Raw genomic sequence first — 57,671 nt, forward strand, 5'->3', positions numbered from 1 at the left:
CCTGCCACGACGAGGACCGAGCCGACAAGCAGCGGCCAGGCGAGGCGCTCGCCCAGCAGCAGGCTCGACAGCAGCAGCGCGCTCACCGGCACAACAGCCGTGTAGGCGGCCACCGTCGCGGACGGCAGCAGTGTGACGCCTCTGAAGTAGAGCAGGTAGGCGACCGCGGTGACGAACCAGCCATAGTACAGCACGGCCGCCAGCCGGGAGGTGAGCCGCTCCCGCAGCAGCAGCCAGGAGAGCAGCGCCACCGCCGCCGGGGTGAGGCTGGTGACGATGGCCGAGTCCGTCGCGGCGGCATGCTTCAGTCCGTACAGCATGAATACGCGGTACAAGAACATGCCGAGCAGTGCCTGCAGCAGCAGGAGGAGCAGGTCGCGCCGGCCGACGCGGGTTTCTTTTTTGTATTTGAACAGCGCCAGCGGTACGAGAATGAGCAGCGCCGCGGCCAGCGCGGCCGCCTGCGACAGGAAGACGGGCATGGCCTGCACGGACCACTTGCCGACGACGACGGCGCTGCCGATGAAGAAGACGGCGGCCAGCATGCTGGCATGAGCGGCCGGCGCGTTGTTGTTTGCCAATCGATTCACCTCTCCTGATGTCCTTGCTGTATACTCTAATCATCGCAAGTGGTCTGACATAGATCCGATTACGGGAAAATTCAATAGGGCCAATTCGGAGAGGAGGCGCGCACGGTGTGGATGGCGATCGATAAAGCGTCGAAGGTGCCGATGCTGAGCCAGGTCTATCAGAGCCTGCGGAGCCGCATCTTGAGCGGGGAGCTCGAGGCGGGATGCAAGCTGCCGTCGTCCAGGGCGCTGGCTTCGCAGCTCGGGGTGTCCCGCAATATCGTGCTGGAAGCTTACGAACGGCTGCTGGCCGAAGGGATCGTAGTTGCGCGCACGGGCGCGGGCACCTTCGTGGCGAAGGGGGCCGCGCTGCCGGCGGAGGACAGCGTGCCTTCGCCGTCTCCGGCGCCGCCGCCGGTCTGGGCACGGCCGGCCGTGCCCTTGGACGAGACGGAGCCCGGCGGCGCGATCTCCTTCCGCACGGGGAGCCCCGCGATGGACAGGTTCCCCCGCAACGCGTGGTCGGACGCGCTGCGGCGCGTCTGCCGGGAGGCGCCGGACAGCCTGTTCGGCTACGGGGACCCGGCGGGCGAGCCGGAGCTGCGCGCGGCATTGGCGGCGTACCTGCGGCACAGCCGCGGCGTGGAGACGACGCCGGATCGGATCGTCGTCACCGGCGGCGCGATCCAGGCGCTCGGCCTCGCCGCGCAGCTGCTGCTGTCGCCGGGAGACGACGCGATCGTCGAGCGCCCGACGATCGCGGAGGTGCGCAGCCTGATCGGGCGGACGGGCGCCCGCGTGCACGGCGTGCCGGTCGACGAAGCCGGACTCCGGACGTCCATGCTGCCGGACGGCATCCGTCCCAAGCTGATCTATGTGACGCCGTCCCATCAATTCCCGCTCGGCGGCGCGATGCCGATCCCCCGCCGGATCGAGCTGCTCGCCTACGCGGCGCGCAGCGGCGGCTATGTGCTCGAGGACGATTACGACAGCGAGTTCATCTACGATGCGCCTGCCGTTCACTCGCTGCATAGCCTGGCGCCGGAGCGGGTGCTGTACATCGGCACATTCAGCAAGATTCTGTCGCCGGCGCTGCGCCTCGGCTACATCGTCCTGCCTGCGGCCTGGGTGCCCGCCTGCACCCGCCTGAAGCGGCTGGCCGACTATGAGAATTCGCGGCCGGAGCAGCTCGCGCTGGCCGGCTTCCTGGAGCGCCGGACGCTGCATGCGCATGTGCATCGGATGCGCAAGCTCTACCGCAGGCGCCGGCAGATGCTCGTCGACAGCCTCCGGGAGGGGCTGGGAGACCGGCTGCGCGTGCTCGGCAGAGCGGCCGGGCTGCATATCGCCGTCCGGCTGGCCGCGCCGCCCGCCGATCTGCAGGCAAGGCTGCGCGAGGCCGGGGTGGAGGCCGCGCTGATCGGAGCGGATTGCCTGCTGCTGGGCTACGGGCATCTGCAGGAGGATGCGATCCGCGAGGGCGCGGCCCGTCTCGCGAGGGCGCTCGGCAGCGCAGGCCTGCCGCCGCGGACGGGAGCGAAGCGGGCGGCGGCGCAGGACGAGGAGGCGGTGCCGCATGCATCTGCTCACGTCTGAGCGGAGCCCGTTCAACACGCTAAGGGTCTGCGACACGACCGAGCTGTACGGCGAGCTCGGCAAGTTCCGCGTGCTGCAATTCGCAGACGGGGCGGTGCAGGGCGCGATCGACCTGCGGGCCCCCTCCCGCGTCGTGCTGCCTTATCAGCGGGCCATGATCCGCTTGATGGATACGATCCGGCCGTCGTTCGACCGGGCGTTCGTCATCGGCCATGGCGCGGGCACGCTCGCCCGTCACTACAGGGACCGGCGGATCGACGTCGCCGAGCTTGACGAGCGCGTCGTCGCGCTCAGCCGCGAATACTTCGGCTATATGCAGGACAATGTGGCCGTCGGCGACGGCCGCGCGCTGCTGGCGCAGGCCGGAGCGGGGAGCCTGGATTACATCGTCGTGGACGCCTTCACGAGCGAAGGCACGCCGCCTCATCTGGCGACGCTCGAGTTCTATGAGATGGCGGGCGGCAAGCTGCGGACAGGTGGCGCGATGCTGATCAACGTCATCGGACGCGGCAGAGGGGACAAGCGGGTCGCCTCGATGCTGGCCACGCTGGAGGCCGCATTTGCCAGCACGACTGCGCTGGCGCATCGGACGCAGGACAGGGAGGACGGCGCCAATCTGATATTGGTGGCAGGCGCTGGCGGGATCGCGGATGCGAGTCTCCCGCCGGACTTCGAGCCCATTCGGCTTGAGCGGGGCTATGTGCTGCATGATCGGGCGGCGGGCGAACCGGAGGACTCGGGCCGGTCACAGGAGTAGACCATTCACCTTTCAAGGGAGGCTGCACGGGGAGATGGAACAGACTTTAAGCGAACACGCCGGCGAGATTGCCGCAATCTTCGCGGATGCGGCGGCTGGCGCCGCGCGATATACGGGGACGCTGGGCGAGTCGATCCGTTCGCTGATCGTTCGCGCCGATCCGTCGGCGCAGGGCCGCGCCTCGAACTATATCGCTTTCCTGCTGCCGACGTGGATGGGCGAGCGGACGGAAGCGCCCGCCGAGCTGCGCCGCGATCTGGCGGCGGGCAACGTGTATGCGATGCTGCACTTTTTTCTGCTGGACGATCTGATGGACGGCAGCGACGCGGGGCTCGGCAGGCGGCAGGCGCTGGCTGCCGGACAGCTGCTGCACGCGCTGTTCCTGGAGCGCTACGGGCGCCACTATCCGCCGGACTCCCCGCTGTGGGAGCATTACCGGGTCTACCTGGCGGAGTGGGGGGCGGCTGTCGCGGAGGAGGGCATCCGCCGCGCGGATCCCCGCGAGGCGCGGGCGCTCGCCCGCAAGTCGGCGCCCGTGAAGCTGTGCGCCGCGGGTTTGCTGCTGTCGTCCGGCGCTCCGGCGCGCATCGCCGGTATGGAGGAAGCCGTCGACCTGGCGCTCGCGTCGCTGCAGCTGGCAGACGATTGGGCCGACTGGCGCGAGGATCTGCCGGATGAGCGCTGCAACGCCTTCCTCACGCTCGTCAGGCAAGATTGCCTGAAGCTGCCCGAGGATGCGCCTCTGGAGGAGCGTCAAGTTCTGCAGGCGATATACCACAAGGAGGCGCTGGACCGCCTCGCATCCATCGTGAGCGGATACGGCGAACGATTGGCCGTGCTGCCGGAGGCCGCGCCGGGACTCGTCCGATTCCAGCGCTCGATTCTGCTCGGCATCGAGCAGGACCGGCAGGCGGCGAAGGAGACGACGGACAAGCTGGCGAGCGGTGGCGGGTTTTCGTATTTTTTATCAAAAATGCAAGATTTATAGGGACGAACTGCCTAGTTTTATGGTAGGATATGGGAGGGTCCATTTATCCTACGAAAGGCAGTGAAAATATGTCTTTAGAAACATTAAAAGTGCAGATTATCAAAAAAGCGTGGGAAGATGCTGCGTTCAAGCAACAGCTGCTGGCAGATCCGAAGGGTGCCGTCAAGGCGGCGTTCGGGGTTGAGCTGCCTCAGGAGATCGAGGTGACGGCCGTCGAAGAGACCGGCACACACTACTATCTGGTCATTCCGCCGAATCCCGAGGATGTCGCCGGCGACCCGAACAACTTACAACTCGTCTGGTAATTCGGCGGCGGCAGCCGCTTCCAAGGGCAGGGTCTCATTGGCTAAGGGGAGCCGGATCAACACTTCGGTTCCCTCGCCCTTTTTGCTCTTGAATTCGATCGTTCCCTTCATCACCTCGATGATGCGGAATGTGACCATCGTCCCCAGCCCCGTTCCCTTGGACTTGGTTGAGAAGTAAGGGACGCCGAGCTTGGCGATTTGCGCCTCATCCATGCCTTCGCCGTTATCCTTGATCCATAGCACCGCCTCTCCATCCTCCGCATAGGCATTGATCTCGATATATCCGTCTTCCCCGAACGCCTCGATGCTGTTTTTGAGCAGATTGATCAACGCCTGCTTGAACTTGGAGGAGCTGCCGAGGACCGTCAGAGCGGGCTCTGCGTTAATCTTGAGCCGTCCGCCGTACAGCGCCGCATGCGGCGCGATGATGACCTCGAGCTGCGCAAGCTCATGCTCCAGATCCAGAACGGACAGGGTATCCAGCTCCGGCTTCGCAAAGGTCAGGAAGTCCGTAATGATGCCCGAGGCGCGATCCAGCTCGCTGACGGCGATATTGAAGTACTTCTTGCTCTCGTGGTCGCCTCTTCCCGACAGCAGCTGCAGGAAACCTCGCGTGACCTGGAGCGGATTGCGAACCTCGTGGGCGACGGAGGCGGCCAGATCGCTGATGATCTTCAGCTTCTCCGTACGCTCCAGCCGGTGATTGAACAGCTCCAGCTGCTTGGAGTAGGTGAGCAGTGTCCGATAATCCGCCGATATGCGCCGCGCGAGGATGACCACCATCACGACGATAAACAAGATCACTCCGATTTTCCACAGGAACAGGACGTAGCTCTTGCCGCTCATATAATAGAGCGTCAGATCGGCGGCCCCGGACAGCGTCAGCAGGAAAAGGCCGGCCGACAGGATCAGCGCGTTCTTGTCGCCGCGGACGCCGTGCGAGACGGACAATCCGGCGATCAGCAGCATTTGCACGAGGATGATCGATCCCATCACGAGGATGGAGACGATATAATACTGATCGTAGAAGCGCCCGTCCGTCAGCTTGTAGACGATAAACGCGGCGATGCCGAATACCGAGTAGCCCGCCTGCCAGCGGCCGAATCTTGTGAAAAACCGGAATCGTCCCTCAAGCACCTGGTCGACGTAGTAGCTGAGCGCGGGGAACAGGACGAACATGGACAAGTCGAACATGGACAGAAACAGATTGGCATACGGTTTGTAATAAATGTACGGCATCGGCGAGTACACGGCGATCAGCGTCCCGATCGTCAGCGCGATCAGGCACAGCGAGATCCAGGAGCTTCGCTGACGTCGGTTCAGATAGCTCGAACAGACCAGCATGATGAACGCAAGGAATATGATCGAGCCCCCGAGCAGCAGGTCGGGCAGCTCCTTGCGGACGTAGCTTTCTTCGAGCGGCCCGAATTCCCCGATGCGGGCGTTCGTGATGAAGCCTGCGCGCGTCCCGGTCGTGAGGATGCGGATATCGATCGCGACTTCCTCTTCGTAGCTGCCCAAGGGCAGCAGCAGCCGATTCAGCTGGAAGTCGAAGTCGCGCTTCGACTCGTACAGCAGCATGCCGTCCCGGTAGGCGGACAGGTCCAGGCCGTACAGCCGGCCGACCAACAAGCCGGGCCGCTGCCAGGACATCGTCGCCGGCACCTGAAGGCGAACCCACGCGCCCTTGGTTCCTTTGGGCAGGTCGACCTGCGGCGAGGAAGCCTCTACTTTGTTCCATGGACGGTCTCGGGGAGGGGCATCGCCAGGCTGCTCATGCTCGCCGATCCACATGACCTGCCAATGGTCGATTTTTACCTCCGGCGCCGCTGCCCAGCCGATCTTCGGCCCTATGATGAACAGCGCTGCGATTGCTGCGGCATACCACAACGCTGCGATTAAGCGAACCGGTTTCATCGCGCACCTCGTCTTACTTTTGTGATCATTCTGCCAGTCGCAGCCAGGGAAAAGAAGTAGAAGGTCTGCGCTCTACTAAAATTCGACAGTATGAATCAAATTCCTGTACGAAACGCTATTTCCCGGCCGAAACTTTGCTTTTCGATAGGGCTTTTGGTCTATCTACGAAATGAAATGAAGCCGATACCACGTCTCCCAATTGACGCTGTCCTCGTAATGAACGCGATCGCGTTGTCGGCGCTTGACGGACGGCTCCGCCAAACCCATTCCGCCGAGGAGCACATCGAGCTCCGGATGCCGCGCGAGCGATTGCTCCACCCAGTCCATGAGCGCCCCGACAAGACGGGGATCGGTGACGGATACGACCGCCGCTCTCACATTTTTGAGCCGTATAATTTGGTCCAGACCTTCATAAGGAGTGTCGGGTCCCAGGTAGATCACATCGACGCCCTTCTTGCGCAGAAAAAGACTGAACAGCAGCAGCCCGAGATGATGATGCTCTCCGGGCGGGCAAAAAGCGACGGCGACGGGCAATCGCCGATCGACCGGCAGCAGCCGGAAAATTTGCAAAAATCGCTGCAGGACGAGCTGCGACGCAAAATGCTCCTGCGCGACCGCGAGTTTTCCCGCTTCCCAGTCGGTGCCGATCCGAACCAGCAGGGGCGCGATGATCTCATGAAACGCTTTTTCGTATCCGTGCAGGGAAAGGGCAAGATCGATAATCTCGTTGGCTTCCTCCGTATTGAACGCGATCAACGCGGCATACAGACGTTCGTCAATGCGGGCTTCGCATAGTGCTCTGCGGTTCTCGTCCCCGTCGGAGGCGGACGCCAAACCGGAAGGCTTCTTCTCCTCCTTGAGCAGCTGCGCGATTTCCCCGATTTTCATGCCGTGCTCAGCCATCCGCTTTTTGACCCATCTTAGTTTTGCGATGTCCTCTTCGCTGTAGAGGCGGTGTCCGCCCGCACTCCTGAGCGGATTGACGATATGGTGGCGGGTCTCCCAGGCGCGCAGCGTGACGCCGGGAATGCCCAGCATATCCGACACTTTCTGAATGCTGTACATGCAGCACCTCCACCGAACATTATACATAATTGATACAGAACTTCTTCTTAAATCCACATAAATTGAACTGCAAAATTATTATCCGGCGTCTTGTTGCAAAGGAGTATAAATTATGTACAATAATGTTTAATATCTATACATAAATTATACACATAATGCGAATAGAAGGTAGGCAATGAAGGGATGCATGAGACGCCGCTCGTCGAGGAAAATCAGCAAGCGTTCGAACTGGATGCCGTATGGAAGGCGATGGAACGCTCCCTCGCCATGATCGCGTTCGACATGGACAGCACGGTGCTGTGGGCCAACCGCAACTTTGCGGAGGCGATGGGCTATACAGAGGCAGAGATGCGAGGCATGGCGCATCGAAGGTTTTGCACGCCGGCGTTCGCCGCCAGCGAAGCCTATCGCCAGCTGTGGGCCGATCTGCGAGCCGGGAAGATGTTCCAGGAGAAAATTCAGCGGGTCGCGAAGGACGGACGGCTGCTGTGGCTGGAAGCGACGTATATGCCGGTTCGGGGCAAAGACGGCGAATATGGGTCCGTAATCAAGATTGCGACGGACATCACTCTCCGCGAGCAGACTGCGCTCATGCTGGCCGACAGGTTGAAGCAGATGGCGCAGGTACTGCTGAACCGGGCGGATGACGGCATTGCCAAAAGCGATCAGGTCGAGTCCGCAATCGCGAGGCTGCAGTCGGATGCGCTGGCGAACTTCGATCGTCTGCAGCTGCTGGAGCGCCGGACGGACGCGATTCGCGGCATCGTACGGACAATTCGTGAAGTGTCGTCGCAGACGCAGCTGCTCGCGCTGAATGCGGCGATCGAAGCGGCTCATGCAGGGGAGTACGGCCGGGGCTTCGACATCGTCGCCACCGAAGTGCGCAAGCTCGCGGGCCAGGTGCAGGAGGCGGCGAAAAATGCGAACGGGGAAGTGGAGGAGGTCGTCGAGCGGATGGCCGAGATCGGCAAGGGAACGAAGCGTTCGCAGTCGTCGATGGAGGAGGGCATGCGGATGCTCCGCGAAGCGTCGGAGGCGTTCCGCAGCATCGACGAGGCTGCCCGCCAGCTGGACGAGCAGGCAAGGGCGATCGGGCGTTCATAGGTGCCAAGACCCAGGCGCGGCAAGATGCGTATTCCAGTATTTCCATTTCGGCCGGCATAATTTATAGTGAGGATAGATACAGGCCAAATGTCCCGGTTCGGGGAAACGGAGAATCCGCAGATGAAAGCACGCTCGCTGACAGGCCCGCTCACCGCCTCCATCCTCCCTTACCTTGCGTTTGAGATTTTAAGAAGACAGCCTGGCTGGGACACCGTATTCATGCTGCCCGGCGCGCACTTTTATATCGTGACGATCGTCTCGCTGCTGTCGCTGGTCATGGCCGCGATCGTAGGCGTAGCCGGCAGACGGGTACGCAATATCAAAGTAAGCTTCCTGTCGCTGTCGTTTATGTCGCTGTCCGTCCTGTTCATGGTACACGGGCTGTCGACGCCTAATCAATTGCTGCATGTCTCGCATCTGCCCGGCATCAGCGCGCCGCTCAGCGTCATCTTCGCCACATTCTGGCTGTGGCTGTCCTCCTGGCATTCGGACCATCCGCTTATTCGTTTTTTTTCTCGCCACGAACGTCATCTGCTGCCGCTGTGGACCGGGCTGCTGTCGCTGGCGGGCCTGGCCGGATTGCTGTATCCCGAGCTGGTCGACTTCGTCCGGCTTGATGTCTATCCGTTGAACGGCTCGCTGACGTTGATGGTGATCGCCGTCAACCTCGTCACCGGCTACCGTTATTATCGCGCCTACCTGTATTCGCGCTTCCCGCTGGAGCTGGCGATCGTCTACGGCGCGGCCTGGCTCATCGCAGCCCAGCTCATCATGACGCAGGGAGAGGTGTGGCGCAGCAGCTGGTGGCTGTACCACTTCTTGCTGCTGGCCTCGATGCTGGTCATGCTGGCGGGGCTGTACCGCCAGTACGCCTCCAAGCGCTCGCTGTCGGGCGCGATCACGGGGCTGTTCACGACGGATCCGGTAGAGCGCATCACGAACGCGCTGCAGCCGAGCGTCAAGGCGCTGATGCTCGCTACGGAGAGCAAGGACCCGTATACGGCGGGCCATAACTTCCGCGTCACGCTGTATGCGCTCAGGATCGCGGAGCAGCTGCAGCTGCGTCCCGACCAGCTCCGGGCGCTCGTCGGCGGGACGATCGTGCACGATGTCGGCAAGATCGAGACGCCAGACGCCATCCTGAACAAGCCGGGGCGGCTCACGGCGGAGGAGCGGGCAATCATCGAGGAGCACCCAGTGCGGGGATACGAGATGTGCAGGAGCCTCGGGTTCATGGAGGAGGAGCTGGGCATCGTCAGATCGCATCACGAGAAGTGGAACGGCGAAGGCTACCCGGATCGCCTGGCCGGCGAGCAGATCCCGCTCATGGCGCGCATCGTGGCGGTCGCCGACGTATACGACGCGCTGACGAGCACGCGGGCCTATCGGCCGGCCATGTCGCACGGAGAGGCGATGGCCATCCTGCTGGAGAGCAAGGGGACGCACTTCGAGCCCGCATGCGTAGAAGCCTGGGAGCGAGCCTGCGAGGCGGACCCGGAGATCACCCGCCAGAGCTCCGCGCTGTGGGAGCGGGGCGTCGGCAAGTCAGCGCTCGCCTAGCAGCGTCAGGCGCAATCGCGCGTCAGGCGACAGGCGTCCGGCGAATATAGAACGGCGCCGCTCCCCGATGGAGAGCGGCGCCGTTTGTTTGGTTAAAAGTCGAAATGATCCGGATCGGGACCTTCCCTCTCGCCCCGGTCCATCGCCGCGATCAGAAGATGATCCTCCTCAGTCAGAGCGAAGTCGAATACGTCGGCGTTCTCCGCGAGCCGATGCGCCCGGGTCGACCTGGCGACGGTCGCCACGCCGATCTCGAGATTCCAGCGGATGATGATCTGGACGACGGATTCGCCGTGCCGGGTCGCGATCCCGCTCAGCGCCGGGTCGTCCAGCAATCCCCCTTGCATGAGCGGGGACCACGCCTCGATTCGGATTGCCGCGCTCGGCGGCGTATGCCCGCAGCGCGGGCTGCTGCAGGCGGGATGCAGCTCCCACTCCTGTAGTAGATATCCCGGCCGGTGAGTGCTATTATGGATCAATGGCGTCAGGATGGATAGTACGTACTTTGAAGTGATATAGATGCTAAAAAGTACCCATGGCGGCATGCGGAAGGAGCGACATCGCGTTGGCTAAAAAATACAACATCTCCGTGGAGGCGACGCTCGAGGTCATCGGCGGCAAATGGAAGTGCGTCATCCTGTGTCATCTGACGTACGGCAAGAAGCGCACGAGCGAGCTCAAGCGTCTCATGCCCGCGATCACGCAGAAGATGCTCACGCAGCAACTGCGGGAGCTGGAGGACGACGGCATCGTCAACCGGATCGTTTACAACGAAGTGCCTCCCCGCGTCGAATACGAGCTCAGCGCATACGGATGGAGTCTGAAGTCGATTCTGGACTCGCTGTGCGCTTGGGGCGAGCAGCATATCATCAAGGAATCCGGAGACAAGTACGTGGTGCTGGAAGACAACGTGCTCAACCGATAGAAGGAATAGAGGAGAGATATTCGACATGAACAAGCCATCTATTTACGGCTTGCCTTATGATCGGTTGGCCGCTTGGCTGGCCGAGCGCGGCTTCAGGAAGTCCCGGGCGGACCGGGTATGGGAGCTGCTCTACCGCAGCCGAATCTCAAGCTTCGAGGAGTTGGCTGCGGAGCTCGATCCGGCCTGCGCGGGAGCGCTCGAGGACAGCTTCGCGCTGCGGACGATGGAGGAGCATGTGAAGCAGCAGTCCGCGGACGGGACCGTGAAGTTTCTGTTCCGGCTGCGCGACGGCAATCTGATCGAGACGGTGCTCATGCGGCACAAGTTCGGTCTGTCCGTATGCGTGACGACCCAGGTCGGCTGCAATATCGGCTGCAGCTTCTGCGCGAGCGGCCTGCTCGCCAAGAGCCGCGATCTGTCGGCGGGCGAGATCGCGGAGCAGATCATGCAGGTGCAGGCGTTCCTCGACGCGGACGGCGAGGACGACCGCGTCAGCCATATCGTCGTGATGGGCATCGGGGAGCCGTTCGACAACTACGACAATATGGCAGACTTCATCCGCGTGATGAAGGACCACAAAGGGCTGGCCATCGGTCCGCGCCATATCACCGTGTCTACGAGCGGGCTCGCGAACAAGCTGCGGGAGTTCGCCGATTCGGATCTGCAGACGAATCTGGCCGTATCGCTGCATGCGCCGAACGATGAGTTGCGCACGCGCATCATGAAGATCAATCGCGCGATTCCGATCGCGAAGCTGATGGACGCGATCGATTATTATTTGGAGCGGACGAATCGGCGGCTCACGCTCGAATATATTCTGCTCAAGGATGTGAACGACCGCCGGGAGCATGCCGAGGAGCTGGCCGATCTGATCGGCGAGGCGCGCCGGAGCCAGGTGAACGTGAACCTCATTCCGTACAATCCGGTGGACGAGCACAGCCAATACCAGCGCAGCGAGCAGGAGGCGGTGCGCGGCTTCTACGACGCGCTCAAGAAGCGCGGCGTGAGCGTCAGCGTGCGGCTCGAGCATGGCGCGGACATCGACGCGGCCTGCGGTCAGCTGCGGAGCAAGCAGATCGCGGCATCGCGCTGACACAACGACAAAGGGGAGCCACGATGACGGCTCCCCTTTGTCGTTATGTTTGATTTTGCAGCCGCTAACGATAATCAGATCGTCTCCCGCCGACGCGACAGCATGACGAGCGCGCCTGCGCCGATGAGCAGGATGGCGATGAAGGACGAGCCGCCCGTCAGCTTGCCGAGCATGTAGCCGATCGAGAAGATCGCGAAGAAGAGCAGCGACAGGAAGGACAGGATGTTGATGGGGATCAGCAGCCACTTGTTGCGTCCGCCGAACCAGTACAGCTCGAAGAGGCCGACGGCGGGCGCGAGGATGAACCCGGGCCACATCATGCCCCAATTATTCAGCAGCATCGCGATCTGGCAGACGCCGAACACGGTGAGCAGCACGCCTCCGGGGACGAGTACGCCGACGCCTCTGCGTCCGAGCACGGAGAAGTACAGCCAGTGGAAAAAAACGCCGAGCGGCAGGACGAACAGCGTGGGCCAAAAATAAGTGAAAATCGAGCCCGTGCCGATGTGGAAATCGCCGCGAAGCAGCAGGTAGACGCCGACCAGCAGCAGGATGGGGCCGAGCAGCGTGCCGCGATGGATTCTCATGAGACAGATCTCTCCTTATAAACAGGCTTAGTTGCTTACAAGCATATCATGCGAAATGGGATCTGTTATCCTTCCCGGGCTCAGAACGATCCTGGACCTTAGGCGGGGGCGGCCGTGGCAAAATGGAGTCCGGAGACGGACGATGCGGCGTTTATCGGCCCGATTATATTGAGCGGCGCCCTCTTCATAGAATGCGATTTGATAGACAAAGCGCTGCCGACCCGCTATCATTAACTTCATACTGCATATTTTCGTTCGAGGCGCGCGCATGCCACCATGCCGCTTAATAGGGAAGTCCGGTGCGATTCCGGCGCGGTCCCGCCACTGTATATGCCGAGCGATCCGAGCGCAGCCACTGTTCTATGAATGGGAAGGCATCGGAGCCGCGTTGAAGCAGAGCCAGGAGACCTGCCTTGAGACGACTTTATCCCGTCCGCTTCGCGGAGTGAGCGGCGGGACCGGCTACGCTAGCAGCACGCCTCCAGGGGCGGCTTTTTCTCGCTGCGCGGACCGTGCCCGGTCATCTCGGACCACTTCGACTACGGAGTGGTTTTTTTTCGGTTCAGTACCTGGATGCGGTCAAGCCGGATGCGGCCAAGGAAGATTCACATTTGAGAGGAAAAGGGGTTGTCGCATGTCAGTCTTCAAACGCTTCAAATCATTGTCGGCGCTCGCATTGTCGTTGTCGCTGGCCGTCGCGGGCGTATCCGCGGCCGCGCTGCCGGCCGGCAAGAGCTACGCGGAGAGCGCGGACCGAGCGACCGCCGCCGCTGTCGCGGCCGTCAACGTCAAGCCGGATATCGCGTCGGCTGTCGCCTATGTCAACGCCAACGGCGGCATCGACACGGACTGGCTGGCATTCAGCTTCGCGAGGGCGGGTCAGCCTGTCACGGATGCATTCAAGCTCAAGCTGGCGGCCGATGTCGAAGCGGAGTGGTCCAAGCCGTCGCCGAATGCGACGACGCTGGCCCGTTTCGTGCTGGTCGCCAACGCGGCAGGTCTCGATCCGCGCAGCATCGGCGGACATGACCTGATCGCGAAGCTGGCGGGCTACCCGTCCTTTGCCAACGTATACGCCCATATCTTCGTATTGCTCGCGCTGGATTCGGGCAACTATGCGCTGCCGGCCGGCACGGCATGGACGCGCAGCGATCTGATCGCGGCGATCGTCAAGGGCATCGATGGCGCCGATGTTCCGGATCTGTACGCTATGGGGCTCAGCGCGCTGGCCAAGTACCAGGATCGGCCGGAGGTGGCCGCAGCCGCGGACAAGGCCGTCAAGTGGCTGGCCGCCAATCTGAACGACGCCAACAGCGAGGCGCTCTCGCAGGCGATCATCGGGCTCGCCGCCTACGGCATCGATCCGACGGACTCGCGCTTCTCCAAGGGCGGCAACAACCTGATCGAACGCCTGCGGGCGTTCAAGAATACGGACGGCGGCTTCAAGCATGAGCTCGCCGACGCCGCATCCGACAAGGCATTCGCCACCGAGCAGGCGCTGCGCGCCCTGGCGGCCTATGAGCTGTTCGCAGCCTCGCACCGCTCCGTATATGTGGAGGCGTCCAGCCAGTGGGTGAAGACCGCCGTCGCGATCGAAGGGCTAAGCGGTCCAGTCGCAGCGCTCAGCGCCGAGCGGGCGGTCTACGCCTGGGACGCGCTGGCCGATATCGCAGAGCGCAATAAGCTGAAGCTCGAGGCTACGGACGATCCGCAGTACGGCAAGTTCCTGTCCGCAATTGGCGACGCCAAGGGCGATCAGAGCGTCTACTGGCTGTACGCCGTCAAGCGCGGCGGGACCTATGCGCCGATCGGCTCCTCTCTGGACAAGTTCCGCTTGCAGGAGGGAGACGAGCTGTATGTATACCTCTCCGGCGCCGATACCGGGCTCGTGAAGTCGGTGACGGCCGTGCCGGCGGCGGATGGCGCCTACGCGCTGAACGTCCAGTACAACTACTACGACGCCAGCTATAAAGAAGTCACCGGACCTGCGGCCGGCGTACAAGTCGCGATCGGCGAAAAGACGGCAGTGACCGATGCGAAGGGGACGGCAACCTTCCAGGGGCTGACGGCGGGCAGCTATCCGTATGTCGTGACGGGCTACCGCGCGGGAACCGCTCCGCTCGTGCTCAAGTATTCGGGGACCATTGAACTCGGGACGGGCCAGACCGGAGGCGTCAAGTTTGTCGATGCCGCCGATATCTCCGCCTGGGCCAGCGCAGCCGTCAGTGCATCCTATGCGGCCGGATGGTTCCAGGGCGTGAGCGCCACCGAGTTGAGGTTCGCGCCGAAGCAGCAGGTCTCCAGAGCCCAATTCGCTTCGTTGATCCTTCGCCTTCTCGGCGAGCAGCCGCAGACCGGCGCCAAGCAGACGTTCGCTGACGCCGCGCCGGGCGCATGGTATTACGACGCCGTCATGACCGCGAAGGCCCGAGGGCTGGTGAGCGGCGTGACGGATACGGCGTTCAAGCCGGGCGACGCGATCTCCAGGCAGGATCTGGCGGTCATTCTGGCCCGTGCGTTCAAGCTGGACGGTACGGCATCGACCGCGGCGTTCGCCGACCAGGACCGGATCTCGGGCTATGCGCTGGCATCGGTTCGGGCGGTCTCCGACAAGGGACTGCTGAAGGGCACGTCCGGCGGCAAGTTCGATCCGAAGTCCAAGGTTACCCGCGAGATGGCCGCAGTCGTCGCTGCGAATTTGCTGGAAGCGGGACTTATCGCCAAATAACGATCGGCACACCAAAAGAGGCGGCGCAGGATTTGATCCTGCACCGCCTCTTAACTTTTAAAAGGGGTCATCGGTCGTCGGCGCAGTCCGCAAGCGCCCGTATCCGTTCCTCGGGCAGCTCGGTGATGCGGCTAATCGTCGCGATATCCGTACCGGTCGCGAGCATGTTTAGAGCCACCTTCTCGATGCCCTTCTCAATGCCCTTCTCGATGCCCTTCTCGATCCCTTTTTCGATGCCCTTCTCGATCCCTTTTTCGATGCCTTTCTCGATCCCGATCTCCATGCCTTGCCTGATGCCAAGCTCCCGGCCTTGCTGGAGGCCGATCTCCCGGCCCTCCTCCAAGCCCTGCTCCCGCGCATCCTTCAAAAAGCTGATGCGGTCCCGCTGCGCCTTTTCCCGCGCTTCATACAGCATGCGGGTCATGTCGTCCTCGCTCAGGTGATTCAGCCGCTCCTCCGCCGTTCGAATCGTAGGATCCATCGCAATCAGCTCCTCCAATTGTTCATGGGTCGTGCGTTCATCCAGAAACCTTAGCCAGCGATGCAGCGGGTCGCTCTCGATATACGCCGCCGCACGGAACTTCGGGCATTCGATAAAATGCAGCTCCATCAGATCCGTCAATCGGTATATTCTCGCACCGTCCTCGTACAAATGGAACGAATGATGGAACCCTTCCAGCGGGAGAAACGAAAAATCCAAAATGTTGACGCAGATCGTCTTTTTGAGCTGGCTGTAGTCCTCGCCCTCCCGGATGGAGTCGGCGAGCAGTCGTCCCATGTAGAACAAGCTTCGCTTTTCCATATGCCGATAACGGCCGACCTGCATCTCCACATTAACCTGCTCGCGGTCCGCCGTCTCGCAGCGGATGTCGAGCACGCCTTCCTTGTCCTCGACGAGGCGCTTGGTCAGCAGCTTGCCGTCCAAAATCGCGAGATCCGTGATCGCATCTCGCCCGCTTCGGCGCAGCACGGCATTGAGCAGCCCGATCAACAGCGGCTTGCTGTCCGCTTCGCCGAACAGTCGCTTGAACAAATAATCGTTTTTCGGATTCAGTCGTTTTCTCATGGGCATCGCGTTCGCTCCTCCTATTATAACATAGCCTCCCGCCAAGCCGAACGGGGCTGCGCATGCCCGCGCACAACAAAAAGCACACCCCGTCCGCGCTCCCGTTCCATTCACGGGATCGACGTCCGGCGCGTGCTTCGCGTCCGATCGATTCAAGTCCATCTTCTCCGTTATCGGCGTCTCTGTCAAGCGGCAAGGACCGGCCAAGTTCCGCTGCAAGCGCCGCCGCAGTCGCAGCCGCCGCCGCAAGATTCAACTCTCCGCCAGCTCCGCCTTCATCGTGAATACGAATACGGCGCCGTTCGCCACGTTTTCTTTCGCATAAATATGGCCGCCCATCAGCTCGACGAGCGTCTTGCAGATCGACAGCCCCAGGCCGGTGCCTCCGGTCTTGCCGCCGCGCGTCTCGATCAGCTGGGAGAACGGCTCGAACAGCTTGTGGCGCTGCCCGTCGGGGATGCCCATGCCCGTGTCCGCCACGGAGAATTCCAGCTCCAGTTGATCCCCGTCCCGTCCGAGGAGTCGCACGCCGACATGGACGCCGCCTGCGGCCGTGAACTTGACGGCGTTGCCAATCAAGTTGTTGAGCACCTGGCGGAGCCGGTTCGGATCGCCGAGCAGGAGCGGCGGTATCGCCGGATCGATCTCCGTCGTCAGCGTCAGGCCCTTCTCGCGGAGCAGCGCGATGAACAGGTCCGTCGTCTCCTTCATGCAGCTGTCGAGGTTGAAGGGAGTGAGCTCCAGCTCCATCTTGCCCGACTCGATCTTGGAGAAGTCGAGGATATGGCTGATGATCGAGAGCAGTGCGTTGCCGCTCGTCCGGATGATGTCCACCATATCGCGGTCTCCCGGCTGCAGCTCCGAGTCCATGAGCAGCTCCGACATCGCGATGATGCCGTTCAGCGGCGTGCGCAGCTCATGGCTCATCGTCGCCAGGAAGCCGGACTTGATTTTCGAGGCTGTCTCCGCCATGTCCTTGAGCTGGGTGAGCGCACGATTCGACTCCTCCATCTGAAGGGCCTGCGCTTCCAGCTGCATGGTTTTTGCCTCAAGCTCCTGGGTTTTGGATGCCAGCTCCCGGGTTTGGCGCTCGAGCGCCAGACGCGTCTGATACAGCCGCACGAAGCCGTCGATCTTGCTCTTGAGCACCTCGGGGTGTACGGGCTTGGTCATGAAGTCGATGGCGCCGGCCGAGTAAGCTTGCTTGTAATTGTCCAGCTCCGACGTCAGCGAGGTGAGGAAGATGATCGGGATGTCCTGCGATTTTTTGCGCATCTTGATGCGCCGGGCCGTCTCGAAGCCGTTCATATCGGGCATGAGCACGTCCATGACGATCAGCGCAAAGTCGTCCTTGAGCAAGCACTTCAGCGCCTCGGCGCCCGAGGCGGCGGATACGAGACGGTACGGCGATTCGGCCAGAATGGCTTGGATGGACAGGAATTCGTCCGGGCGGTCGTCGACGAGCAGTATACAGACTTGATCTCCCATGAAGCTGTCATTCCCCCGCTGAGTCTATTTGATGAGCCAAGCCTTAAGCAGCGTCACGAGTTGGGTCGTATTGATCGGCTTGGCGATATAGTCCGAAGCCCCTGCCCGCAGACACTTTACACGATCTCCCTCCATAGCCCTGGCCGTCAGCGCGATGATGACCAGATTTTCGAACCGCGGTATTTTCCGAATGTGCCGCATCGTCTCGTAGCCGTCCATCTCCGGCATCATAATATCCATAAATACGAGATCGACGTTCGGATGATCGTCCAGGAAGGCGAGCGCCTCCTTGCCGTTCTGAGCGAAGCTGATCTCCATATTGTACCCTTCAAGCACACTCGAGAGCGCGTATATGTTGCGCATATCGTCATCGACGAGCAGGATCTGCTTGCCTTCGAACGCGGCTTCCGGATTGTGCAGCTTCTCGATGAGACGCTGCTTGTCCGGGGGCAGATCGGCGTGCTTGCGGTGCAGGTACAGCGCGGTCTCGTCGTACAGGCGCTCCATCGACTGCACGTTTTTGATGATGATGCTCTCTGCGTAATGACGGAGCCGCTGCTCCTCTTCCTTGCTCAGATCGCGCCCCGTGTAGATGATGACCGGCAGCGTCTGCAGCTTGCGGTTCGTCTTCACCTGCTCCAGCAGCTCGAAGCCCGAGATGTCCGTCAGGCCGAGGTCGAGCACCATGCAGTCGAAGTGCTGCGCGTTCAGCTGGTCGAGCGCTTCCTTGCCGGAGGCGGCGGCGGTCACGGAGACGTCCGGATGGGCGATGAAGGCGACCAGACTGCTCCGCAAATCCGGATTGTCCTCGACGATCAGCAGATTTTTGACCGGGCGCCGGATATAAGACTCGATCCGCAGGAACGCCGCCTCAAGCTCCGAGCGGTCGGTCGGCTTCTTCCAGAAGTCCAGCGCGCCCAAGGACAGCCCTTGCTTGCTGTCGTCGGCCGTCGAGACGATGTGCACGGGAATATGGCGCAGCTCGGGCCGGCTCTTGAGCCGGCTGATGATCGCCCAGCCGTTGAGCACCGGCAGATCGGCGTCGACGACGATCGCGTCCGGCTTGTAGGCATGCGCGAGCGCGAGTCCCTGATCGCCCTGCAGCGATACGATCGCCTTGAAGCCGCGCTTGCGGGCGAGCTCGAGCAGGATGGCCGCGAACGAAGCCTCCTCCTCGATGATGAGCAGCGTCGTATCGCCGGGCTGCAGGTTGCTCCGGTCGTCCTCCATGACGGCATACTGCAGCAGCTTCGGATTGGAGACCGAGATATCGGGTACGAACGATTCGTAAAAGTCGGATGCGTCCCTGGAGGGCTGCAAGGTGGTCTTGATCTCGATATGGGCGTCTGCCGCCGCAGGGAAGGCATCCCGCGGCGCTGCCGGAATGGCATTCCTCGGCGCCGCGGCTTCCCCGGACCCCGCAGCCTCCTCGGTTGTCCGCTCCTCCTCGTGCTCCTGCAGCAGCGCCTCGGCCCGCTCGGAGAAGACGAGGGTGAAGGCGCTGCCCTGGCCCGGCTCCGAGGCGACCTCGATTCTCCCGCCGAGCAGGGCGGCGAGCTCGCGGCAGATCGTCAGGCCGAGGCCCGTGCCGCCGTACTTGCGGCTCGTCGTGCCGTCCGCCTGCTGGAACGCCTCGAAGATGCTCTCGAGCTTGGCGGGCGGGATGCCGATGCCGGTATCGGCTACGGTGAAGAAAATCTGTTCGGGGTCGGTCTCGCTTCTGCCGATCGTCAGCGACACCTCGCCTTTCTCCGTAAACTTGAAGGCATTGGATAGCAGGTTCGACAGAATCTGCTGCAGCCGGTGGCCGTCCGTCCGCAGCGCTGCCGGCAGCCGGGCGTCGCGGCGGATACGCAGCTCCACGCCTTTGCTGCGGGCGATCTGATCGAACGTGCGATAGGCGTGATCGACGATATCCTGTACCTGCACTGTCTCGAACACGACCTTCATCTTGCCGACCTCGAGCTTCGCCAGATCGAGAATCTCGTCGATCAGCTGCAGCAGGTCCTTGCCCGCCGTGAAGATCGTATGCACGTATTCAAGCTGCTTGGGCTGGAGGTTGCCGTCCCGGTTCTCCGCGAGAATCTGGGAGAGGATGAGCAGGCTGTTGAGCGGCGTGCGCAGCTCGTGGGAGACGTTGGCGAGAAATTCGGACTTGTACTGCGCCGCCATGAAAATCTCCTCGGCCTGCTGCCGGATCTCTTCCTTCTGCTGCTTCGTGAGTGCCATCTCCTGCTGCAATTGCTCATTGGAGGCGAGCAGCTCGTCGGCCTGCGCCCGGAGCTGCTCCGTCTGCCGTGCGAGCGAGTCGGCCTGCTGCTGGATCTCTTCCTTTTGCTGCACGAGTGAATCCGCCTGCCGCTCGATCTCCGTCTTCTGCTGCGCGGTGCGCAGCATCTCCAGCCGCAGCGTCTCGTTGGCTTCGCTGATCTGCCGGGCCTGCGTCTGGAGCTCCTCGGTCTGGGCGCGCATCTCCTCGGTCTGCACCGTCAGCTCCTCGGTCTGCGACTGGAGCTCCTCGGTCTGGACCTGGAGCTCCTCCTTCTGCCGCTGCGTATGCCGCAGCAGCTCGTCGATGCGGGCGATGTCTGCCAGCGTGTTGAACAGCACGCCCATGTTCGTGCTCACGCGGCCGATCAGCTCCCGCTCGCGGGGCGCGAATTCGCGGAGTGAAGCCAGCTCCACGACGCCGACGGCCTCGCCTTCATAGCAGATCGGCACGATCGTGACGAACGCCGGCGGCGTATCTCCGAGCGCCGAGCTGACCTTCACATAGTCCGCGGGGATGTCTCGCAGGACGACCGGCTGCCGGTCCAGCGCCACTTGGCCCACGAGCCCGGAGCCCAGCGGGATCGGCGCAGGGGCCTCGTCCGCATGCGCGTAGGCATAGCCGGCGGCGAAGTGCAGCGCGTCGCCGCGCTTCACGTACAGCGCGCCGTAGCTCGCGCCCAGTGCGCTGGCAAGCTTGCCCATGAAGATGCGCGACGCCTCCTGCACCTTGACCGAGCCCTGGAGCAGGATCGCCATCTCCGATACGTTCGTATTGATCCAGATCTCGTTCTCGGCGTCCAGCCGCAGCAGCCGCTCCTGCTCCGTCGTATGCTGCAGATCCCCCGCGAGCCCTCTGAAGCGCCGCGCGAGCTGGGCGAATTCGTCGTCGCCGCTGGCGGCGGTCTCGGTCTCCTCGACTTGCTTGCCCGCGGCCATGTCGTCCACGATGCGGGAGACGCTGCGCATGCCGACAAAAATGCTGCGGTGAACCGATGCGATCAAGTAAACGCCGACGGCCAGCCCGGCTGCTCCGATGGCAATCGCGACCGCCAGCGCCGAGCCTTCGGCATACACGCAGGCGATCGCCGTCAAGCCGCCGATGAGCAGCAGAAACGCGAGGCCAAGGCTCCAGATCTTTCTTTTTATATTCATATAAACCGCCTTTGCGTCGAAGTGATAGATCAAGTAGATATCGAATTTGATAGTTACTGTAGTCAATTATAGCTGTAGTTCCTACAGATAGAAATAGAGCGCGCGTCCCGCCGGACCGTATCGGGACCGGTTTTGCGCTTTTTGCCGCAACTTACCGCTTGCGCCGGAACTGGGCTCTGTAATCCCGCGGCGTCATGCGGGCAAGTGTCTTGAACACCTTCTCGAAGTGGGAGAAATTGTCGAATCCGGAATCCTCCGACACTTCGGTGATCCGCAAGTCCGTCTCCCGCAGCAGCCGCTGCGCTTCCTTGATCCGTGTGATGCCGACATATTCGGCGATGCCGAAGCCGGTGCATCTCTTGAACGTACGGCTCAAATAGCTCGGGCTCAGGTAGAAGCGTCCGCTCAGCTCGTCCAGCGTCAGCCGCTCTCGAAAATGAGCGGCGATATGCCTGGCGACTTCGGTCATCTTGGCGGCGGTCGGCGAAGAGGCTTCCTCGGCGCTCTCGGACGCGGCGCCCAGCGTACGCCTGGCCGCGAACAGCAGCAGCTCCGCGGCCGCGTGCCGGATCGGCAGGCCGCTGCCGGGTGGCCTGTCCTGGATCTCGCGCAGCATCCCGTACAGCAGTTGCTCCACGCGCAGCCGCTCCGGGGCATCCAGCCGCAGCAGGCGCCGGGTGCCGCGGAAGGGCGACCGCAGCAGCTCGGCCTCCGTCTCGTCGAACATGGCGAAGTACCGTTCGTCATAATAGAGCACGACGCGCTCGTGATGCGGCACGCCGGTATCGGAAGTCTTGTGCACTTCGTCGCCCGGGACGATCACGAGATCGCCGGCCTGCACCAGATATGCGCGGTCTTTGATAAAGTAAAACCTTTCGCCGCCGAACAAATAGTAGAGCTCATGGTGTCCGTGCATATGGTCGGCAGCCATGGAGAAGTGGCCTTTTCTCCGGTTGTATTCGGTGTAGAACGGATCATGGGATTGTCCGTAGCGGAGCTCGCTGCTCAAGTTCAAGGGCGATCGCCTCCATGAGAACAAAATATGCGGGATTTTATGAATAATAACATAAATTGCGGAGCGAATAGGCACATTTTGCGGTACATTTTCCTCATAAGATCATCATATCGAGGAGAGATGGCAAAGATGGCAAAAAAAACGTACGTACAGGTAGGCGCGGGAGGCCGGGCCGAGTTCTTCTACGCTGCAATCGCCACGACATTCAGGGAGACGAGCGAGCTGCTCGCCTTCTGCGATATCAACCGGACCCGCATGGACTATGCGAACAAATTGCTGTCGGAAAAATACGGCTATCCCGCGGTGCGCACCTACAGCAGCGACGAATTCGAGCGGATGATCGAGGCTGAAAAACCGGATGCCGTCATCGTGACGAGCGTCGACCGCACGCATCATGCGTACATTGTCCGGGCGCTGGAGCTGGGCTGCGACGTCATTACCGAGAAGCCGATGACGGTGGACGAGGAGAAGTGCCAGGCGATTCTCGACGCCGTAGAGCGCACTGGACGGAGCGTGCGCGTGACGTTCAACTACCGCTATGCGCCGCATCATACGAAGGCGCGCGAGCTGATCGCGGGCGGCGTCATCGGCGACGTCACGTCGATCCACTTCGAATGGCTGCTGAACACGCAGCACGGCGCGGACTACTTCCGCCGCTGGCACCGGGACAAGCGCAACAGCGGCGGTCTGCTCGTGCACAAGTCGACGCATCACTTCGACCTGGTCAACTTCTGGATCGGCTCGCAGCCGGATACCGTGTTCGCGATGGGCGACTTGCTTTTTTACGGCCGGGAAAATGCGGAGAAGCGCGGCGTCACGAAGTTCTACGAGCGGGCGACGGGCAATCCCAACGCGGAGGGCGATCCGTTCGCGCTGCCGCTGGACGGCAATCCGCATCTGAAGGAGATGTACCTGGACGCCGAGCATGAGGACGGCTATCGCCGCGATCAGAGCGTGTTCGGCGACGGTATCTCGATCGAGGACACGATGAGCGTGCTGGTGAAGTACAAGAACAAGGCGCAGCTGACGTATTCGCTGAACGCCTATCTGCCCTGGGAGGGCTACCAGATCGCCTTCAACGGCACGAAGGGCCGCATCGAGATGAAGATCGTCGAGCAGTCATACGTCAATTCGGGCGGGGACAAGGCGCTCGAGGGCGCAGTGCAGGGCGTCACGATCCTCGTGTTCCCGATGTTCGGCGAGCCGTACAAGGTCGAGTTCGCGATGGGCGAAGGCGGACACGGCGGCGGCGATCCGGTGCTGCTGAACGATATATTTGGCATACCGGTCGCGGACGCGTTCAACCGGGCGGCCGACCATATCGACGGCGCGCGCTCGATTCTGACGGGCATCGCGGCGAACAGGTCGATTCGCACGGGGCAGGCGGTCAAGATCGATGAGCTCGTGAAGTTTCATTAAGTCGAAAGAGAGCCGGCAGCTCCGCGCCATAGGAGTCGCAGGCTCTTTTTTCCTCCGGGAGGCGGGGGAGGCGGTTCGAGCGGGCCGCCGAGAGTGAAGGTGCACATTTGATGTGCATGAAGCGCGGGAGAGGCGGTGGCGAGTGGGCTGCCGAGGCGTTAAGGTGCACATTTTATGTGCATGAAGCGCGGGAGCGGCGGGGTGAGTGGGCCGCCGAGTGTGAAGAAGCACATTTTATGTGCATGAAGCGCGGGAGTGGCGGTGCGAGCGGGCTGCTGAGTGAGAAGGTGCACATTTAATGTGCATGAAGCGCGGGAGCGGCGGGGTGAGCGGGCTGCCGGTCGAGGAGGTGCACATTTGATGTGCATGAAGCGCGGATCGGCGGCGGGAGCGGGCTGCAGGGGGCGAAGGTGCACATTTGATGTGCACGAAGCGCGGGAGAGGCGGTGCGAGCGGGCCGCCGGGGGCGAATTGTGGAGCGTGTGTCCGGCGGAGCGGGGGCTAGCGGTGCAGCTTGCGATACTGCATCGGGGTGAGGCGCGCGTTTTTTTTGAAGATGCGCTCGAAGTGGGTGACGCTCTCGAAGCCGCAGGCGGCGGCGATGTCGATGATTTTGGCGCTCGTCTCGCGCAGCAGCGTCTGCGCCTCGCGGATGCGGGCCAGGTTCACGTAGCCGACGACGGTGAAGCCGGTCACTGCCTTGAAGGTGCGGCTGAGATGCGAGGGGCTCATGTAGAAGCGGCTCGCCAGCTCGGGCAAGGCGAAGGGCTCGCGGCAGTGGGCGTCGATATGCCTCACGATGTCCGCGATCTTGTCGTGCAGCGGGTGTGCCGCGGCCGGCGCCTCCTGGTCGCCGGGGGTCGGCAGCCGCGAGGCGAACAGCAGCAGCTCGGCGAGCAGCAGGCGCAGCGCGGTCTCGTAGCCGGACTGGCGGTCGGCGATCTCGGCGCCCATCCGGTTCAGCAGGCCGAGTGCGGCGGCCTGCTCGCGGTCGGCCAGGCGGAATACGCGGTAGCCGCCGCAGAAGACGCCGAACAGCGCCTCGTAATGCGGCAGCTGCTCCATGCCGAGGTATTCGTCGCTGAAGTTGATGACGACGCGCTCGTGGGCGTGTGAGCTCTGCATCGACGACTTGTGCACGAGTTGCTTGTCAATGAAGACGAGCGTCCCGGCGGCGATGCGATGCGTCTCGTCCTTGATGAAGTACAGCCGCTCGCCCGATACGAGGTAATAAATCTCGTAGGTGCCGTGATAGTGGTTCATCCGCTCGAACGGCCGCGTGCGGCGCACGCGGTGGTAATAGAAATCCGCCTCCTCGTCGCCGCAGGTCAGGGCGCCAGGCTCATCGTACATGATCTTCTCTCCTCGCTGCGGCGCCGTCCGCCTGCTTTTATTTTCGAAGCATAATAAGTTGATTTTTTATAATATAAGCAAAAATCGCGGAGACTTCCAACCTTTTTTGCGATAACCTGAGACAGAAAGCGATTGCATATCATGTTGTGGAGGGTGAATAACCTGTGAGAGCGTTCATGGACGACCGCTTCCTGCTGAATACCGACACGGCCGCGATGCTGTACGAGCGGTTCGCCGCGCCGATGCCGATCATCGACTACCATTGCCATCTCGATCCGAAGGCGATTTATGACAATAAACCGTTTGAGAACTTGACCGAGGTATGGCTGTACGGGGACCACTACAAATGGCGGGCGATGCGCGCGAACGGCATCGAGGAGCAATACATCACGGGCGGCGAAGGCGTCTCCGATTACGACCGGTTCCTCGCCTATGCGAAAACCGTACCGATGACGCTCGGCAATCCGCTCTATCACTGGTCGCATCTCGAGCTGCGCCGGTTGTTCGGCATCGAAGAGCTGATTAATGAGAAAAACGCGCCCGTCATCTGGGAGAAGGCCGGCGCCAGGCTGAAGGAAGGCGGCTTCACGCCGCAGGACCTGGTGCGCGGCTCGAACGTCCGCGTCGTCTGCACGACCGACGATCCGGCGGACACGCTCGAGTACCACCGCAAGCTGCGCGAGGAGGGCCGCCACGGCTTCCAGGTGCGCCCGTCGTTCCGGCCGGACAGGGCGCTGGAGATCAACCGGGCGACCTTCCTGCCTTGGCTGGTGCGCCTTCGCGAGGCTTGCGGCTACGAGCTTGCCGACTACGGTCTGCTGCTCAAGGCATTGGCGGAGCGCGTGCAATTTTTCCACGATACCGGCTGTCTGCTGTCCGACCATGCGATCGACAATGTCATGTATGCCGAAGCGACGGCTGAGCAGGCGGCCGCAGTCTACGCCAAAGCGCTGCGTGGGGAAGGCGTCTCCGCCGACGAAGAGGCGCAGTACAAGACGTTCACGCTGCAGTATCTGGGCCGTCTGTACGCCGAGTACGGCTGGACGATGCAACTGCACATCCACGCGCACCGCAACAACAATACGGCGGCATTCGAGCGCCTCGGGGCCGATACCGGCTTCGACTCCATCAATGCCGGTCCGCTCGCAGGTCCGCTCGTCAAGCTGCTCGACGGCATCGAACGTCAGGGCGGCCTGCCGCGCACGATCCTGTATTCGCTGAACGCCGGGGACAACGACGTGCTGGCATCGATCATCGGCAGCTTCCAGGGGGACGGCATCCCGGGCAAGATGCAGCTCGGCTCCGCCTGGTGGTTCAACGACACGATCGACGGCATGCTCGCCCAGCTGAAGTCGCTCGCGAACATGGGGCTGCTGAGCCGGTTCGTCGGCATGCTGACGGATTCCCGCAGCTTCCTGTCGTATCCGCGGCATGAGTACTTCCGCCGCATTGTGTGCAATCTGCTCGGCGACTGGGTCGAGTCGGGGCTGGTGCCGGCCGACATGGATCTGCTCGGCGAGATCGTCGAGGGCGTCTGCTACCGCAACGCGGAGCGCTACTTTCGATTCGGCGCGGACGACGCCGGGATGAAGCTCGCGTCGGCAGGCGAATGAGCAGCCGGGAGAAAATAACGGCAGCGGGAGCGCCGGGGGCGAAGTCAGGCGGGGGCGCGGGCGCGGATGGCGCGAACGAGGCAGTGGCGGACGCCGGGGCGCCGCCCCGCCTGAACCGGGCGGCGCTCGGTGGCGAAGACGCGGCGCGCTACGACCGGCTGAAGGCGTATCCGGTCAAGGTGCTGCAGATCGGTGAGGGCAACTTCCTGCGCGGCTTCGCCGACTGGATGATCGACCGGTGCAACCGGCAGGGCTTGTTCGAGGGCGGCGTGGCCGTCTGCCAGCCGCGGCCGACGGGCGCGGCGAAGCTTGCCGAGCTGCGGGAGCAGGACGGTCTGTATTACCAGTGGATTCGCGGCCTGCGGGACGGGCGGCCTGTCGACGAGCTGGAGCTGGTCGCGGTCTTCGCGAGCATGGTCGATCCGTACGCGCAGTGGGAGAGCTTCCTGGCGCTGGGCGAGCAGCCGGCGCTGGAGATCGTCGTCTCGAACACGACGGAGGCCGGATTGATCTACGAGGCGTCCGACTGGCAGCCGGAGCAGCCGATACTGTCGTATCCGGGCAAGCTGACGGCGCTGCTGCACCGGCGGTTCGAGACGTTCGGCGGCGATCCCGCGAAGGGATTGCTGCTGCTGCCGTGCGAGCTGGTCGAGCGCAACGGCGACAGGTTGCGCGACATCGTGCTGCGGCACGCGGCGGACTGGGGATTGCCGGAGGCATTCTCGGACTGGGTGCGCAGGCACAACCGGTTCCTGAACAATCTCGTCGACAGGATCGTGACCGGCTACCCGGCCGAGGAGGCGGAGGCGGTGTTCGCGGCCCAGGGGACGGAGGACCGGCTGCTGAATGCGGCGGAGCCGTATCACCTGTGGGCGATCGAGGGCGAACCAGCGCTGGATGAACGGCTGCCGCTCGCGCAGGCGGGACTGAACGTGCTGTGGACGGACGATCTGCGGCCGTACCAGCTGCGCAAGGTGCGCATTCTGAACGGCGCGCACACGCTGATGGCGAGCGTCGGACTGCTGAACGGACTGGACACGGTGCGCGAGACGGTGGAGCATCCTTCGTACGGCGAGTATGTGCGGCGCGCGATCATGGACGAGATCGTGCCGTCCGTGCCGCTGCCGGAGGAGGAGATGCGCCGCTATGCCGACGAAGTGCTGGAGCGCTTCGCGAACCCGCATGTCCGGCACAAGCTGGCCGACATCGCGCTGAACAGCCTGTCCAAGTTCAGGGTGCGGCTGTTGCCGACGCTGGAGGCTTATACCGAGCGGACCGGCGGCGGGCTGCCGCCGCGGATCGTGGGGGCGTTCGCCTCGCTGCTGCGGCTGTACCGCGCACGGGGGACGGCTGGCGGCGGGTACGCCGGCAGCCGGCTGGACGGAGCGCCGGTCGAGCTGCGCGACGATGCGGCGGCGCTGGCGGCGCTGGCCGCCCTGTGGGGCCGACTGGATCGGGGCGAGCTCGCACTGGACGGCCTGGTCGCCGACATACTCGGCCGGACGGACTGGTGGGGACAGGATCTGAACGAGATGGCAGGGCTGCGCGCTGCGCTGGCCGAAGCGATGACCAAGATGGAGGCGAACGTATGATGAGCGAGACGGATACGACACAGGCGGCTGCTGCCGACGGCGATGACGCCGCGGTCACCGATTCCGCAGCGGCCACGGCCGCGGGCGTGGGCGATACCGTCGTGCTGAACCCGCGCGACCAGGTGGCGATCGCCCTGCGCGACATCCGCGCCGGCGAGACCGTGGACTGGTCGGACGGCTCGGGCGGCGCAGGCACGGTGCGGGCGCTGGAGGACGTGCCCCGCGGCCACAAGGTGCTCATCCGGCCGGTCGCCGCCGGGCAGCATGTGCACAAGTTCGGCTATTCGATCGGTGTAGCGAAGACAGATATCCTACTCGGCGGCTGGGTGCATACGCATAACCTCAAGACCGGGCTCGGGGCGGTGCTGGACTATGCATACCAGCCGCGGCTGGACGATGCAGGCGCATCCGGAACCGCGTTCCGCGCGGCAGCCGGCGCTGACGGCAGCGTCTCCGCGGCGCCGGCTGCGCATGTCGGTTCCCAGGATGAGGGCGGCATCGCGTTCCGCGCGGCCACCGACCCGCTTCCCGGCGGGCAGACCACGTTCCGGGGCTACGTGCGCGACGACGGCGAGATCGGCATCCGCAACGAGATCTGGATCATCAATACGGTCGGCTGCATCAACAAAACGTGCGAGACGCTCGCCCGTCTGGCATCGCGGCAGTTCGAAGGCCGCGGCATCGACGGCGTCTACCACTTCGCCCATCCGTACGGCTGCTCCCAGCTCGGCGACGACCTGACCGCCACGCAGCGGCTGCTCGCCGCGCTCGTGCGCCACGGCAACGCCGCCGGCGTGCTCGTCGTCGGGCTTGGCTGCGAGAACAACCAGGTCGACGCGTTCAAGCGCGCGATCGGGGAGTACAGCCCGGACCGGGTCAAGTTCATGAAGGCGCAGGAGGTCGAGGACGAGCTGGAGGAAGGGCTCGCGCTGCTGGGCGAGCTCGTCGACTATGCGGAGCGGTTCGAGCGGCAGGATGTGCCGCTGTCCAAGCTGCGCATCGGGCTCAAATGCGGCGGCTCCGACGGCTTCTCCGGCATCACCGCCAACCCGCTCGTCGGGCGGGTGGCCGACGCGATCACGGCGGCCGGAGGGACGGCGCTGCTGACCGAGGTGCCGGAGATGTTCGGGGCGGAGACGATCCTGATGGAGCGCGCGGCCGACGAGGCCGTATTCCACGACATCGTGAAGCTCGTCAACGACTTCAAGGACTATTTTATCCGGCACGGGCAGGAGATCTACGAGAACCCGTCTCCGGGCAACAAGGACGGCGGCATCACGACGCTCGAGGAGAAGTCGCTCGGCTGCACGCAGAAGGGCGGCCACGCGACGGTCACCGACGTGCTGCCGTACGGCGAGCCGTCGCGCAAGCCGGGGCTCAATCTCGTGCAGGCGCCGGGCAACGATCTGGTGTCCGTCACCGCGCTGTCCGCCGCGGGCGCGCATGTCGTGCTGTTCACGACGGGGCGCGGCACGCCGTTCGGCGGCCCGGTGCCGACCGTGAAGATCGCGACCAATTCCCAGCTTGCGCAACGCAAGAAGAACTGGATCGACTTCGACGCGGGTCGCCTGATCGAGGGCATGGGCATGGACGCGCTGCGGGACGAACTGCTCGCGTTCATTGTCGGCCTGGCTTCCGGCGAGCGGCAGACGAACAACGAGCGCAACGGATTCCGCGAGATTGCCATTTTCAAGGACGGGGTCATTTTGTAATCCGGCTTCGCCATACGGCGCCCGCCGCCCGCCGCCAAGCCGTTTCTTCCTTCGGGCAGAGACGGTTTTTTTCTTTCTGTCCGCTTCTGTACAGTAAAGTTAAATATGGACAGTCCGTCGGGCAATAAAATGGATATTTTACAGTAGGCGCACCCTTCTCCCGGCTTCATACTGGTCGGTGAACGCAATTACAGCGGCAGCGGCCGGCACCGCCGGCTTGCTTTGGGAAGGGGAGAGCATCATGCTTGCGAACAACGATCACAAGCTGCGCGATATCAAGCTCGCGGACTTGTCTGTGCGGGAGAAAATCGGCCAGACCGTCGTCCTGCTGTCGGGGCGAGACCGGGAGATCGAGAAGGAAGGCAGCCTCGAGGCATTTCTGGAGCGCTATCCGGTCGGCGGCTTCTTCGTCGGCGCGGAGATCATCAAGGACGTCATGACCAGCAACAACTTCGAGCAGGTCAAGGAAGCGACCGAACAATACCGGTCGGCGACCCGCATCCCGCTCATCTTCGCCTCGGATCTGGAGAACGGCTGCGGCAGCATGATCCCCGGTCTGACGAAGCTGCCGTTCCCGATGGCGCTCGGCGCGACACGCAGCGAGCAGCTCGCGTACGACTACGGCAAGGCGACGGCGCTCGAGGCGGGCCTCGCCGGGGTGAACTGGACGTTCTCCCCGGTCGCGGACCTGAACGTCAACCGCTTCAACCCGATCACGGCCATCCGGGCGATCTCCGACAAGCCGTCCTGGGCGATCCCGCTGCTCAAGGCGCTCGTGCGCGGCATGCAGGATCACGGGCTGGCTGCGACGGCCAAGCACTTTCCCGGCGACGGCGTCGATTACCGCGACCAGCATATGACGACGACGGTGAACTCGCTGTCCCGCGAGGCGTGGCTCGCGCAGCACGGTGCGGTGTTCCAGGCGCTCGTCGACGACGGGCTCGCCTCGATCATGACGGGGCATATCTCGCTGCCCGCGTTCCAGTCGGAGACTGCCCTCGGCGGCCGCTACCTGCCCGCGACGCTGTCGGCGGAGCTGAGCGACGGACTGTTGAAGCGGCAGATGGGGTTCAAGGGCGCCATCGTCAGCGATGCGCTCATCATGGGCGGGTATTTGAAGTGGTACGAGCGTCACGAGGCGTACCTGCACACGCTGAACGCGGGGACGGACATGCTGCTGTGGCCGGAGCTGACCTACTTCGAAGCGGCGGAAAGAGCGCTCGAGACGGGGGCGCTGACGATGGAGCGGCTGGACGATGCGGTCGAGCGCGTGCTGCAGATGAAGCGACGGTTCGGCGTGCTGGCGCGGGAGGCGGACGACGCGGAGGCCGCTGGTCAGGAGGCAGCGGCCGGGCGGGAACCCGCTTATGCGCTGCAACGTGCAGCGAGCGGCGTATCCGAGCGTCCGGACCCGGCCGGGATCGCCGCCTTCGCGTTGCGCACGGCCCAGAGCGTGGCTGAACGCGGCCTGACGCTCGTCCGCGACGAGAATGGCCTGCTGCCGCTAGCGTCCGGCGCGGTGCGCAAGGCGCTCATCATCGGCATCAGCCCGTCAACCGTGGACTACGAGGACCTGATCACGCTGAAGGAAGCGTTCGAGCGGCGCGGCATCGAGACGGAGCTCATCCGCAACGTCTGGTACGAGGATCTGATTGCGCGTGAGCCCGGGGTCGACCTGATCGTCTATGCGCCGATTGTGCGCCAACATCGTCCGATGGGACCGCTCGCGTTCAGCGCAGAGGAAGCGTCCGCCTGCTGGAGCGCCTTGACGGCAGGCAGGGACAAGTCGGTCGTCGCCGCCTTCGGCTCGCCGTACGTCATCGCCGATTACTTTGACATGGCGCCGGTCGCCGTGAACGCCTACAGCAACGTGCCGGCGTCCCACGAAGCATTCGCGCGAGCCCTGTTCGGCGAGATTCCGTTCTCCGGCACCGCGCCGGTGGACAATCTGTAAAGCTAACTGGAAAACGGGACGAGGCAGGTCGGTTTCCTGCTTCATCCCGTTTTTGCATGTTGGGCTGACAGCGCCGCACCAGGCGTCCTCGAGAGTTGCTGGCCAGCAAGAAGCTTGACCCGCGTCGTACCAAGCGCCTCCAGCGTTTCTGGCCAGAAACAAACCTGGGCCGGCGTCGCACCAAGCGCTCCCGAGCGTTTCTGGCCAGACAAGCTTGGTCGGTGTCACACTACGTACCTTCAAGCGATTCTGGCCAGACAAACTTGGCCGGTCTCACACTACGTACCTTCAAGCGATTCTGGCTAGATAAACTTGGCCGGTGTCACACTACGTACCCTCAAGCGACTCTGGTCAGACAAGCTTGGCCGGTGTCACACTACGTACCCTCAAGCGATTCTGGCCAGACAAGCTTGGTCGGTGTCACACCCCGTACCTTCAAGAGTTCCTGACTAGAAAGAGTGGTAGAGGGGAGTTGCGTGGAAATACCGCCGCGAGCGGCGAAGCGTCCGGGATAAGCGACGGCGTTGCGCCCAAGGGGAATATTTGTCCCGACCGATTCCGGGTAAAAGCTGCCTGTGGCGGAGCACTAAGCTGCCCGGCCAAGACTGCATGAAAAAGCTGCATATGTGCAGGTAAATTTCCGAGAAAGGCGGCCTATAATCGGAATAGATGCGAATATGCAGGTTTTTGAACGTAATTGTCTTCAAAAGCCGGCTCATGTCCGGAATAGCTGCACATTTGCAGGTATTTGGCGCAGACACGGCTGCTGTCCGATAAAAAGATGCATTTATGCAGGTATATCGGTCGGTCGAGTCACGGCATGGGGAACAAGCCTTTGCGGCAAGCAACTTCCGGCAACGCCGGCATGCGGGCTGCAAAGGCCTTTTGTTTGGTGCAGTGTGCCGCCGCGCTCACGCCGCCGCGCCGCGCACCGCTGCACGCTGCTTCGCGACGCGAAGCGCCATGAGCGCCGCGATCAGGCAGACGAAGCCCGCCGCAAAAAACGGCACCTGGTAGCTGCCGAGCCACTCCCGGACGGTGCCGGCCGCATAGGCGGCGACGGAGGCGCCGAGCTGATGCGTGACGACGATCCAGCCGAAGATCATGCCGGCCCGCTCCTTGCCGAAGGCGTCCTGGGACAGCTTGACGGTCGGCGGGACGGTCGCGATCCAATCGAGTCCGTAGAACACGGTGAACAGCATGAGCTGCGGTTGACCCGCGCCCAAGGCGTAGGGCAGGAAAAGCAAGGACAAGCCGCGCAGGCCGTAATAAAAGAACAGCAGCTTGCGGCTGTCGAAGCGGTCGGACAGCCAGCCGGAGAGCGTCGTGCCGACGAGGTCGAACATACCCATCAAGGCGAGCATGCCCGCAGCCGTCACCTCGGGGATGCCGTAGTCGCCGCACGCCGGGATCAGATGGGCGCCGATCAAGCCGTTCGTCGAGAAGCCGCAAAAGAAAAACGTGCCGCTGAGCAGCCAGAACGTCTTCGTGCGCGCGCCCTCCCGCAGAGCCGCGAGCGGCGCGAGAAACAAGTTGCCGCGAAACGGCGCGGGCTTCACGATCCGCGTCTCGCCGTAAGGCGCGGCGCCCACGTCGTAGGGGTGGTTGCGCATCCAGATCGCGACGGCGGCGAGCACGACAAGCGTCGCGCCGACGGCCGCGTAGACGGCGTAGCGCCAGCCGGCCTCCTCCGTGATGCGGGCGAGCAGCGGCAGGAACAGCAGCTGGCCGGTCGCCGCGCTGGCCGTCAGAATGCCGACGACGAGGCCGCGGCGATGCGCGAACCATTGGCCGGCGACGGTAACGCCCAGCACGTTGGCCATCATGCCGGTGGCGAGTCCCGACACGACGCCCCACAGCAGCTCGAATTGCCACAGCGACGTCATATGCGGCGTGGCCAGCAGGCCGGCTGCGAGTATGGCCAGGGAGAGCACGGTCATGCGGCGAATCCCGAAGCGCAGCAGCAGCGCCGCGGAGAATGGGCCTGTCAGGCCGTACAGCAAGATGCCGATGGAGATGACGCTTGAGATGCCGCCGCGGCTCCAGCCGTATTCCTGTTCGAAAGGCAGCATGAAAATGCTGGGCATCGAGCGGACGCCCGCAGACACGATCAGCGTGGCGAAAGTGACGGCGAGTACGGTCCAGCCGTAGTGAAATCTCCTGCGGCGTGCGCTGCGGCGTGCGGATGCCACGCCGTTCCCGGCGCCGCTCGCTACACCTTCGTCCCCGCCAGCTGCATCATGCTGGTCAGGCGTCGCATTCATCGGCGGGCGCCCCCTTCTCCAGCCGGGTGCCGGCCTTCAATATGCCGTCGGACAGCGCATCGGCGGCCGCATCGCCCAGGATCTCCTTATATCTTGCCTTAAGCCGGCCCGAAGCGAGTCGAATCTCGCCTTCCAGCGCCTGCCCCTTGGGCGTCGGATAGAGCAGGACCGTCTTGCCCTGCACGCTGCGGCGGACGAGCTGTTTGGTCTCGAGCTTGTCGATGAACCGCGTCAGCGTGGAAGGCGCGATGCTCAGCTTTTCCGCCAGCTCCTTCTGCGTGACGCCGGGTCTGCCGTTGACGATGCGGATCGCATAGCCGTACATCGGTGTCAAGCCTGTCGGCGCGAATTCCTCCTCGGCGATCCGCGTGATGGCCCGGCCGAGTCGATTCGCGGTAAAGAACAGACAGCTTTGCAAAAAGCCTTCATCGGGCGTGGCGTCCGTCATCGATTATCCCTCCACTCATTTGTATGTACAACAAAAATAAAGCATATCGATCCGGTTGTCAACGGGCCGCATGCAGACGGTTCATTCAAGCGGGGAAACGAAGTTTAGGCTATGCTATAATGAGTTGTTCCCGGCTCAAGGGCTCTCTTGGGGCGTGGAGGAAAACACGTGGCGAACGGCAGGGCCGTCCCAAAAGGCTTCGTTGACGAGGCGCCACGTGCCGACGAGTGCGAGCGCGCCGCAGATGCCGATGAGCAGCAATTTTTTGAGGGTCCGGTACATGGCGGGTTCTCCTTTGGACGGCTTGCTCCCATTATTGGCGAAGCGGGCCGATCATTTCTGTAACCTCGCATACAAAACAAGCCGTTTTTTTGCCGATCAGGGCAAAGCTACGCAAATAAAACCACGATTAATGGAGGTAGTGCCGATGGTATCCGATGAAGTCATCTTGACTGCGGAAGGATTAGCACAATTGGAGCAGGAGCTCGAGGAACTGAAGACGGTGAAGCGCAGGGAGCTGGCGGCCCGCATCAAGACGGCGATCAGCTACGGCGACCTGAAGGAGAATAGCGAGTACCACTCCGCCAAGGAGGAGCAGGCGTTCATGGAGACGCGGATCCTCACGATCGATCGGATGCTGAAGAAGGCGCGCGTTGTGAAAAGCGCCAGCTCGGACGCCGTCTCGGTCGGCTCGGTCGTCGTGCTGCGGGACCGGGAGTTCGACGAGACGATCGAGTACCGGATCGTAGGGCCGGCCGAGGCGGATGTCATGGCGTCCAAGATCTCCTACGAGAGCCCGCTCGGCAAAGCGCTCATGGGCAAAGCGGTCGGCGAGAGCGTCAGCGTCGATGCGCCAATGGGTACGATTCAATATGAGCTGCTGGAGATCAAGGCGTAGTAGCTGCTCCCCTTCTTCAGCACTTTTGGCGCCGACTGCTGCAGCCGCGAGCGCCCTTGTGCAGGGTGCTTCGCTTCACCCGCCGGACCGTTGGTGGTATGCGGGGCGGATTTCTGGATAAATAATGAGCAGGACCGGAAATCCGATAGCGAGGAGTGACGGCGATGAGCTGGGCATTGGAGCAGGCGTACGCCTGCGTGAACAAAATGAAGGAACGTGCCGCAGAGGATGAATCATATCGGCTGCTCGTACTGAGCGATCCGGAGACGGCCTGCCGGCTGGTGACCGGCGAGTCGCTGCCGGAGGGGGTCCGGATGACCGTGCGCGAGCACGGGCCGGAAGGACTGGATATTGTCGTGCACGGGCTGCAGGAGACCTGGCCGACCGGCGAGCTCGGGCCGGAGGAATCGGTTTTGGATTAGACGCAGCGCAGGGAGCTCTGTCGGCTTCGCCTCTTTTCGGAGGGGCGGGGCCGTTTTTGTTGCCGATTATGAACAAACCTGGAGGATGGCATATGGCACAAGTATATTTACGCAGGCTGACGGGGAGCGATGCGACTGGGTTGCTCGATCTAAGGCGCCGCAACCGCGCCTTCTTCGAGCCGTTCGAGCCGATCCGGCCGGATCGGGAGTTCGCCTCCGAGGGCATCCGGGACCTGCTGTCCCAGGATGCGCTTCATTGGGAGCGCGGGAGCGGGTATGGCTTCGGCATCTTCCTGGGGGGAGAAGACAAGCTGGTCGGGCGCGTCAATCTGAGCAATGTGGTGCGCGGCGCATGGGAGAGCTGCACGGTGGGTTACTATCTGGACAAGGATATGAACGGGCGGGGTCTGATGACAGAGGCGCTCGGGCTCGCGCTCGAATATGCGTTTGGTGAAGCGGGCTTGCACCGGGTGCAGGCTGCCGTGATGCCCCGGAACCTGCCCTCGATCCGCGTCGTCGAGAAGAATGGCTTCAGGTACGAAGGCTTGGCCGAATATTACCTCAAGATTAACGGCAGATGGGAGCATCACCATATCTACAGCCTCACCCGGGAGCATTGGACCCCGGGACGCAGATTGCCTGACGACATGAATTAACCAAAGATAACTGCGGTCCTGCCCCAAAAGAGCTAGATTAGTCTTATCCAATAAGGCTGTAAGCGCCGGGCAGCGAGGCTGATCGAAATGAAAAAATATGTCGTCATGCACATGCGATTGATGGTTTGGAAATGTGCATTTATGCGTTTTCGCGGTTTTCAACCGGTCTCTGCGGCTCTGCGTGTCATGCCGGCTGTCGTCCCCTGCAGAAGAAGGCCGCGAGCGAGAACGAGGCCGGGCAAGGCTTCCGGCTCTTCCGAAGGTGCGAGCTGCGACGCTTCGCCGCGTGCGGGACCCCGGCCGATCCAGATTTTTATTGACAGTCCGGCAGAGCGGTGATAATCTGAGCTTGTCCTCAATGATACAATTTGTATCTGATCAGGAAGTCCTACAATCCGATTAAAAAGGAGCGGTTGCGATGAAGAAGGAATGGACGCTTCCGGTACTCGAGGTGCTCGAGATCAAGATGACGATGAAGTACTGGCCTCCTGTTCATCCTCCCGGCGGCGGCGGACACCCTCATCCACATCCGGGCACGGACAGCTAGTCGCCGTTCAGGCAAAACGCCTCAGACGCCGGCGCAGGCCGGCATCTGAGGCGCTCGTTTCCGAATTGTACGGCTGCAAACGCTTCACTTGAGCGGCCGTGGAGCCGCAAGCCTCCGATCGCCGCGGCATCAAGCCGAAGGGAGCTGAGAAAGGTGTACGCCAAGGTCACGAGCAAGCGGCAGGATCGCGTATTCCGCCGGACGTGGGAGATCTGCTGCGCCAAGTACGGCTGGGCGAACGATCCTTACGCACCGGACGGAATCAGATACGTACTGTTGCGCGGCGGGCGCATGCCGCTGCTTCGCCGCCGTACGGTAGGCACGATCGAGTTCATTCCCTATCGCCCGGACAATCCCCGCAGCACGGTCGAAGGCCCGCACAAGCATCGCTTCTTCGAGGAGCCGGAGATTCGGGACGACCCCTCCCGGATCTGGGAGATCGACAAGCTCTGCATCGCCGAGGCGTATCGGCGCCAGGGACATTTCGGCACATTCCTGGAGATCTTCTACGACCATGCGGCGAGCAACGCCCCCCGCTACTATATCGCGTTGATCGAGCGCAGGCTGTACCGCATGCTCCGCATCGTGTTCGGACTCGGCATCGAGCAGCGCGGGCCTGCCATGGAAGGGCCGACCGCCGCGCTCATCCCCGTCCTGTTCGATGTTGGACGAATTCTGGCGGACAAGGCGGAGGTGGCGCGCCTGCTCCGCGAAGCCGGGCGCTCATCGGCAGCCGCCGCCCGCAAGCATCGTCCCGTCCGCTCCCCGGCACAGAAGAGAGTCTAGCGGCCTCGGCCTCCCCAGACGTCGCCAGACTCTATCTATTGGCGCCTCCCTAAGCCCTTCTTCCGGGACGCAGCCGAATAGCCGATTCTTCGTAATGCGCATAGCTGACGCCGCTGCCGAACCCGCTCTCGAACGCCCAATTCGCCAGGCTCTCCGCCTGCGTTGCCTGCAGGTCCGTGAACCCGAACCGTATTTTCATATCCGCCAGATACTGTCGCTTCACTTCCTCGAAAAATCGCTCGTTCTCCCGCCGCTGCAAAAATTCGTCTCCCATGCCGCCAGCCTCCTTTTATGTGACAGTATCGACCGATACGCGGGAGATTAGACGCGGGCCGTCCCCCCGGATCGGCTGTCCGGCCGGCGATTCGCTCGTCCCGCGCCGATTGTATTCGGCGTCATCCGTTGTATACTGTTAGAGCAGCCGGGCGACCGGCGCGGCTATTCATTCCGGGAGGGCGAATCATGGACATCACCGCCTATACGGTCGAGCGGATCAAGGACCCGTTCGGCATTCTGCAGGGGCAGAGATACGAATTCAAGCTGGAGATCGAGGTCGACGAGGAGGACGAGCTGTACGTCGAGCAGGGCGTCTACGCCCGTATCGTCTACAAGGAAGACGGCGACGCGTCGGGCATACTCGTATGCGACTGGATGGAACGGTCGACGAACCGATTTTTGGCGCTCGCGGCCGAGCCCGAGGAGCTAGCCGAGCTGTCCGCCTTCTGCGCGGCGCATCTGCCAGAGGAAGAATAAACGACAAGCAGGCAAGGCAGGACGTCCCTGCGTATGCAGAGGCGGTCTGCCTTGCCTGCTTTTTGGAAGCGCACCGCTTCGATCAGAACCTCGGAATAATATATTTGGCGAGGAAGTACAGGACGCCGAAAAAGATCAGGACGTAAGCGGTATACTTGATAAAGGTAGATGCGACGAGGCTGGAATCGTATTTTTTCTCCACATGATGCTGTTCGTACTCGACATTGCGCTGCTCGATCGACATGGTCGAACCCTCCTTTATTATTGAAGACTCGGAAGCACATATTGGGTCAGGAAGTACAACAGGCCAAGCAGAATTGCGAAGTATGCCGTATACTCGATCAATGAGACGGCGACGGGCTCGTTCTCCGCAGATCGCTCATAGGTCTCTTCCAGCAGATCCGGCTGCTCCAGGTATCGCTCAGGCATCGACATCGTATCTCCCTCCTTCCGGCGGGCATTGATCCAAGGATATCATCCATTACCCGCGTCCCATTCCCGCCAATCAACCGCCACACGTCTTTCTTATACCGGTATCATTTTTTTCTCTTTAAGGCATGAGGGAATATGTATTAGACTGGAAGTTGTCTCTATATCAAAAGTCCCGAATGACAGGAGGGTCCCCGATGCGGTATGCGGAGCTCCTAGGCAAAAAAGTCAAGCATGACATCGTTCACCAGGGCTTAGTGCTCGTACCGGCGGGAGTCCTTTTGGACCTTCATCATATTCAATTGCTGGAGAATTATCGGATCGATCCGGAAGAGATCCTGCTGTTGGGAGAGACGATCCCGTCTGCCGAGGCGGAGAGCGAGACGGCGGTCACCATGGCCCAGGCCGTCCGGTTCACGCGGGAGATGTTCGAGCGCATACGCGAGATCGGGCAGCTGGACCCCGAGGAGATCGAGCACACGCTCGTCCCGATGATCATGCAGATCTCGGAGAACAAGGACATGTTCCAGCTATTCAAGACGGTCAGGGCGAAGGACGAATATACGCATCAGCACAACATCGGGGTCAGCGTGCTGTCCACGCTGATCGGACGCTGGCTGGGCTGGAGCGAGGAGGCTGTGGCGCTGCTGTCGCTGGCGGCTTCGCTGCACGACGTCGGGAAGGTCAGAATCTCGGACGAGATTCTGCTGAAGCCGGGCAAGCTCACTGCCGAGGAGTACGCGGAGATGAAGCGGCACACCGAGTACGGCTACGAGATACTGAAGGCGAATGCCGGGATTCATCCGCGCGTCGCACTCGTCGCGCTCCAGCATCATGAGCGGGGCGACGGCGGCGGATATCCGCGGGGAATCCGGAGCGACCAGATGGACATTATGAGCCGGGTCGTGGCGGTGGCCGACATTTTTCATGCGATGTCGTCGCGGCGTCCCTACCACGAGCCGATGCCGTTCTACAGAGTCGTCAACGAGATGCGGGCGGGCGCCTTCGGCGAGCTGGACCCGTATATCGTATCGGTATTTCTCGACCAGATCATCCGCCATCTCGTCGGCCGCCGGGTGAAGCTGAGCGACGGCCGCTGGGGAGAGGTCGTCTATATCGATCCGCACGAGGACATGCATCCGCTGGTCCGGGTCGGGACGACGTTCGTCGATCTGAAGCAGGAGCGGCAGCTGCATGTCGTCGAGATTATCGTCTAGATTGTGGGCCCGACCTTGACGCGGCCGGGCGCCTGATCACTCACCAGGGGACCGGTCCGCTGTCCGCGAAGAAGCCGCCGGTCGGCCCGTTGTCCGGCAGCAGCGCCAGCCGGACCGGCGTGCGCGCTCCCTCCGCCGCCGTCCGGGACGAGGCGTAGCCTGTCATGCCGGTCGCGCAATAGCCGGGATCCGCTGCATTGACCTTGATCCCGTCGTCGGCGAGATCCTTGGCCAGCAGGACGGTCAGCGCGTTGACGGCCGTCTTGGAGGAGTTGTAGCCGAGCATCAGGAACGCACCGAGCTCGAACGAGGGGTCTCCGTGAAGCTGGAGGGAGGCGAGCGAGCTCGACATGTTCACGATCCGTCCGGCCGCCGATCTGCGCAGCAGAGGCAGCATCGCCTTCGTGGCGCGGATGACGCCCAGCACATTGGTCTCGTAGACCTGGCTGACGAGCTCCGCGCTGGAGCTGCCCGGACGCTCCTCGGGGAGCAGCACCCCGGCATTGTTGACCAGAATGTCCAGTCTGCCGTACCGCTGCGCGATCGCTGCCGCAGCCTTCGTCACCTGAGCTTCATCCGTGACGTCGATCTCGATGACGTCCGCCTCCGCGCCGTCCGCGCTCAGCCGCCGGACCGCCTCCGCCCCGCGGGCGCTGTCGCGCGCGCCGACGAGCACCTTGACGCCCGCTGCGCCGAGCTGGCGGCAGATCTCGTAGCCGATGCCCTGGTTGCCGCCGGTGACGAGCGCGATTTTCCGATATTCCGTCATATATTTGCTCCTCTGCGGCTTGATCCATCCCCTCTATTGTAGTTGTCATGCGAATCCCGCCAGAAGTGAGACAAGTCACCGTATCTGTCATGCGCGTGCATGACGGGACCGGTGACTTGTATGGTTCAATGCCGTCGTCAGATGAAGGCCGTCGTCAGATGAAGGCCGACAGCAGCTTGCCGACCGCCGTCTTGGCGTCGACGTCGATACTGACCTGGATCGGCGTGCCGACGCTTGGGCTCGGCCGCAGGTCGGCGACCGTCATGCCGGCGCACAGCGCGCTCTCGCATTCGACCGTGACGCGCATCGTGCGGTTGGTCACGAGCCCGGGCTCCTCGGCTGCGAGCACGGTGAGCGGATCGTGCATCGGCGCGGCGTCCACGAAGTGGTTGGCCTGGCGATAGAACTCGAAGTAATAAGACATCGAGGCCCGCAGGAAGTCGACGATCTGCCGGTTCTCCGGACGGCACCGGCGCGCCAGGAAGTCCAGGTGCTCGATGCCGAGGTTCGTCTTCATCGTGACGTCGAGTCCGACCATGACGATGTCGAGCCCCGACGCGAACACGATGTCCGCGGCTTCGGGGTCGCCCCAGATGTTCGCCTCGGCGACCGGGGTTACGTTGCCGGCCGTCTGCACGGCGCCGCCCATCACATATACCTGCTTGATCTTGCGCGTCAGGGAAGGGTCCTTGGCCAGCGCCTGGGCGACGTTGGTCAGGCGTCCGAGCGTGATCAGGACGAGCTCGCCGCCAAGCTCCCCCGCCTTGCGGACGATGAAGTCGTCGGCGCGCTCGTCGAGCGGCTGCTGGCCCGAGGCCGGCAGTTCGACGTCGCCGATGCCGTTGTGCCCGTGCACATGGGGCGTGAAGCCGGTGGGCGGACGCTTCAGCGGCCGGTCGGAGCCGATCGCGACCGGCACCTCATAGGAGGCGTCGGCCAGCTTGATGATGCGCAGCGTGTTGTCCGTCGCCTGCTGCACGTCCACGTTGCCGAAGACGGTGGTGATGCCCTCTACGCGAAGGACGGGGGATTTGAGCGCGTACAGAATAGCTAATGCATCGTCGATGCCGGTATCGGCGTCGATGATGACCTTGCGTGGTTGCGTCAAGGGGTTGGGCTCCTTTGTCGATCGGATGTTCCGCGGAGTGGCCGCGCGTCTTCGAATTATAGCACGACGATTGTCCCGATAGCATGCAAGAGGCGCGCGGATCGCTCCGCGCGCCTTGGTCGGTCTATATCAGCTGAGCGAGCCGAGCGCCTCGCGCGTGAACGCCCGGAGCTCTTCGGTGCGGCCCTCGCGGATTTTCCTGGCCCACGAGGGATCGTTCAGCAGCGCCCGTCCGACGGCGACAAGGTCGAATTCCCCGCGCGCCAGGCGCTCGACAAGCGCATCCAGGCCGACGTTATCGGCGCCCTTGCCTTCGGCGAAGAGGCTCGTAAACTCGGAGTCGAGACCGACGGAGCCGACGGTGATGGTCGGCTTGCCGGTGAGCTTCTTGGTCCAGCCCGCCAGGTTCAGATCGGAGCCTGCGAACTCCGGCTCCCAGAAGCGGCGCGTGGAGCAGTGGAAAATATCGACGCCGGCCGCGGACAGCGGAGACAGGAATCGCTCCAGCTCCTCCGGCGTCGGCGCCAGCTTGGCGCCGTAGGCGACCGGCTTCCACTGGGAGTAGCGGAAGACGATCGGGAAGTCAGGCCCGACCGCCGCGCGGACCGCCTCGATGACCTCGACCGCAAACCGGGTGCGCCCGACCATATCGCCGCCGTACTCGTCCGTGCGCTTGTTGGTGACCTCCCAGAAGAACTGGTCGATCAGGTAGCCGTGCGCGCCGTGAATCTCCACCCCGTCGAACCCGATCCGCTTCGCATCGGCGGCCGCCTGCGCATAGCCCTGCACCAGCCCGCGGATCTCCTCCTTCGTCAGCGGCTCGGACACCGGCTCGCCCGTCAGACTGAGACCGGACGGACCGATCGGCGCGACGTCGGATTCGGGGAACGTCTCGCGCTGGCGCGCCGTGCCGACATGCCAGATCTGCGGTATAATCTTGCCGCCCGCCTCATGCACCTCGCGTACGACGCGCGCCCAGCCCTCCAATGCCTCCTCACCGTAGAAATGCGGAACATTGCGGTCGGCTGCGGCCGCCGGATGGTCGATCACCGTGCCTTCGGTGACGATCAGGCCGACGCCGTTCTCGGCTCTGCGGCGGTAGTAGCCGGCCACATCCGGGCCCGGTACGCCATTGGGCGAGAAGCCGCGGGTCATCGGCGCCATGACGATCCGGCTGGCGAGCGTCAGCTTTTCTCCTGCAAAAGGTTCGAACAGTGCCGCTGTCGTTTGGGATAAGGTCATCGGTCTCTCTCCTTGGACGGGCGAATCGCCCTTATTTTTATATATCTATAAATATGAATATATAGATTAATGCTTGCAAGCGCAAGCCTCAGCCATGCTCTGCCTCAGCCATGCTCCGCTTCAGCCTTGCCCTGCATGTCCGCCGTCAGCCCCTGCAAAAACGCCGCAATCTCCTGCTCGTTGCGTCTGTAGTATGTCCATTGTCCGTACCGGCGAGACTCCAGCAGGCCCGCTTTTTGCATGGATGCGAGATAGGAGGAGATGACCGACTGCGTCAATCCGGCCTTTTCCTGAATGCTGCCCACGCAGACGCTGCCGGGAAATGCCCGCTGCACGTCCGTCGGCTGCGCCCTGAACTGCAGCTCGGGCTCCCGCAGCCAGCATAAAATGTTGAGACGGGTCTCGTTGGACAGCGCCTTGAGCACGGCGAGCTTGCCTTCAAACTCCATATCCCGTCGACTCCTTTACCCCTTGTTTGCACCAGTATAGCAATTCGGAGCAGTCCGCAAAAGACCGCCGCCGCCGAGCTCCTTTTCCCGATCCGCAGTATGCTTAATGATGGCAGCTCCTGGGTAAAGTATTCCGGTTAACCGCCGCTACATAAGAAACGCGGAATATCGGTCAATATCGAGGAGGAAGCGAGCGCATGGCGAAAAAACAGGACGGCAGGCCAGGGAAGACAACGAAGAACGGACGGCCGGAACAATCCGCGTCCGAGAAGACCGCGAAGGACGAGCAGTTGGAACAGTTCACGGTAGACGCGACCGGGCAGAAGCTCACCACGAACCAGGGCCTTCGCATGGCGGAGGACGAGTTCTCCCTCAAGGCGGGCGAGCGCGGACCGACGCTCCTCGAGGACTTTCACTTCCGCGAGAAAATGACCCACTTCGACCATGAGCGCATCCCGGAGCGGGTCGTGCATGCCAGAGGCTTCGGCGCGCACGGCTTCTTCCAGGTGTACGAGCCGCAGGCGGATATTACCAAGGCGGGCTTCCTGCAGGACCCGGCCGTCAAAACGCCGGTATTCGTCCGATTTTCCACCGTCGCGGGCTCGCGCGGTTCCGCCGATACGGTGCGGGACGTGCGGGGCTTCGCCGTTAAATTTTATACCGAGGAAGGCAACTACGATCTGGTCGGCAACAACATCCCGGTGTTCTTCATCCAGGATGCGATCAAGTTCCCCGACTTCATCCACGCCGTGAAGCCGGAGCCGCACAACGAGGTGCCGCAGGCGCAGTCGGCGCACGACACGTTCTGGGACTTCGTCACGACGAACACCGAGGCCGCGCACATGGTCATGTGGGCGATGAGCGACCGCGCGCTGCCGCGCAGCTTCCGCATGATGGAGGGCTTCGGCGTCAATACGTTCCGTCTCGTCAACGCGGAGGGCGTGGCGCGCTTCGTGAAGTTCCACTGGAAGCCGGTGCTCGGCGTCCACTCGACCGTCTGGGACGAGACGCAGAAGATCGCGGGCAAGGACCCCGACTTCCACCGCCGCGACCTGTGGGATGCGATCGAGATGGGCAGCTATCCGGAATGGGAGCTCGGCGTGCAGCTGATCGAGGAGGACGAGGAGTTCAACTTCGACTTCGACATTCTCGACCCGACCAAGCTGTGGCCCGAGGAGCTCGTGCCGGTGCGGCTCATCGGCAAGATGACGCTCAACCGCAACACGGACAACTTCTTCGCGGAGACCGAGCAGGTCGCCTTCCACCCGGGCCATGTCGTGCCGGGAATCGACTTTTCGAACGATCCGCTGCTCCAGGGCCGGCTGTTCTCCTACACCGATACCCAGCTCAAGCGCGTCGGCGGCCCGAACTTCCACGAGCTGCCGATCAACCGCCCGGTGGCGCCGGTGCACAACAACCAGCGCGACGGGATGGCGCGGATGACGATCAATCCGGGACAGGTGTCTTATCACAAAAACGGACTGGCCGGCAACAGCCCGTCACCGGCCTCGGAGGCGGAGGGCGGCTACAAGCATTACGAGGAGAAGGTGGAGGGCCGCAAGGTGCGCGCGCGCAGCGAGAGCTTCAAGGATCACTTCAGTCAGGCCGCCATGTTCTACCAGAGCCTGTCCGAGCCTGAGCAGCTGCACCTGATCAAGGCGTTCCAGTTCGAGCTGAGCAAGGTAAAGAGCAAGGAGGTGCGCCAGCGGACGGTCGACGTATTCTCGCAGGTCGATCCCGGGCTCGCGACCCAACTCGCGGACGCCATCGGCGCGATGCCGCCCGCATCGGGCGCGCAGCCGAAGGTGACGATGAAGTCGCCCGCGCTCAGCATCCTGAACAAGGCCAAGTCGCCCAAGACGCGCAAGGTCGCCGTGCTGACGGCCGTCGCGTTCGCGGACGCCGAGCTGACAGAGGTGCTCGCACCGCTCGCCGTGGAGGGCGTCACCGCCGAACTCGTGGGCACCAAGCTCGGCTTCCTGCCGACCGATGCCGACGGGCAGGTCGAGGTCATGCACCATCTGGAGTCGGCGGACTCCGTCCTGTTCGACGCCGTCTACGTCGCAGGCGGCCGCGAGAGCGTGGACGCGCTGCTGGCGCAGCCGCTGGCGGTGGACTTCGTCCGCCAGGCGTACCGCCACTACAAGCCGATCGCCGCGATCGGCGAAGGCGCAGACCTGCTCTCGGCGGCGGGCGTGGGCGCGCCTACGCCGGAAGGCGCCAAGGCGACAGGCTCGGTGAACCAGCCGGCCTGGAACGAGCCCGGCGTCGTCGTCGCCGCCAAGCCGGACGCCGCCTTCGCGAAGTCGTTCGTCGAGGCGATCGCGGAGCACCGGCACTGGACGCGGAAGGTGTAAGGAAGCGAAGCGGAAATCAAAGAAGCAGCCCCGGCGGGGCTGCTTCTTTGATTGAGTGCCGGCACCTGCGGTGGTGAACCGCTCGAATGTGTGCGGTTCTGCCGCTGCTCGTCGCCGCGTGACACGAGTACCTGAGGGCCTCAGCCGCGTGCCGTCTTGATCAGCCGGGTGATACTGCGCATGCATCGCATCAGGTTATCCTCCGCCTCCGACACACATTCGTCCAGCGTGGCGGGGCGGGCGACGATCGGAAAGATCGCCGCGAACCGCGCGTACAGCGGCTCGATCGCCGGGCCCAGGCCGCCGGATACGAGAATCGCCGGAACCCCTTCGCCGGCGGCCCATTCCGCTACGCGGAAGGGCAGCTTGCCGCTCAGCGTCTGCGCATCGGTGCGCCCCTCGCCGGTCAGCACCCAGTCGGCGCCCCTGATCCGCTCCTGAAGTCCGGCCGCCCTGGCCACCACCTCCGCCCCCGACTCGATGCGGGCGCCGAGCCGCAGCAACGCATAGCCGAGCCCGCCAGCGGCCCCTGCCCCTGCACAATCAGCCAGGCCGTCCCCGCTGGCGTCCGGCTCCAGCATATCCGCATACCGGCGCATGGCCTCATCAAGCTCCGCTGCCTGCCCGGGAGTCACACCCTTCTGCGGGCCATATACGAACGTGGCGCCGGCCGGGCCTGTCAGCGGACTCGTCACGTCGCTGGCCGCCGTGATCTCGCATGTCGCGAGCCGCGGGTCCAGGCCGCTCCAGTCGACTCCGGCGACCCGCAGCAAATCCCGGCCCCGGCCGTGCAGCTGACGCCCCTCCGCATCGCGGAAAAGCACGCCGAGCGCGGCCAGCATCCCCATACCGCCGTCGTTCACGGCGCTGCCGCCGAGTCCGACGATCAACCGTGCGGCGCCGCTATCCAGCGCATGCACGATCATCTCGCCGAGTCCGCGCGAGGTCGCCGCGTACGGATCGCGTCCCTCTGCCGTGACCATCGGCAGGCCGCATATATTCGCCGTCTCGATCACATATACCGGCTCGCCGCCCACCCGGATCAAGCCCATCCGGGCGACGGTGCCCGGTTCCAACGGCCCGTGTACGACGAATTCTTCATAGCTGCCTCCGCTGGCCTCGACGAGCGCCTCGACGGTGCCTTCGCCGCCGTCCGCCATCGGGATGACGTCGATCTCCGCGTCGGGGATTTCCCGACGCACAGCCGCAGCCATGATGGCGCCGACCTCCCGCGATGTCAAGCTGCCCTTGTACGAATCCGGCGCGATCACAAAGCGCATGATTATTCTCCTCCCGAATGGCAATCCAATAATAGGTATTAACCTGTATGATACGCCTGTACGGCCGGCAGCGCCAAATCGCCCCTGCCACTCGCCCCCGCCACTCGCCCCCGCCAATCGAATCTGCCACGTATGCACATCATCGTTTGATCGGTTATGCGTTGCCCGGTCTCGGCTGTCCGGCCGCTTTCTTTCGTTTCCTCAAGTTCCGGGTACAGAATTACCATCGAACCATGGAGCCAAGCAACGAGAGGAAGTGGCGGAACTGATGATCAATACGATAATCGTGCTCGCGCTGATCGCGTGCACGGCCTTCTTCGTGGCTGCCGAATATGCCGTCATCCGCGCGCGGATGAGCCGCATCGAGCAGATGGTCGCGGAGGGCAACAAAAAGGCGCTGGCCGTCAAGCAGATCGTGGGCAGATTGGACGAGTATCTGTCCGCCTGCCAATTGGGGAATACGCTGACCAACCTGGCGCTCGGCTGGCTGGGCGAATCGACGGTGGAGCATCTGCTCAGCCCCGTGTTCGGACTGTTCGCGCTGCCGGAATCGGTGGAGACGGTCGTGTCGTTTGCGATCGCGTTCCTCATTCTGACGTTCCTCGAGGTCGTCGTCGGAGAGCTGCTGCCCAAGATTGTGGCGATTCAGAAGGCCGAGTCGCTCGCGCTGGCGCTGGCGCAGCCGCTGACGATTTTTTTCAAGCTCACCTATCCGTTCAGCTGGCTGCTGAACCGCTCTGCACGGCTGCTCACCGGCATGTTCGGCATGAAGCCGCTCTCCGAGCACGACAACACCCGCACGGAGGCCGAGCTGCGGCTCATTCTGTCGGAGGGCTACAAGAGCGGCATCATCAATTCCTCGGAATTCCGCTATGTCACCAACATCTTCGAGCTGGACGACATGGTGGCCAAGGCGATCATGGTCCCGCGGCGCGACGTCGCATTCATCGACCAGGACGAGACCGTACAAGCCGTCGTGGCGCGGACTGCCGCAGACGCGTTCGATCTGTATCCCGTCACCGCGGGCGGCGACAAGGATACGATCGTCGGCCTCATCGACTACAAGGAGCTGCTGACCGCCTACATCCGCCATCCCGGCGAGCCGGACATGCCCGTGGCGCCGCTTATCGAACCGGTGCTCCATTTGCTCGACACGGTGTCCGTACAAGAGATTCTGCTGCTGATGCAAAAGAAAGACGTTCACATGGCGGTGCTGATCGACGAGTACGGCGGGACTTCGGGCATCGTGACCATCCGCGATATCATCGCGCGTATCGTCGGGGTGCGCCAGGAGCAGCTCGACGATGACGGCCGGCCGCTGATCGAGCAGCTGCCGGGCGGCCAGTACCGACTGAGCGGCACGCTTATGATCGAGGAGGCCAACCGCCTCCTGAAGACGGATATCGAGGACGACGAAGGCGTGTACACGCTCGGCGGCTGGCTCATGTCCGAGCTGGAGGAGGCGGCGCAGGGCGCCGAGGTGGCGGCGGACGCTTACGCGTTCAAGGTCGAGGAGATGGATAATCGGCAGATCAAGCGCATTCTGGCGCGCCCGCTGCCGGAAGCGTCCGGCGCTGAGACACAGCCGCCGGCCGGACAATAACACGATCGGGAACGGGACGCCGCGTCCCGTTTTTTTATGCAGTTCGGCAGGCCCGACCGCTCCGGTAGGGTCTGTTCGGCGTGATTGCGCACAGCTGCCGCTGCCGCATTCAGGATGCATTTTCGAGCGGATTCGACTTAAACGGAACTTAAACGACGTCCGCTATGCTAGTAGTCAAGCTGGACGCCGCCTGTCCGAAGATCGGACCGGGGCTTCCCATCTGCAATGCAAGAGAGCGACGGAGGTTAAGAACATATGGCTTGGTGGAAAAAATACGGACTGGTGCTGTGCGCCGCACTGGCGCTGTCGGTCGCGGCCGGGCTCGCGTACGGCCGAACGGCCGTGGCGGCCGGTTTGACGGTGGGCGAGCTGCCGATCGGCACGAACGTCCGGGACGTGAGCGGATATACCGCGCCGTGGATCGTCATGTCCCACGATCACTTCGGTGCCGGCAAGACGCTGCTGACGCTGAAGGGACTGCACGGCAGCGGCAACCGCAAATATTACGTCTCGATGCCGACCAAGTGGGAGACATCGGACATTCGCGCCTGGCTGCGCGCCGACTTTTACAGCACGCTGTCTCCTGCGCTTCGTCAGGCGATCTTGCCGACGACGACCGTGACCTACGGCGAGACGCTGACGGACGAGACGGTGTTCCTGCTGTCGGCGGCCGAGTGGGGCTACTCGGGCGCGAACCTGAAGCTGGATCACGGCACCTATATCGACGGCGCCGCCAGCTACCGGACGCTCGGGGCGTCGTATTGGACGCGTTCGCCGGCCTATGACAACAGTCCGTCGCTCTTTTACGTTTATTCCAACGGTACGATATACGAGCTGTACTACACCAACGCCTCCGGCGTCAAACCCAGCCTCAATATCGAGCCGGGCACGCCGGTCTACGGGCCGTTCACGGATGCGCAGGGCAAGCCGTACTATGCCCTGTTCAGCCCCGATCCCGCGCAGACGCTTGCCCGCATCAAGGCCTACGCGGCAGCGGGAGACGCAAGCGGGCTATATATGGAGGAGCTGCGCGCGGTGGGCGCCTCGCCGGCGTATGCGGTGAATCTGGACGCCTACAAGACGGCGATCGCGCAGGCCGGGGCGATTGCGGATGCGGCGGCGGTGCAGACACTCGTGACGGACATCAATTCGGCGCGAAGGCCGACCTGGCTCGCCGTCTTGTCGGGCTATGCCGCCTCGGACGACGCTTCGGCGCTGACGCTGGAGCAGATGGAGGCGGCGGGCGCCTCCGGACTGCTGGCCTCCAACCTGGACGCCTACAAGGCGGCGATCGCGGCGGCGGCGGACATTGCGGACACGCCTGCCTTGCAGGCCATTGCGGACGCCGTGAACGGACAAGCTTCACAGGCGCAGATGGCGGTCGTTCAGGGCTATGCGGCCGCTGGCGACGCAACAGGACTCACGCTCGCGCAGCTGACGGATCTGGGGCTGCAGCGACTGACTGCGAGCCATCTGGACGCCTATCGGGCGGCGGTCGCTTCGGCGGGGACGATCGCGGACGTGCCGGCGCTGCAGACGCTGATCGACCGGGCGAATGCGCTGACGGTCCTGCAGGGCTACGCGTCGCTCCAGGACGCGGCGCCATTGACGGCCGCAGAGCTGACGGCGGCAGGCGCGTCGGGCGTGCGCGCAGACGCCTTGCCTGCCTACAGGGCGGCGCTGGCGCAGGCGGGAGCGCTCGCGAATACGGCGGCGGTGCAGGCGCTCGTCGATCGGGCGAACGCCGCGCTGGACCGCGCGGCCGCGCTCGTCCCGGTGCCGCTCGGCACGCTGCCGCAGGGCGCCGTCGTGAAGGATCTTGCAGGCTTCGCGCAGCCGTGGCTCGTGCTGTCGCAGGGCCACTTCGGAGCGGACAAGACGCTGCTGCTCCTGCAAGGCGTTCATCCGGCCGGCAGCCGGAGCTATTATTCGGCTTATACGGACGGCACGGCGAGCCGGTGGGAGACGTCGGACCTGCGCGCCTGGCTGCGCAGCGACTTCTACGCGTCGCTGTCGGCGCGGTTCCGCGGCGCAGTGCGGACGACGGCGGTGCCTACGTACGACCGAACGGTGAACGAGACGGTGTTCCTGCTGTCCGCCGCGGAGTGGGGCTACACGAACGCCTCCAATCTGTACGACAACCACGGTACGGCCGTCTCCGGTGCGCAGGGCTACCGCAAGCTCGGGACGGAGTATTGGACGCGCTCGCCGGCCTACAACAACAGCCAGACGTTGTTCACCGTCTGGAGCGACGGCTCTGTGGGCACGCGGTACTATAACTCGGGGACATACGCCGTACGTCCGAGCGTCAACCTCGATGCGGCGGCCGATGCGTACGGTCCTTACTTCGACGGCGGCGGCCAGCCCTATTACACGCTGTTCGCGCCCGATCCTGCCGTCGAGCTGGCCAAGATCCGCGCTTATGCCGCGGCGGGGGACGCCGCCGGGCTCACGCTTGCGCAGCTCGCGGCCGTCGGCATCGCGGACGCGCTGGATGTCAATCTGGACCGTTATCGGACAGCGGTCGCCGGCGCAGGCGCCATTGCGGACGCCGCGGCGCTGCGGTCGCTGATCGAGAGCGCCGATGCGGCGGCAATGCCGTCCTGGCTCGCCGTCATCTCCGGCTATGCCGCCTCGGACGACGCTTCGGCGCTCACGCTGTCGCAGCTGCGCGCGGGCGGTGCGATCCGGCTGTCCGAGTCGAACCTCGGACGGTACCGCACCGCGATTGCCGGCGCTGACGCGGTCGCGTCGACGGCAGCGCTGCAGACGCTCGTCGATCAGGCCAATGCCGCGGCGGACGCGGCGCTGCTGCAGCGGCTGCAAGACTATGCGGCGAGCGGGGATGCCTCGGCGCTGACGCTCGAGGAGCTGGCGCTTGCGGGCGCGACGGGAGCGGAGCCAGACCGCCTGGACATCTATCAGGCGTATATCGCCGCCGCAGGGGCGGGCGGCATTCCGGATCGGGCGGCCGTGCAGACCTTGGTGGACCGCGCCAATGCACTGGCGATTGTACGCGGCTATGCCGCCGGAGGCGACGCCTCCGCGCTGACGGCTGCGCAGCTGCGCGCGACCGGGGCGGCCGATGTGAGCGGCAGCTACATCGGCGCTTACCGCTCGGCGATCGCCGCGGGCGGCGGGCTCGCGAGTCTCGGGGCGCTGCAAGCGATGGTCGACACGGTCAATGCCGCCCAGGATCAGGTCGCCGCGCTCGTCTCCGTGAAGCTCGGCGATCTGCCGGCGGGCACCGTCGTACGGGACGTGCGCGGCTTCGCGCAGCCGTGGCTCGTGCTGTCGCAGGGACATTTCGGCGCGGGCAAGACGCTGCTCGTGCTCAAGGGCGTCCACCCGGGCGGCTATCGTGCTTATTACACCTCTTATGCGAACAATACCGACACCCGCTGGGACAACTCGAATATTCGGGCCTGGCTGCGCGGCAGCTTTTACGACACCTTATCCGATGCGTTCAAGCTCGCAGTCGAGCCGACGACGACAATAACGTACGATCTGAAGGTGACGGGCGAGACGGTGTTCCTGCTGTCTGCCGCCGAATGGGGCTACAGCGACACATACGATATGTACAAAAGCCACGGAACGGCGGTCGCGGGCGCGGCCGGCTACCGTAAGCTGAACGATGCCTATTGGACCCGGTCTCCGGGCTACAGCAACAGTCAGAGCCTGTTTTTCGTCGCTACGAACGGAGGCTTCAATCTGCGCTATTACGACGGCGCAGTGCTCGGCGTTCGGCCGAGCGTCAATCTGACAGCGGAAGTCCGGGCGTACGGGCCTTATTACGACGCGGGCGGCAGCGCGTATTATACGCTGTTCGCGCCTGATCCGGCCGCCGTGCTGTCCACGCTGCGCACATACGCGGCTGCCGGCGACGCTTCGGCGATGACGCTCGCGCAGCTCCAGGCAGTCGGCATCTCGGACCTGCTGGACGCCAACCTGGACGCCTATCGGGCGGCTGTCGGGAGCGCGGGCCAGATTGCGGACGCCGCTGCGCTGCAGGCGCTCATCGACGGCGCCAATACGGCGGCACGCGCGAGCTGGCTCGCCGCAATCTCGGGCTACGCCGCGGCGGACGACGCTTCGGCGCTGACGCTGGAGCAGCTGCGGGCGGCCGGCGCCACGGGACTGGCGGATGGCAATCTGCCCAGGTACCGCACCGCGATTGAAGGCGCTGACGAGATTGCCTCGCTGGGCGCCTTGCAGGCGCTGATCGACCAGGCGAATGACGAGGCCTATGGAGCGCTGCTCCAGCGGCTGCAGGCTTATGCGGCGGCGGGCGACGCCACGGCGATGACGCTCGCGGAGCTGGCGGCTGCGGATGCCGTGCGGCTGTCGGCGGCGAATCTCGACGCCTACCGGGCGTACGTCGCCGCCGCAGGCGTCGGCGGCATCCCCGATCGGGCGGCGCTGCAGACGCTGGTCGATCGGGCCAATGCGCTGGCCGTCGTCCACGGTTATGCCGCGCTGGGCGACGCCACGGCGTTGACGGCGCAGGCGCTGGAAGCGACGGGCGCGGGCGGTGTGCGCGCCGGCCGCATCGCGGCCTACCGGGCCGCGGTCGCGAAGGCGGCTGCGGTGCCGACGCCGGCCGCCTTGCAGGCTCTGGTCGACGGCGTCAATGCCGATCAGGACCGCGTGACGGCGCTGATCCCGCAGCCGCTCGGCGAGCTGCCGGACGGGGCGACGGTCCGCGATACGGCGGGCTTTGCGCAGCCGTGGCTCGTCATGTCGCACGGACACTTCGGTACAGGCAGCACGCTGCTGACGCTCCGGGACGTCCATCCTTCGGGCAGCCGCCTGTATTATACGGCCTACACGTCCGAGTCGCGCTGGGACAACTCGGATTTGCGCGCCTGGCTGCGGGGGGACTTTTACACGACACTGTCGGTTCGCTTCAAGGATGCGATCAAGCCGGCGACGACGATGACGTACGGGCAGGCGACGACGGACGAGACGGTATTCCTGTTGTCCGCGGCCGAATGGGGCTATACGGATACCGGATTGATGTACAAGGATCACGGCACGGCCGTCGCAGGCGCGGATGTGTACCGGGCGGCCGGGGCAGAGTACTGGACACGGTCGCCTTCATACAGCAACAGTCCGACCTTGTTCTATGTGGCGGGCAACGGCAGCTTCGACAGACATTACCGGGACTTGCAGAGCGGCGTGCGCCCCAGCGTGAATCTGGATTCGGCGAAGCTTGTCTACGGTCCTTACTATGGTACGGACGGCGGCGAGTATTACACGCTGTTCGTACCGGACCCGATGGTCGCGTTGTCGCACATTCAGGATTATGCGGCTGCGGGAGACGCCTCGGCGCTGACGCTGGCCGAATTGGCTGCTGCGGGTGTGACGTCGCTGTATGAGGCCAATCTTGCGGACTATCGTACTGCCGTCGGGAGCGCCGGTCAAATTGCCGGCCTGACGGCGCTTCAGGCGCTCGTTGATGGGGCTAACACGGAGGCGCGAGCCGCCCGGCTGCTCACGATCTCAGGCTATGCCGCCGCGAACGATGCCGGCGCACTGACGCTCGGACAGCTCGAAGCGGCGGGCGCGACCGGTCTGAAGGCGACCAATCTGCCGGCGTACAAGGCAGCGGTCGAAGCTGCGGACGGATTCGCGAATGTGGCCGAGCTTCAGGCCGCCATCGACGCCGCCAACATCGAGGCCGCGCGCAAGACGATCGCGAGCTTCGCATTCGACGGGCTGTCGCCGTCTGTGGCAGGCGCAATCGACGAGCCGGCGAAGACAATCGCGCTGACCGTTCCGTATGGAACGGATGTGACGAAGCTCATGCCGACGATCACGCACAGCGGGGCGAGCGTATCGCCTTTGTCTGGCGCGGAGCAGGACTTCACGTCACCGGTGACGTACACGGTCGAGGCGATGGACGGAACCAAGCAGGACTACGTGGTGACAGTGCATGTTGCGTTGAATCCCGCGAAGTCGATCACCTTGTTTAAGTTCGGCGACTTGTCCGTGATTGGCACGGTCGACGAAGCGGCAATGACGATTGCGCTGACCGTTCCGTATGGAACGGATGTGACGAAGCTCACGCCGACGATCACGCACAGCGGGGCGAGCGTATCGCCGTCATCCGGCGCGTTGCGGGACTTCACGTCGCCGGTGACGTACACGGTGACGGCTGCGGATGGAACGACGCAAGAGTATGTGGTCACGGTGAGTGTTGCGTTGAATCCCGCGAAGTCAATCACCTCGTTTGAGTTCGGTGATCTGTCTGTAGCTGGCACGATCGATGAAGCTGCGAAGACAATCGCGTTGTCCGTTCCGTACGGAACGGATGTAACGAAGCTCGTGCCGACGATCGCGCACAGCGGGGCGAGCGTATCGCCGTCGTCTGGTGCAGAGCAAGACTTTACGTCGCCGTTGACATACACCGTGACGGCTGCGGATGGGACGAAGCAGGAGTATGTGGTCACGGTGACTGTGGCGTTGAATCCCGCGAAGTCGATCACCTCGTTCGAGCTCGGCGACTTGTCTGCCGCAGGCACGATCGAGGAAGCTGCGAAGACAATCGCGTTGTCCGTTCCTTATGGAACGGATGTAACGAAGCTCGTGCCGACGATTACGCATAGCGGGGCGAGCGTGTCGCCGTCGTCTGGTGCGGAGCAGGACTTCACATCGCCGGTGACGTACACGGTGAAAGCGGCGGATGGGACGAAGCAGGACTACGTGGTGACGGTAATTGTTGCGTTGAACCCCGCGAAGTCGATCACCTTGTTCGAGATTGGTGATCTGTCTGTAGCTGGCATGATCGACGAAACCGCGAAGACGATTGCGCTGACCGTTCCGTACGGAACGGACGTGACGAAGCTTGTGCCGACAATCGCTCATAGCGGAGCGAGCGTGTCGCCCTCATCCGGCGCGGAGCAGGATTTTACGCTGCCCGTGACATACACGGTGACGGCTGCGGACGGAACAAAGCGGACATACATGGTGACAGTAACCGTCTCACCAAGTTCTTCCAAGTCGATCACCTCGTTCGAGCTCAACGACTTGTCTGCCGATGGGACGATCGATGAAGCTGCGAAGACGATCGCGCTGACCGTTCCGTACGGAACGGACGTGACGAAGCTCGTGCCGACAATTGCGCACAACGGAACGAGTGTATCGCCATTGTCCGGCGCGGAGCAGGACTTCACATCACCGGTGACGTACACGGTCGAGGCGATGGACGGAACCAAGCAAGACTACGTGGTGACAGTGTATGTTGCGTTGAATCCCGCGAAGTCGATCACCTCGTTTGAGTTCGGTGATCTGTCTGTAGCTGGCACGATTGACGAAGCGGCAAAGACGATTGCGCTGACCGTTCCGTACGGAACGGATGTGACGAAGCTCGTGCCGACGATCACGCACAGCGGAGGGAGCGTATCTCCGTTGTCCGGCGCGGAGCGGGACTTCACGTCACCGGTGACGTACACGGTGACGGCTGCGGACGGAACGAAGCAGGACTACGTGGTGACGGTGACTGTGGCGTTGAATCCCGCGAAGTCGATCACCTCGTTTGAGTTCGGTGATCTGTCTGTAGCTGGCACGATTGACGAAGCTGCGAAGACGATTGCGCTGACCGCTCCATATGGAACGGACGTGACGAAGCTCGCGCCGACGATTGCGCACAGCGGGGCGAGCGTATCGCCCTTGTCCGGCGCGGAGCAGGACTTCACGTTGCCCGTGACATACACGTTGACGGCTGCCGATGGAACGACGCAGGAGTATGTGGTGACGGTGCATGTTGCGTTGAATCCCGCGAAGTCGATCACCTCGTTCGAGATTGGTGATCTGTCTGTCGCTGGCATGATCGACGAAGCGGCAAAGACAATCGCGCTGACCGTTCCGTACGGAACGGACGTGACGAAGCTCATGCCGACAATTGCGCACAACGGAGCGAGCGTATCGCCCTTGTCCGGCGCGGAGCAGGACTTCACATCGCCGTTGACATACACCGTGACGGCGATGGACGGAACCAAGCAGGACTACGTGGTGACAGTGCATGTTGCGTTGAATCCCGCGAAGTCGATCACCTTGTTCGAGATTGGTGATCTGTCTGTCGCTGGCATGATCGACGAAGCTGCGAAGAAGATTGCACTAATCGTTCCGTACGGAACGGACGTGACAAAGCTTGTGCCGACGATCGCTCATAGCGGAGCGAGCGTGTCGCCCTCATCCGGCGCGGAGCAGGATTTTACGCTGCCCGTGACATACACGGTGACGGCTGCGGACGGAACAAAGCGGACATATATGGTGACAGTAACCGTCTCACCAAGTTCTTCCAAGTCGATCACCTCGTTCGAGCTCAACGACTTGTCTGCCGATGGGACGATCGATGAAGCTGCGAAGACAATCGCACTGACCGTTCCGTATGGAACGGACGTGACGAAGCTCGTGCCGACGATCACGCACAGCGGAGCGAGAGTATCGCCGTTGTCCGGCGCGGAGCAGGACTTCACATCGCCGATGACGTACACGGTGACAGCTGCGGATGGGACGAAGCAGGACTACGTGGTGACAGTGCATGTGGCGTTGAATCCCGCGAAGTCGATCACCTCGTTTGAGTTCGGTGATCTGTCTGTAGCTGGCACGA

The 57,671-nt window shown here is 63.2% G+C and carries 45 protein-coding genes and 1 riboswitch (2 of these 46 cut by a window edge); of the genes, 24 read left to right on the forward strand and 21 right to left on the reverse strand.

Translation table 11 applies throughout. The features are described 5' to 3' along the window. Positions 1-581, reverse strand: partial view of a DMT family transporter gene (locus VQ071_RS05970; RefSeq protein WP_340512978.1) — the 5' portion only. It extends 109 nt beyond the left edge of the window; the window shows 581 of its 690 coding nt (coding positions 1-581); its start codon is at positions 579-581; the stop codon falls past the left edge of the window. A 120-nt stretch (positions 582-701) separates the two neighbouring features. Here VQ071_RS05970 and pdxR point away from each other — a divergent pair, with 120 nt between their 5' ends. The 4 genes from pdxR to VQ071_RS05990 all read left to right on the forward strand — a co-directional run bounded on the left by pdxR (position 702) and on the right by VQ071_RS05990 (position 4,215). Next, the gene (pdxR, locus tag VQ071_RS05975) at positions 702-2,165 is read left to right on the forward strand and encodes a MocR-like pyridoxine biosynthesis transcription factor PdxR (RefSeq protein ID WP_340512979.1); all 1,464 of its coding nucleotides are present in this window, start codon (positions 702-704) and stop codon (positions 2,163-2,165) included. Further along, complete coding sequence (locus VQ071_RS05980; RefSeq protein ID WP_340512980.1) at positions 2,146-2,922, forward strand: spermidine synthase; 777 nt, start codon at positions 2,146-2,148, stop codon at positions 2,920-2,922. Before pdxR ends, VQ071_RS05980 begins: the two co-directional genes overlap by 20 nt. A 34-nt stretch (positions 2,923-2,956) precedes the next feature. Continuing rightward, complete coding sequence (locus tag VQ071_RS05985) at positions 2,957-3,910, forward strand: hypothetical protein (RefSeq protein ID WP_340512981.1); 954 nt, start codon at positions 2,957-2,959, stop codon at positions 3,908-3,910. A 68-nt stretch (positions 3,911-3,978) separates the two neighbouring features. Beyond that, positions 3,979-4,215, forward strand: coding sequence for an NHLP leader peptide family RiPP precursor (locus VQ071_RS05990; RefSeq protein WP_340512982.1), 237 nt, complete (start codon positions 3,979-3,981; stop codon positions 4,213-4,215). Here VQ071_RS05990 and VQ071_RS05995 read toward each other — a convergent pair. Both VQ071_RS05995 and VQ071_RS06000 read right to left on the reverse strand, forming a co-directional pair. Further along, positions 4,198-6,132, reverse strand: coding sequence for an ATP-binding protein (locus tag VQ071_RS05995; protein WP_340512983.1), 1,935 nt, complete (start codon positions 6,130-6,132; stop codon positions 4,198-4,200). The genes VQ071_RS05990 and VQ071_RS05995 overlap by 18 nt on opposite strands. Positions 6,133-6,294: 162 nt before the next feature. Further along, the gene (locus tag VQ071_RS06000; RefSeq protein ID WP_340512984.1) at positions 6,295-7,197 is read right to left on the reverse strand and encodes a MerR family transcriptional regulator; all 903 of its coding nucleotides are present in this window, start codon (positions 7,195-7,197) and stop codon (positions 6,295-6,297) included. Positions 7,198-7,380: 183 nt separating this feature from the next. Here VQ071_RS06000 and VQ071_RS06005 point away from each other — a divergent pair, with 183 nt between their 5' ends. Both VQ071_RS06005 and VQ071_RS06010 read left to right on the forward strand, forming a co-directional pair. Next, entirely contained in the window at positions 7,381-8,301 is a 921-nt protein-coding gene (locus VQ071_RS06005) for a methyl-accepting chemotaxis protein (RefSeq protein ID WP_340512985.1), read from the forward strand. Positions 8,302-8,421: 120 nt separating this feature from the next. Beyond that, positions 8,422-9,861: an HD-GYP domain-containing protein gene (locus tag VQ071_RS06010; protein WP_340512986.1), complete on the forward strand. Its 1,440-nt coding sequence runs from the start codon at positions 8,422-8,424 to the stop codon at positions 9,859-9,861. Positions 9,862-9,953: 92 nt separating this feature from the next. Here VQ071_RS06010 and VQ071_RS06015 read toward each other — a convergent pair whose 3' ends face one another. Continuing rightward, positions 9,954-10,208: an aldo/keto reductase gene (locus tag VQ071_RS06015; RefSeq protein ID WP_340512987.1), complete on the reverse strand. Its 255-nt coding sequence runs from the start codon at positions 10,206-10,208 to the stop codon at positions 9,954-9,956. Between the two features lie 188 nt (positions 10,209-10,396). Here VQ071_RS06015 and VQ071_RS06020 point away from each other — a divergent pair, with 188 nt between their 5' ends. Both VQ071_RS06020 and rlmN read left to right on the forward strand, forming a co-directional pair. After that, positions 10,397-10,786 carry a winged helix-turn-helix transcriptional regulator gene (locus VQ071_RS06020; RefSeq protein WP_340512988.1) on the forward strand — a complete coding sequence of 130 codons (390 nt, stop codon included), beginning with the start codon at positions 10,397-10,399 and terminating at the stop codon, positions 10,784-10,786. 25 nt (positions 10,787-10,811) lie between these two features. Further along, positions 10,812-11,879, forward strand: a complete 1,068-nt coding sequence (gene rlmN, locus VQ071_RS06025) for a 23S rRNA (adenine(2503)-C(2))-methyltransferase RlmN (protein WP_340512989.1) — start codon at positions 10,812-10,814, stop codon at positions 11,877-11,879. Positions 11,880-11,953: 74 nt separating this feature from the next. Here rlmN and VQ071_RS06030 read toward each other — a convergent pair whose 3' ends face one another. Then, complete coding sequence (locus VQ071_RS06030; protein ID WP_340513454.1) at positions 11,954-12,460, reverse strand: hypothetical protein; 507 nt, start codon at positions 12,458-12,460, stop codon at positions 11,954-11,956. A gap of 247 nt (positions 12,461-12,707) precedes the next feature. Beyond that, positions 12,708-12,896: riboswitch (cobalamin riboswitch) on the forward strand. A 204-nt stretch (positions 12,897-13,100) separates the two neighbouring features. Here VQ071_RS06030 and VQ071_RS06035 point away from each other — a divergent pair. Beyond that, positions 13,101-15,194 (forward strand): S-layer homology domain-containing protein, encoded by a 2,094-nt coding sequence (locus tag VQ071_RS06035; protein WP_340512990.1) that lies wholly within the window; start codon positions 13,101-13,103, stop codon positions 15,192-15,194. Positions 15,195-15,261: 67 nt separating this feature from the next. Here VQ071_RS06035 and VQ071_RS06040 read toward each other — a convergent pair whose 3' ends face one another. The 4 genes from VQ071_RS06040 to VQ071_RS06055 all read right to left on the reverse strand — a co-directional run bounded on the left by VQ071_RS06040 (position 15,262) and on the right by VQ071_RS06055 (position 22,186). Next, entirely contained in the window at positions 15,262-16,260 is a 999-nt protein-coding gene (locus VQ071_RS06040; RefSeq protein ID WP_340512991.1) for an Rpn family recombination-promoting nuclease/putative transposase, read from the reverse strand. A 252-nt stretch (positions 16,261-16,512) separates the two neighbouring features. Next, the gene (locus VQ071_RS06045) at positions 16,513-17,748 is read right to left on the reverse strand and encodes an ATP-binding response regulator (RefSeq protein ID WP_340512992.1); all 1,236 of its coding nucleotides are present in this window, start codon (positions 17,746-17,748) and stop codon (positions 16,513-16,515) included. A gap of 24 nt (positions 17,749-17,772) precedes the next feature. Then, complete coding sequence (locus VQ071_RS06050) at positions 17,773-21,171, reverse strand: response regulator (RefSeq protein ID WP_340512993.1); 3,399 nt, start codon at positions 21,169-21,171, stop codon at positions 17,773-17,775. Between the two features lie 151 nt (positions 21,172-21,322). Beyond that, positions 21,323-22,186: an AraC family transcriptional regulator gene (locus VQ071_RS06055; protein ID WP_340512994.1), complete on the reverse strand. Its 864-nt coding sequence runs from the start codon at positions 22,184-22,186 to the stop codon at positions 21,323-21,325. A 129-nt stretch (positions 22,187-22,315) separates the two neighbouring features. Here VQ071_RS06055 and VQ071_RS06060 point away from each other — a divergent pair, with 129 nt between their 5' ends. Next, positions 22,316-23,605, forward strand: coding sequence for a Gfo/Idh/MocA family protein (locus tag VQ071_RS06060; protein ID WP_340512996.1), 1,290 nt, complete (start codon positions 22,316-22,318; stop codon positions 23,603-23,605). 501 nt (positions 23,606-24,106) lie between these two features. On the opposite strand, the gene VQ071_RS06065 is transcribed toward VQ071_RS06060, so the two are convergent. Continuing rightward, positions 24,107-24,958, reverse strand: coding sequence for an AraC family transcriptional regulator (locus VQ071_RS06065; protein WP_340512997.1), 852 nt, complete (start codon positions 24,956-24,958; stop codon positions 24,107-24,109). Between the two features lie 164 nt (positions 24,959-25,122). Between VQ071_RS06065 and uxaC the strand changes: the two genes are divergently transcribed. From uxaC to VQ071_RS06085, 4 genes are all read left to right on the forward strand, one after another. Further along, positions 25,123-26,571 (forward strand): glucuronate isomerase, encoded by a 1,449-nt coding sequence (gene uxaC, locus VQ071_RS06070; protein ID WP_340512998.1) that lies wholly within the window; start codon positions 25,123-25,125, stop codon positions 26,569-26,571. Then, positions 26,568-28,163, forward strand: coding sequence for a tagaturonate reductase (locus VQ071_RS06075; RefSeq protein WP_340512999.1), 1,596 nt, complete (start codon positions 26,568-26,570; stop codon positions 28,161-28,163). Before uxaC ends, VQ071_RS06075 begins: the two co-directional genes overlap by 4 nt. A gap of 86 nt (positions 28,164-28,249) precedes the next feature. Beyond that, positions 28,250-29,875, forward strand: coding sequence for a UxaA family hydrolase (locus VQ071_RS06080; protein WP_340513455.1), 1,626 nt, complete (start codon positions 28,250-28,252; stop codon positions 29,873-29,875). 241 nt (positions 29,876-30,116) lie between these two features. Continuing rightward, positions 30,117-31,829, forward strand: coding sequence for a glycoside hydrolase family 3 protein (locus tag VQ071_RS06085; protein ID WP_340513000.1), 1,713 nt, complete (start codon positions 30,117-30,119; stop codon positions 31,827-31,829). A gap of 911 nt (positions 31,830-32,740) precedes the next feature. On the opposite strand, the gene VQ071_RS06090 is transcribed toward VQ071_RS06085, so the two are convergent. From VQ071_RS06090 to VQ071_RS06100, 3 genes are all read right to left on the reverse strand, one after another. Beyond that, on the reverse strand, positions 32,741-34,093 hold the full coding sequence (locus VQ071_RS06090) for an MFS transporter (protein ID WP_340513001.1): 1,353 nt from the start codon (positions 34,091-34,093) through the stop codon (positions 32,741-32,743). Then, the gene (locus tag VQ071_RS06095) at positions 34,077-34,541 is read right to left on the reverse strand and encodes a MarR family winged helix-turn-helix transcriptional regulator (protein ID WP_340513002.1); all 465 of its coding nucleotides are present in this window, start codon (positions 34,539-34,541) and stop codon (positions 34,077-34,079) included. Before VQ071_RS06095 ends, VQ071_RS06090 begins: the two co-directional genes overlap by 17 nt. A 135-nt stretch (positions 34,542-34,676) precedes the next feature. Further along, positions 34,677-34,823, reverse strand: coding sequence for a hypothetical protein (locus VQ071_RS06100; RefSeq protein ID WP_340513003.1), 147 nt, complete (start codon positions 34,821-34,823; stop codon positions 34,677-34,679). A 145-nt stretch (positions 34,824-34,968) separates the two neighbouring features. Here VQ071_RS06100 and greA point away from each other — a divergent pair, with 145 nt between their 5' ends. The 5 genes from greA (at position 34,969) to VQ071_RS06125 (ending at position 37,850) form a co-directional block, all read left to right on the forward strand. Next, positions 34,969-35,439: a transcription elongation factor GreA gene (greA, locus tag VQ071_RS06105; RefSeq protein WP_340513004.1), complete on the forward strand. Its 471-nt coding sequence runs from the start codon at positions 34,969-34,971 to the stop codon at positions 35,437-35,439. A 164-nt stretch (positions 35,440-35,603) separates the two neighbouring features. Further along, positions 35,604-35,861 (forward strand): hypothetical protein, encoded by a 258-nt coding sequence (locus VQ071_RS06110; protein ID WP_340513005.1) that lies wholly within the window; start codon positions 35,604-35,606, stop codon positions 35,859-35,861. 92 nt (positions 35,862-35,953) lie between these two features. Beyond that, positions 35,954-36,517 (forward strand): GNAT family N-acetyltransferase, encoded by a 564-nt coding sequence (locus tag VQ071_RS06115; protein WP_340513006.1) that lies wholly within the window; start codon positions 35,954-35,956, stop codon positions 36,515-36,517. A 418-nt stretch (positions 36,518-36,935) separates the two neighbouring features. Then, a complete protein-coding gene (locus VQ071_RS06120; RefSeq protein WP_340513007.1) occupies positions 36,936-37,064 on the forward strand; it encodes a paeninodin family lasso peptide in 129 nt (42 codons plus the stop codon). Between the two features lie 153 nt (positions 37,065-37,217). Continuing rightward, a complete protein-coding gene (locus VQ071_RS06125) occupies positions 37,218-37,850 on the forward strand; it encodes a hypothetical protein (protein WP_340513008.1) in 633 nt (210 codons plus the stop codon). 49 nt (positions 37,851-37,899) lie between these two features. Here VQ071_RS06125 and VQ071_RS06130 read toward each other — a convergent pair whose 3' ends face one another. Then, on the reverse strand, positions 37,900-38,124 hold the full coding sequence (locus tag VQ071_RS06130; RefSeq protein WP_340513009.1) for a hypothetical protein: 225 nt from the start codon (positions 38,122-38,124) through the stop codon (positions 37,900-37,902). 188 nt (positions 38,125-38,312) lie between these two features. Between VQ071_RS06130 and VQ071_RS06135 the strand changes: the two genes are divergently transcribed. After that, complete coding sequence (locus VQ071_RS06135) at positions 38,313-38,603, forward strand: DUF6509 family protein (RefSeq protein ID WP_340513010.1); 291 nt, start codon at positions 38,313-38,315, stop codon at positions 38,601-38,603. 82 nt (positions 38,604-38,685) lie between these two features. Here the strand turns inward: VQ071_RS06135 and VQ071_RS06140 are convergent, their stop codons facing one another. Together VQ071_RS06140 and VQ071_RS06145 are read right to left on the reverse strand one after the other, a co-directional pair. After that, a complete protein-coding gene (locus VQ071_RS06140; RefSeq protein WP_340513011.1) occupies positions 38,686-38,847 on the reverse strand; it encodes a hypothetical protein in 162 nt (53 codons plus the stop codon). 17 nt (positions 38,848-38,864) lie between these two features. Next, positions 38,865-39,038: a hypothetical protein gene (locus VQ071_RS06145; RefSeq protein ID WP_340513012.1), complete on the reverse strand. Its 174-nt coding sequence runs from the start codon at positions 39,036-39,038 to the stop codon at positions 38,865-38,867. Between the two features lie 191 nt (positions 39,039-39,229). On the opposite strand from VQ071_RS06145, the gene VQ071_RS06150 reads away from it, so the two are divergent. Further along, complete coding sequence (locus tag VQ071_RS06150) at positions 39,230-40,249, forward strand: HD-GYP domain-containing protein (RefSeq protein ID WP_340513013.1); 1,020 nt, start codon at positions 39,230-39,232, stop codon at positions 40,247-40,249. 40 nt (positions 40,250-40,289) lie between these two features. On the opposite strand, the gene VQ071_RS06155 is transcribed toward VQ071_RS06150, so the two are convergent. The 4 genes from VQ071_RS06155 to VQ071_RS06170 all read right to left on the reverse strand — a co-directional run bounded on the left by VQ071_RS06155 (position 40,290) and on the right by VQ071_RS06170 (position 43,817). Continuing rightward, complete coding sequence (locus VQ071_RS06155; protein ID WP_340513014.1) at positions 40,290-41,018, reverse strand: SDR family oxidoreductase; 729 nt, start codon at positions 41,016-41,018, stop codon at positions 40,290-40,292. Positions 41,019-41,172: 154 nt separating this feature from the next. Further along, positions 41,173-42,126, reverse strand: a complete 954-nt coding sequence (locus VQ071_RS06160; protein ID WP_340513015.1) for a nucleoside hydrolase — start codon at positions 42,124-42,126, stop codon at positions 41,173-41,175. Positions 42,127-42,255: 129 nt separating this feature from the next. Continuing rightward, positions 42,256-43,368, reverse strand: coding sequence for an NADH:flavin oxidoreductase (locus tag VQ071_RS06165; protein ID WP_340513016.1), 1,113 nt, complete (start codon positions 43,366-43,368; stop codon positions 42,256-42,258). 104 nt (positions 43,369-43,472) lie between these two features. Further along, positions 43,473-43,817, reverse strand: coding sequence for an ArsR/SmtB family transcription factor (locus tag VQ071_RS06170; protein ID WP_340513017.1), 345 nt, complete (start codon positions 43,815-43,817; stop codon positions 43,473-43,475). Between the two features lie 197 nt (positions 43,818-44,014). Here VQ071_RS06170 and VQ071_RS06175 point away from each other — a divergent pair, with 197 nt between their 5' ends. Next, on the forward strand, positions 44,015-46,174 hold the full coding sequence (locus VQ071_RS06175; RefSeq protein WP_340513018.1) for a catalase: 2,160 nt from the start codon (positions 44,015-44,017) through the stop codon (positions 46,172-46,174). Between the two features lie 140 nt (positions 46,175-46,314). On the opposite strand, the gene VQ071_RS06180 is transcribed toward VQ071_RS06175, so the two are convergent. Then, entirely contained in the window at positions 46,315-47,454 is a 1,140-nt protein-coding gene (locus tag VQ071_RS06180) for a glycerate kinase family protein (protein WP_340513019.1), read from the reverse strand. A gap of 268 nt (positions 47,455-47,722) precedes the next feature. Between VQ071_RS06180 and VQ071_RS06185 the strand changes: the two genes are divergently transcribed. Both VQ071_RS06185 and VQ071_RS06190 read left to right on the forward strand, forming a co-directional pair. Then, complete coding sequence (locus VQ071_RS06185) at positions 47,723-49,057, forward strand: hemolysin family protein (RefSeq protein WP_340513020.1); 1,335 nt, start codon at positions 47,723-47,725, stop codon at positions 49,055-49,057. Between the two features lie 255 nt (positions 49,058-49,312). Continuing rightward, on the forward strand, positions 49,313-57,671 hold the 5' portion of the coding sequence (locus VQ071_RS06190) for a DUF5018 domain-containing protein (RefSeq protein WP_340513021.1). It continues 5,480 nt past the right edge of the window; the window shows 8,359 of its 13,839 coding nt (coding positions 1-8,359); the start codon lies at positions 49,313-49,315; the stop codon falls past the right edge of the window.

It is taken from the genome of Cohnella sp. 56 (assembly GCF_037963805.1).
Lineage (GTDB): Bacteria > Bacillota > Bacilli > Paenibacillales > Paenibacillaceae > Cohnella.

What these genes read in the sequence shown, in the direction of transcription:
- VQ071_RS06135 (WP_340513010.1), top strand. Translation starts at nt 38,313, where the DNA reads ATGGACATCACCGCCTATACGGTCGAGCGGATCAAGGACCCGTTCGGC.
- VQ071_RS06150 (WP_340513013.1), top strand. Translation starts at nt 39,230, where the DNA reads ATGCGGTATGCGGAGCTCCTAGGCAAAAAAGTCAAGCATGACATCGTT.
- VQ071_RS06185 (WP_340513020.1), top strand. Translation starts at nt 47,723, where the DNA reads ATGATCAATACGATAATCGTGCTCGCGCTGATCGCGTGCACGGCCTTC.
- VQ071_RS06100 (WP_340513003.1), bottom strand. Translation starts at nt 34,823, where the DNA reads ATGTACCGGACCCTCAAAAAATTGCTGCTCATCGGCATCTGCGGCGCG.
- VQ071_RS06020 (WP_340512988.1), top strand. Translation starts at nt 10,397, where the DNA reads ATGGCGGCATGCGGAAGGAGCGACATCGCGTTGGCTAAAAAATACAAC.
- VQ071_RS05985 (WP_340512981.1), top strand. Translation starts at nt 2,957, where the DNA reads ATGGAACAGACTTTAAGCGAACACGCCGGCGAGATTGCCGCAATCTTC.
- VQ071_RS05995 (WP_340512983.1), bottom strand. Translation starts at nt 6,132, where the DNA reads ATGAAACCGGTTCGCTTAATCGCAGCGTTGTGGTATGCCGCAGCAATC.
- rlmN (WP_340512989.1), top strand. Translation starts at nt 10,812, where the DNA reads ATGAACAAGCCATCTATTTACGGCTTGCCTTATGATCGGTTGGCCGCT.
- VQ071_RS06090 (WP_340513001.1), bottom strand. Translation starts at nt 34,093, where the DNA reads ATGAATGCGACGCCTGACCAGCATGATGCAGCTGGCGGGGACGAAGGT.
- greA (WP_340513004.1), top strand. Translation starts at nt 34,969, where the DNA reads ATGGTATCCGATGAAGTCATCTTGACTGCGGAAGGATTAGCACAATTG.
- VQ071_RS06065 (WP_340512997.1), bottom strand. Translation starts at nt 24,958, where the DNA reads ATGTACGATGAGCCTGGCGCCCTGACCTGCGGCGACGAGGAGGCGGAT.
- VQ071_RS06175 (WP_340513018.1), top strand. Translation starts at nt 44,015, where the DNA reads ATGGCGAAAAAACAGGACGGCAGGCCAGGGAAGACAACGAAGAACGGA.
- VQ071_RS06035 (WP_340512990.1), top strand. Translation starts at nt 13,101, where the DNA reads ATGTCAGTCTTCAAACGCTTCAAATCATTGTCGGCGCTCGCATTGTCG.
- VQ071_RS06110 (WP_340513005.1), top strand. Translation starts at nt 35,604, where the DNA reads ATGAGCTGGGCATTGGAGCAGGCGTACGCCTGCGTGAACAAAATGAAG.
- VQ071_RS06045 (WP_340512992.1), bottom strand. Translation starts at nt 17,748, where the DNA reads ATGGGAGATCAAGTCTGTATACTGCTCGTCGACGACCGCCCGGACGAA.
- VQ071_RS06010 (WP_340512986.1), top strand. Translation starts at nt 8,422, where the DNA reads ATGAAAGCACGCTCGCTGACAGGCCCGCTCACCGCCTCCATCCTCCCT.
- VQ071_RS06170 (WP_340513017.1), bottom strand. Translation starts at nt 43,817, where the DNA reads ATGGAGTTTGAAGGCAAGCTCGCCGTGCTCAAGGCGCTGTCCAACGAG.
- VQ071_RS06155 (WP_340513014.1), bottom strand. Translation starts at nt 41,018, where the DNA reads ATGACGGAATATCGGAAAATCGCGCTCGTCACCGGCGGCAACCAGGGC.
- VQ071_RS06005 (WP_340512985.1), top strand. Translation starts at nt 7,381, where the DNA reads ATGCATGAGACGCCGCTCGTCGAGGAAAATCAGCAAGCGTTCGAACTG.
- VQ071_RS06115 (WP_340513006.1), top strand. Translation starts at nt 35,954, where the DNA reads ATGGCACAAGTATATTTACGCAGGCTGACGGGGAGCGATGCGACTGGG.
- VQ071_RS06140 (WP_340513011.1), bottom strand. Translation starts at nt 38,847, where the DNA reads ATGTCGATCGAGCAGCGCAATGTCGAGTACGAACAGCATCATGTGGAG.
- pdxR (WP_340512979.1), top strand. Translation starts at nt 702, where the DNA reads ATGGCGATCGATAAAGCGTCGAAGGTGCCGATGCTGAGCCAGGTCTAT.
- VQ071_RS06130 (WP_340513009.1), bottom strand. Translation starts at nt 38,124, where the DNA reads ATGGGAGACGAATTTTTGCAGCGGCGGGAGAACGAGCGATTTTTCGAG.
- VQ071_RS06145 (WP_340513012.1), bottom strand. Translation starts at nt 39,038, where the DNA reads ATGTCGATGCCTGAGCGATACCTGGAGCAGCCGGATCTGCTGGAAGAG.
- VQ071_RS06075 (WP_340512999.1), top strand. Translation starts at nt 26,568, where the DNA reads ATGAGCAGCCGGGAGAAAATAACGGCAGCGGGAGCGCCGGGGGCGAAG.
- VQ071_RS06120 (WP_340513007.1), top strand. Translation starts at nt 36,936, where the DNA reads ATGAAGAAGGAATGGACGCTTCCGGTACTCGAGGTGCTCGAGATCAAG.
- VQ071_RS05980 (WP_340512980.1), top strand. Translation starts at nt 2,146, where the DNA reads ATGCATCTGCTCACGTCTGAGCGGAGCCCGTTCAACACGCTAAGGGTC.
- VQ071_RS06000 (WP_340512984.1), bottom strand. Translation starts at nt 7,197, where the DNA reads ATGTACAGCATTCAGAAAGTGTCGGATATGCTGGGCATTCCCGGCGTC.
- VQ071_RS06180 (WP_340513019.1), bottom strand. Translation starts at nt 47,454, where the DNA reads ATGCGCTTTGTGATCGCGCCGGATTCGTACAAGGGCAGCTTGACATCG.
- VQ071_RS06060 (WP_340512996.1), top strand. Translation starts at nt 22,316, where the DNA reads ATGGCAAAAAAAACGTACGTACAGGTAGGCGCGGGAGGCCGGGCCGAG.
- VQ071_RS06040 (WP_340512991.1), bottom strand. Translation starts at nt 16,260, where the DNA reads ATGAGAAAACGACTGAATCCGAAAAACGATTATTTGTTCAAGCGACTG.
- VQ071_RS06050 (WP_340512993.1), bottom strand. Translation starts at nt 21,171, where the DNA reads ATGAATATAAAAAGAAAGATCTGGAGCCTTGGCCTCGCGTTTCTGCTG.
- VQ071_RS06165 (WP_340513016.1), bottom strand. Translation starts at nt 43,368, where the DNA reads ATGACCTTATCCCAAACGACAGCGGCACTGTTCGAACCTTTTGCAGGA.
- VQ071_RS06015 (WP_340512987.1), bottom strand. Translation starts at nt 10,208, where the DNA reads ATGCAAGGGGGATTGCTGGACGACCCGGCGCTGAGCGGGATCGCGACC.
- VQ071_RS05990 (WP_340512982.1), top strand. Translation starts at nt 3,979, where the DNA reads ATGTCTTTAGAAACATTAAAAGTGCAGATTATCAAAAAAGCGTGGGAA.
- VQ071_RS06095 (WP_340513002.1), bottom strand. Translation starts at nt 34,541, where the DNA reads ATGACGGACGCCACGCCCGATGAAGGCTTTTTGCAAAGCTGTCTGTTC.
- VQ071_RS06085 (WP_340513000.1), top strand. Translation starts at nt 30,117, where the DNA reads ATGCTTGCGAACAACGATCACAAGCTGCGCGATATCAAGCTCGCGGAC.